This is a genomic window from Pseudomonas syringae pv. tomato str. DC3000, assembly GCF_000007805.1.
GTDB classification, from domain to species: Bacteria; Pseudomonadota; Gammaproteobacteria; order Pseudomonadales; family Pseudomonadaceae; genus Aquipseudomonas; species Aquipseudomonas avellanae.
In genome coordinates this window covers 1,536,374-1,593,229 of sequence record NC_004578.1, presented here as the reverse complement: position 1 = coordinate 1,593,229, position 56,856 = coordinate 1,536,374, and the positions used below count along the sequence as shown (strand labels likewise).

Annotated in this window: 52 protein-coding genes, 1 tRNA gene and 1 pseudogene (2 of these 54 only partly in view); 17 read left to right on the top strand and 37 right to left on the bottom strand. The window is 57.9% G+C overall.

Annotated elements, in window-relative coordinates:
• A protein-coding gene (locus tag PSPTO_RS07610; RefSeq protein ID WP_011103555.1) for a glycoside hydrolase family 10 protein crosses the window boundary here: on the top strand, positions 1-1,002 show its 3' portion. 180 nt of this gene lie to the left of the window's left edge; only the last 1,002 of its 1,182 coding nucleotides appear in the window; its start codon lies beyond the left edge, outside the window; its stop codon occupies positions 1,000-1,002.
• A gap of 950 nt (positions 1,003-1,952) precedes the next feature.
• Here PSPTO_RS07610 and guaA read toward each other — a convergent pair.
• From guaA to PSPTO_RS07590, 4 genes are all read right to left on the bottom strand, one after another.
• On the bottom strand, positions 1,953-3,530 hold the full coding sequence (gene guaA, locus PSPTO_RS07605; RefSeq protein WP_005771001.1) for a glutamine-hydrolyzing GMP synthase: 1,578 nt from the start codon (positions 3,528-3,530) through the stop codon (positions 1,953-1,955).
• Between the two features lie 123 nt (positions 3,531-3,653).
• The gene (gene guaB / locus PSPTO_RS07600; RefSeq protein ID WP_003380633.1) at positions 3,654-5,123 is read right to left on the bottom strand and encodes an IMP dehydrogenase; all 1,470 of its coding nucleotides are present in this window, start codon (positions 5,121-5,123) and stop codon (positions 3,654-3,656) included.
• A gap of 94 nt (positions 5,124-5,217) precedes the next feature.
• Positions 5,218-5,766: a hypothetical protein gene (locus PSPTO_RS07595; protein ID WP_005771002.1), complete on the bottom strand. Its 549-nt coding sequence runs from the start codon at positions 5,764-5,766 to the stop codon at positions 5,218-5,220.
• Positions 5,767-5,841: 75 nt separating this feature from the next.
• Complete coding sequence (locus PSPTO_RS07590; protein WP_162491766.1) at positions 5,842-6,018, bottom strand: hypothetical protein; 177 nt, start codon at positions 6,016-6,018, stop codon at positions 5,842-5,844.
• A 38-nt stretch (positions 6,019-6,056) separates the two neighbouring features.
• Between PSPTO_RS07590 and xseA the strand changes: the two genes are divergently transcribed.
• The 4 genes from xseA to PSPTO_RS07570 all read left to right on the top strand — a co-directional run bounded on the left by xseA (position 6,057) and on the right by PSPTO_RS07570 (position 11,559).
• Entirely contained in the window at positions 6,057-7,436 is a 1,380-nt protein-coding gene (gene xseA, locus PSPTO_RS07585) for an exodeoxyribonuclease VII large subunit (RefSeq protein WP_161797807.1), read from the top strand.
• Positions 7,437-7,442: 6 nt separating this feature from the next.
• Complete coding sequence (locus PSPTO_RS07580; protein WP_005771007.1) at positions 7,443-8,267, top strand: peptidoglycan DD-metalloendopeptidase family protein; 825 nt, start codon at positions 7,443-7,445, stop codon at positions 8,265-8,267.
• Between the two features lie 380 nt (positions 8,268-8,647).
• Positions 8,648-10,318 (top strand): 2-isopropylmalate synthase, encoded by a 1,671-nt coding sequence (leuA, locus tag PSPTO_RS07575; RefSeq protein ID WP_003380623.1) that lies wholly within the window; start codon positions 8,648-8,650, stop codon positions 10,316-10,318.
• 371 nt (positions 10,319-10,689) lie between these two features.
• The gene (locus tag PSPTO_RS07570; RefSeq protein WP_011103551.1) at positions 10,690-11,559 is read left to right on the top strand and encodes an isocitrate lyase/PEP mutase family protein; all 870 of its coding nucleotides are present in this window, start codon (positions 10,690-10,692) and stop codon (positions 11,557-11,559) included.
• 115 nt (positions 11,560-11,674) lie between these two features.
• Here the strand turns inward: PSPTO_RS07570 and PSPTO_RS07565 are convergent, their stop codons facing one another.
• The 3 genes from PSPTO_RS07565 to PSPTO_RS07555 are packed head-to-tail and all read right to left on the bottom strand — an operon-like array spanning position 11,675 to position 14,105.
• Positions 11,675-12,118 (bottom strand): hypothetical protein, encoded by a 444-nt coding sequence (locus PSPTO_RS07565; protein WP_005771009.1) that lies wholly within the window; start codon positions 12,116-12,118, stop codon positions 11,675-11,677.
• A 59-nt stretch (positions 12,119-12,177) separates the two neighbouring features.
• Complete coding sequence (locus PSPTO_RS07560) at positions 12,178-12,969, bottom strand: amidohydrolase (protein WP_011103550.1); 792 nt, start codon at positions 12,967-12,969, stop codon at positions 12,178-12,180.
• On the bottom strand, positions 12,957-14,105 hold the full coding sequence (locus tag PSPTO_RS07555; RefSeq protein ID WP_005771011.1) for a pyridoxal phosphate-dependent aminotransferase: 1,149 nt from the start codon (positions 14,103-14,105) through the stop codon (positions 12,957-12,959). The genes PSPTO_RS07560 and PSPTO_RS07555 overlap by 13 nt, the downstream gene beginning before the upstream one ends.
• Positions 14,106-14,275: 170 nt before the next feature.
• Between PSPTO_RS07555 and PSPTO_RS07550 the strand changes: the two genes are divergently transcribed.
• Positions 14,276-15,700, top strand: a complete 1,425-nt coding sequence (locus PSPTO_RS07550; protein WP_003408269.1) for an IS1182-like element ISPsy6 family transposase — start codon at positions 14,276-14,278, stop codon at positions 15,698-15,700.
• 124 nt (positions 15,701-15,824) lie between these two features.
• On the opposite strand, the gene der is transcribed toward PSPTO_RS07550, so the two are convergent.
• From der to trmJ, 19 genes are all read right to left on the bottom strand, one after another.
• On the bottom strand, positions 15,825-17,294 hold the full coding sequence (gene der, locus PSPTO_RS07545; RefSeq protein ID WP_003380618.1) for a ribosome biogenesis GTPase Der: 1,470 nt from the start codon (positions 17,292-17,294) through the stop codon (positions 15,825-15,827).
• A gap of 137 nt (positions 17,295-17,431) precedes the next feature.
• Positions 17,432-18,586 carry an outer membrane protein assembly factor BamB gene (bamB, locus tag PSPTO_RS07540; protein ID WP_005771013.1) on the bottom strand — a complete coding sequence of 385 codons (1,155 nt, stop codon included), beginning with the start codon at positions 18,584-18,586 and terminating at the stop codon, positions 17,432-17,434.
• On the bottom strand, positions 18,579-19,220 hold the full coding sequence (locus PSPTO_RS07535) for a YfgM family protein (protein WP_011103549.1): 642 nt from the start codon (positions 19,218-19,220) through the stop codon (positions 18,579-18,581). Before PSPTO_RS07535 ends, bamB begins: the two co-directional genes overlap by 8 nt.
• Positions 19,221-19,258: 38 nt before the next feature.
• Positions 19,259-20,548, bottom strand: a complete 1,290-nt coding sequence (hisS, locus tag PSPTO_RS07530; protein ID WP_011103548.1) for a histidine--tRNA ligase — start codon at positions 20,546-20,548, stop codon at positions 19,259-19,261.
• Between the two features lie 22 nt (positions 20,549-20,570).
• On the bottom strand, positions 20,571-21,680 hold the full coding sequence (ispG, locus tag PSPTO_RS07525; protein WP_003380613.1) for a flavodoxin-dependent (E)-4-hydroxy-3-methylbut-2-enyl-diphosphate synthase: 1,110 nt from the start codon (positions 21,678-21,680) through the stop codon (positions 20,571-20,573).
• A gap of 3 nt (positions 21,681-21,683) precedes the next feature.
• The gene (locus PSPTO_RS07520; protein ID WP_005771017.1) at positions 21,684-22,679 is read right to left on the bottom strand and encodes a RodZ domain-containing protein; all 996 of its coding nucleotides are present in this window, start codon (positions 22,677-22,679) and stop codon (positions 21,684-21,686) included.
• On the bottom strand, positions 22,679-23,437 hold the full coding sequence (gene pilW / locus PSPTO_RS07515) for a type IV pilus biogenesis/stability protein PilW (RefSeq protein ID WP_005771019.1): 759 nt from the start codon (positions 23,435-23,437) through the stop codon (positions 22,679-22,681). Before pilW ends, PSPTO_RS07520 begins: the two co-directional genes overlap by 1 nt.
• A 26-nt stretch (positions 23,438-23,463) precedes the next feature.
• Complete coding sequence (gene rlmN / locus PSPTO_RS07510; protein WP_005771021.1) at positions 23,464-24,612, bottom strand: 23S rRNA (adenine(2503)-C(2))-methyltransferase RlmN; 1,149 nt, start codon at positions 24,610-24,612, stop codon at positions 23,464-23,466.
• A 33-nt stretch (positions 24,613-24,645) separates the two neighbouring features.
• Positions 24,646-25,071 (bottom strand): nucleoside-diphosphate kinase, encoded by a 426-nt coding sequence (gene ndk / locus PSPTO_RS07505; protein ID WP_002552482.1) that lies wholly within the window; start codon positions 25,069-25,071, stop codon positions 24,646-24,648.
• A 96-nt stretch (positions 25,072-25,167) separates the two neighbouring features.
• Complete coding sequence (iscX, locus tag PSPTO_RS07500) at positions 25,168-25,368, bottom strand: Fe-S cluster assembly protein IscX (protein ID WP_005771023.1); 201 nt, start codon at positions 25,366-25,368, stop codon at positions 25,168-25,170.
• Positions 25,369-25,382: 14 nt separating this feature from the next.
• On the bottom strand, positions 25,383-25,724 hold the full coding sequence (gene fdx / locus PSPTO_RS07495) for an ISC system 2Fe-2S type ferredoxin (protein WP_005615771.1): 342 nt from the start codon (positions 25,722-25,724) through the stop codon (positions 25,383-25,385).
• Positions 25,725-25,727: 3 nt separating this feature from the next.
• On the bottom strand, positions 25,728-27,590 hold the full coding sequence (gene hscA / locus PSPTO_RS07490) for a Fe-S protein assembly chaperone HscA (protein WP_011103546.1): 1,863 nt from the start codon (positions 27,588-27,590) through the stop codon (positions 25,728-25,730).
• 44 nt (positions 27,591-27,634) lie between these two features.
• A complete protein-coding gene (hscB, locus tag PSPTO_RS07485) occupies positions 27,635-28,156 on the bottom strand; it encodes a co-chaperone HscB (RefSeq protein ID WP_005771027.1) in 522 nt (173 codons plus the stop codon).
• A gap of 11 nt (positions 28,157-28,167) precedes the next feature.
• Positions 28,168-28,491 carry an iron-sulfur cluster assembly protein IscA gene (iscA, locus tag PSPTO_RS07480; protein WP_003380604.1) on the bottom strand — a complete coding sequence of 108 codons (324 nt, stop codon included), beginning with the start codon at positions 28,489-28,491 and terminating at the stop codon, positions 28,168-28,170.
• Between the two features lie 42 nt (positions 28,492-28,533).
• Entirely contained in the window at positions 28,534-28,920 is a 387-nt protein-coding gene (gene iscU / locus PSPTO_RS07475; RefSeq protein ID WP_003380603.1) for a Fe-S cluster assembly scaffold IscU, read from the bottom strand.
• A gap of 82 nt (positions 28,921-29,002) precedes the next feature.
• The gene (locus PSPTO_RS07470) at positions 29,003-30,217 is read right to left on the bottom strand and encodes an IscS subfamily cysteine desulfurase (RefSeq protein WP_005771029.1); all 1,215 of its coding nucleotides are present in this window, start codon (positions 30,215-30,217) and stop codon (positions 29,003-29,005) included.
• 44 nt (positions 30,218-30,261) lie between these two features.
• Positions 30,262-30,753, bottom strand: a complete 492-nt coding sequence (iscR, locus tag PSPTO_RS07465) for a Fe-S cluster assembly transcriptional regulator IscR (protein WP_003380601.1) — start codon at positions 30,751-30,753, stop codon at positions 30,262-30,264.
• Between the two features lie 159 nt (positions 30,754-30,912).
• Positions 30,913-31,689 (bottom strand): serine O-acetyltransferase, encoded by a 777-nt coding sequence (gene cysE, locus PSPTO_RS07460; protein ID WP_005771032.1) that lies wholly within the window; start codon positions 31,687-31,689, stop codon positions 30,913-30,915.
• Complete coding sequence (trmJ, locus tag PSPTO_RS07455; protein WP_005771034.1) at positions 31,689-32,462, bottom strand: tRNA (cytosine(32)/uridine(32)-2'-O)-methyltransferase TrmJ; 774 nt, start codon at positions 32,460-32,462, stop codon at positions 31,689-31,691. The genes cysE and trmJ overlap by 1 nt, the downstream gene beginning before the upstream one ends.
• A gap of 215 nt (positions 32,463-32,677) precedes the next feature.
• Between trmJ and suhB the strand changes: the two genes are divergently transcribed.
• Positions 32,678-33,493, top strand: a complete 816-nt coding sequence (gene suhB, locus PSPTO_RS07450; protein WP_003380594.1) for a type III secretion system regulator SuhB — start codon at positions 32,678-32,680, stop codon at positions 33,491-33,493.
• Positions 33,494-33,600: 107 nt separating this feature from the next.
• Positions 33,601-35,025 (top strand): IS1182-like element ISPsy6 family transposase, encoded by a 1,425-nt coding sequence (locus tag PSPTO_RS07445; protein ID WP_003408269.1) that lies wholly within the window; start codon positions 33,601-33,603, stop codon positions 35,023-35,025.
• Between the two features lie 142 nt (positions 35,026-35,167).
• Here the strand turns inward: PSPTO_RS07445 and PSPTO_RS07440 are convergent, their stop codons facing one another.
• The 6 genes from PSPTO_RS07440 to queA all read right to left on the bottom strand — a co-directional run bounded on the left by PSPTO_RS07440 (position 35,168) and on the right by queA (position 41,251).
• On the bottom strand, positions 35,168-35,707 hold the full coding sequence (locus tag PSPTO_RS07440) for a glycine zipper 2TM domain-containing protein (protein ID WP_007247086.1): 540 nt from the start codon (positions 35,705-35,707) through the stop codon (positions 35,168-35,170).
• A gap of 108 nt (positions 35,708-35,815) precedes the next feature.
• Positions 35,816-36,727 carry a protein translocase subunit SecF gene (gene secF / locus PSPTO_RS07435; protein WP_003380592.1) on the bottom strand — a complete coding sequence of 304 codons (912 nt, stop codon included), beginning with the start codon at positions 36,725-36,727 and terminating at the stop codon, positions 35,816-35,818.
• Positions 36,728-36,736: 9 nt separating this feature from the next.
• A complete protein-coding gene (gene secD, locus PSPTO_RS07430; RefSeq protein ID WP_005771039.1) occupies positions 36,737-38,605 on the bottom strand; it encodes a protein translocase subunit SecD in 1,869 nt (622 codons plus the stop codon).
• A 62-nt stretch (positions 38,606-38,667) separates the two neighbouring features.
• Entirely contained in the window at positions 38,668-39,003 is a 336-nt protein-coding gene (yajC, locus tag PSPTO_RS07425) for a preprotein translocase subunit YajC (RefSeq protein ID WP_002552468.1), read from the bottom strand.
• Between the two features lie 53 nt (positions 39,004-39,056).
• Positions 39,057-40,172 carry a tRNA guanosine(34) transglycosylase Tgt gene (tgt, locus tag PSPTO_RS07420; protein ID WP_005736309.1) on the bottom strand — a complete coding sequence of 372 codons (1,116 nt, stop codon included), beginning with the start codon at positions 40,170-40,172 and terminating at the stop codon, positions 39,057-39,059.
• A gap of 14 nt (positions 40,173-40,186) precedes the next feature.
• Entirely contained in the window at positions 40,187-41,251 is a 1,065-nt protein-coding gene (gene queA, locus PSPTO_RS07415; RefSeq protein ID WP_005771042.1) for a tRNA preQ1(34) S-adenosylmethionine ribosyltransferase-isomerase QueA, read from the bottom strand.
• A 117-nt stretch (positions 41,252-41,368) separates the two neighbouring features.
• Here queA and PSPTO_RS07410 point away from each other — a divergent pair.
• Positions 41,369-41,453 (top strand) — tRNA-Leu (locus tag PSPTO_RS07410).
• Between the two features lie 168 nt (positions 41,454-41,621).
• On the top strand, positions 41,622-42,032 hold the full coding sequence (locus PSPTO_RS07405) for a hypothetical protein (RefSeq protein ID WP_046463820.1): 411 nt from the start codon (positions 41,622-41,624) through the stop codon (positions 42,030-42,032).
• A 154-nt stretch (positions 42,033-42,186) separates the two neighbouring features.
• Here PSPTO_RS07405 and PSPTO_RS07400 read toward each other — a convergent pair whose 3' ends face one another.
• Both PSPTO_RS07400 and PSPTO_RS07395 read right to left on the bottom strand, forming a co-directional pair.
• Complete coding sequence (locus tag PSPTO_RS07400; RefSeq protein WP_011103544.1) at positions 42,187-42,603, bottom strand: ethanolamine utilization protein; 417 nt, start codon at positions 42,601-42,603, stop codon at positions 42,187-42,189.
• A 493-nt stretch (positions 42,604-43,096) separates the two neighbouring features.
• Positions 43,097-43,942 carry a DUF1460 domain-containing protein gene (locus PSPTO_RS07395; protein WP_005763843.1) on the bottom strand — a complete coding sequence of 282 codons (846 nt, stop codon included), beginning with the start codon at positions 43,940-43,942 and terminating at the stop codon, positions 43,097-43,099.
• A gap of 918 nt (positions 43,943-44,860) precedes the next feature.
• On the opposite strand from PSPTO_RS07395, the pseudogene PSPTO_RS07390 reads away from it, so the two are divergent.
• Positions 44,861-45,688: pseudogene (locus PSPTO_RS07390) on the top strand (IS5 family transposase); the annotation flags it as partial.
• A 245-nt stretch (positions 45,689-45,933) separates the two neighbouring features.
• Here PSPTO_RS07390 and hopB1 read toward each other — a convergent pair.
• The 3 genes from hopB1 to hrpL form a co-directional block, all read right to left on the bottom strand.
• Complete coding sequence (gene hopB1 / locus PSPTO_RS07385; RefSeq protein WP_011103540.1) at positions 45,934-47,334, bottom strand: type III secretion system effector HopB1; 1,401 nt, start codon at positions 47,332-47,334, stop codon at positions 45,934-45,936.
• A gap of 74 nt (positions 47,335-47,408) precedes the next feature.
• Entirely contained in the window at positions 47,409-49,751 is a 2,343-nt protein-coding gene (gene hrpK1 / locus PSPTO_RS07380) for a type III secretion system helper protein HrpK1 (protein WP_011103539.1), read from the bottom strand.
• Between the two features lie 86 nt (positions 49,752-49,837).
• On the bottom strand, positions 49,838-50,392 hold the full coding sequence (hrpL, locus tag PSPTO_RS07375) for an RNA polymerase sigma factor HrpL (RefSeq protein ID WP_011103538.1): 555 nt from the start codon (positions 50,390-50,392) through the stop codon (positions 49,838-49,840).
• Between the two features lie 243 nt (positions 50,393-50,635).
• On the opposite strand from hrpL, the gene sctW reads away from it, so the two are divergent.
• The 6 genes in view from sctW to PSPTO_RS07345 are tightly spaced (at most 33 nt apart) and all read left to right on the top strand, a layout consistent with a single transcriptional unit that may run on beyond the window.
• Positions 50,636-51,742, top strand: coding sequence for a type III secretion system gatekeeper subunit SctW (gene sctW, locus PSPTO_RS07370; protein WP_005615731.1), 1,107 nt, complete (start codon positions 50,636-50,638; stop codon positions 51,740-51,742).
• The gene (sctV, locus tag PSPTO_RS07365) at positions 51,742-53,829 is read left to right on the top strand and encodes a type III secretion system export apparatus subunit SctV (protein ID WP_007244820.1); all 2,088 of its coding nucleotides are present in this window, start codon (positions 51,742-51,744) and stop codon (positions 53,827-53,829) included. The genes sctW and sctV overlap by 1 nt, the downstream gene beginning before the upstream one ends.
• Positions 53,830-53,862: 33 nt before the next feature.
• Positions 53,863-54,855, top strand: coding sequence for a type III secretion system inner membrane ring subunit SctD (gene sctD / locus PSPTO_RS07360; RefSeq protein ID WP_005763855.1), 993 nt, complete (start codon positions 53,863-53,865; stop codon positions 54,853-54,855).
• A complete protein-coding gene (hrcN, locus tag PSPTO_RS07355) occupies positions 54,852-56,201 on the top strand; it encodes a type III secretion system ATPase HrcN (protein WP_005763862.1) in 1,350 nt (449 codons plus the stop codon). Before sctD ends, hrcN begins: the two co-directional genes overlap by 4 nt.
• 2 nt (positions 56,202-56,203) lie before the next feature.
• A complete protein-coding gene (locus tag PSPTO_RS07350) occupies positions 56,204-56,650 on the top strand; it encodes a type III secretion protein (protein ID WP_011103537.1) in 447 nt (148 codons plus the stop codon).
• Between the two features lie 6 nt (positions 56,651-56,656).
• Positions 56,657-56,856, top strand: partial view of a flagellar hook-length control protein FliK gene (locus tag PSPTO_RS07345; RefSeq protein ID WP_011103536.1) — the 5' end (the start) only. Its footprint extends 370 nt past the window's final position; only the first 200 of its 570 coding nucleotides appear in the window; the start codon lies at positions 56,657-56,659; its stop codon lies beyond the right edge, outside the window.

The window sequence follows — 56,856 nt, the reverse complement described above, 5'->3', positions numbered from 1 at the left end:
CAGGTTGTTCCCTGCGCAGATGCACTCTACGCATCAGATCTGCTTCCATGGTCGAAGTACCTGACAGGTACGCTCGGAAAAAATCCCGGCTTCGACCCACTGGCTTATGCTGTTGAGCAGGCGCATGCTCGTCATATTGAGCTGCACGCATGGGTGAACCCGTACCGCATATCAATGAACGCCAGCGACGGCACAATGGAAGAGCTGAATAACTCATCATCTGACTCGCCAGCCAGTGTGTTTAATACGCATCCTGAGTGGACTGGGACCGCAGCGAACCGCTTTGTTCTCAATCCCGGCATACCTGAAGTTCAAGCGTGGGTTGGTAGTATTGTTGAAGAAATTGTCACCAAATACGATGTTGATGCCATTCAGTTCGATGATTATTTTTATTATGAAACTGCGGATTCCCTGCTGCAGGATGATGCTACCTACCAGACATACAATACAACCTTTACCACAAAGGCCGACTGGCGACGAAATAACACGTATTCGCTGGTTGATGCATGCCATAAAAAAATAGCCGCAGTTAACACGGATGTCTTGTTTGGTATCAGCCCGGCAGGCGTCTGGCGGAATAAATCTGACGACCCGCTGGGGTCTGATACGCAGGCAGGTGCACCTAATTACGATTTTGCGTATGCAGACACCCGGAAATGGGTAATTGACGGCATCATTGATTATATCGCCCCACAGGTCTACTGGCCGTTTGCCCGGGAGGTTGCCCGCTACGACGTCATCACACAGTGGTGGGCGGATACCGTCAGGGGTACCGGCACAGCGTTATATGTAGGTATGGCTCTGTATAAGGTGGGAGCCGCCTCAGCAGCCGAGCCCGACTGGACTGTTGAGGCGGGCGTGCCTGAAATGACCCGTCAGCTTGACCTGAATGATTCTCTAGCTGAGGTGTCCGGGTGCATGTTATTTCGACATATGTTTCTGCGGGCCTCACAAACTCAGCAGGTAGTTGACTATCTAAAGCTTCGCTGGGCCGACGTCTAATATTTTTCTTGTTGGGGTTTGGGGAGCAACGTAACAGAAAGTGCACTCAAGCCGAGTGCCTGTCCGCAAACCCTCGTGCAGCCTGGCCAATACGATAAAACACGTTTTCAGGAAATCGGGTTAGCGAGCACCACGGAGGGAAATATGCCCCCAAAAAGCGGTGTTATAAACTCGAACAGCAAATCAAAGTTCGCTATTCCCCACCACCTGACGGGAGAAGCAAACGCTACCCATGCCTTACGTTGGTTTTTAGCTCCATTGCTCCCCCACCACAGATTATCTGCGGTCAAATGCCGGGAAGCTCCGTCCTCAGTAATACGCACGAGCTTGTCTAAACCCCATCTACTACCTACGCCGGGGAGACTTCCAACTTAGGCCGGGAATGTTGCCACTTATGCCGGGACATAACCTAAGCAGTAATGCTCACTGCCTATTGCCACCTGAACGCTGTTCGATCAGTGGCACTCGCTTCGGGCGACTGACTAGCACCAAACCACTGCTCATCTGGTCTACAGACCAGCCATAGCCTCCATGCAGGCTTCGGGTTTGTTCAGAAATCTCTTGCAACGCCGCCCGCAGTTGGCCACGTTTTTTTTGCTGCGGTCTATGCGGCGAAGCCAGCCCAAGCCGCCCCGCCCCAAACATGCAGTGCGATAGTATCGAGATACGCACCGTTTCCATTACCTAACGCTAGACCTAAACGGATATTCGAACAGAGCCAGGCGTGAAGAGTTTTGGCCACTTCTGTCTCAAGCCCTTTCCGTTCAAACAGCGAGCACCGAACATGGCATTTGGCTCAGCCAATGCCCCGTACCATGCCATACAAACACGGTGCTTGGCGATGCACAAAGCTGCCAGAATTTGCCAGACCCAAAAAGCCAAAAGCCCGCAATTACGCGGGCTCCAGAGCATTTCTTGCTAGTTGGTGCCGGACAATGCCGACCACCCAATCACTCCCACTCAATCGTAGCCGGCGGCTTGCTCGACACATCATAAGTCACCCGCGAAATCCCCTCGATCTCGTTGATGATCCGGCCACTCACCGTCTCCAGCAGCTCATAAGGCAGGTGCGCCCAACGAGCGGTCATGAAGTCGATGGTTTCCACCGCGCGCAGCGCTACAACCCAGGCGTAACGACGACCGTCGCCGACTACACCAACCGATTTGACTGGCTGGAACACGACGAAGGCCTGGCTGACTTTGTGATACCAGTCGGCCTTGCGCAGTTCTTCGATGAAGATGTGGTCGGCGCGACGCAGGATGTCTGCGTATTCCTTCTTCACTTCACCGAGGATGCGCACGCCCAGGCCTGGGCCTGGGAATGGGTGGCGGTAGACCATGTCGTACGGCAGGCCGAGTTCGAGGCCCAGACGGCGGACTTCGTCCTTGAACAGCTCGCGCAGGGGCTCGACCAGCTTGAGGTTCATTTCTTCCGGCAGGCCGCCCACGTTGTGGTGCGACTTGATGACGTGAGCCTTGCCGCTTTTCGCGCCAGCCGACTCGATCACGTCCGGGTAGATGGTGCCTTGCGCCAGGTACTTGATGTTGTCCAGCTTGCAGGATTCGGCATCGAACACGTCGATGAAGGTGCGGCCGATGATCTTGCGCTTTTTCTCTGGATCGCTCTCGCCTTCCAGGTTGTTCAGGAACTGTTCTTCGGCGTTGGCACGAATGACTTTGACGCCCATGTTCTCGGCGAACATGGCCATCACTTGCTCGCCTTCGTGCAGGCGCAGCAGGCCGTTGTCGACGAATACACAGGTCAGTTGATCGCCGATGGCTTTGTGCAGCAGCGCCGCGACTACGGAGGAGTCAACGCCGCCGGACAGGCCCAGCAACACGCTATCAGTACCCACCTGAGCGCGAACCTGAGCGATAGCGTCTTCAGCAATCTTCGAAGGGGTCCACAGTGCTTCGCAGCCGCAGATATCGAGGATGAAGCGCGACAGGATGCGACCGCCCTGCTTGGTGTGGGTCACTTCCGGGTGGAACTGCACGCCGTAGTAACCGCGAGCGTCGTCAGCCATACCGGCAATCGGGCAGCTAGGGGTACTGGCCAGAATGTGGAAGTCTTCCGGCAGTTTGGTGACCTTGTCACCGTGACTCATCCATACGTCGAGGCCAAACAGGCCGTCGGCGTCGATATGGTCTTCGATACCATCGAGCAGACGGCTTTTGCCGACTACGTCAACGCGAGCGTAGCCGAACTCGCGCAGCTCGGAACCCGCAACCTTGCCGCCCAGTTGCTCGGCCATGGTCTGCATGCCGTAGCAGATACCGAAAACCGGCACACCGAGGTCAAATACCGCTTGCGGGCAGCGCGGGCTGTTGGCTTCGTGCACGGACTCGGGGCCGCCGGCGAGGATCACGCCTTTTGGAGCGAATTCGCGAATCGCTTCGTCGTCCATGTCAAACGGATGCAGCTCGCAATACACGCCGATTTCACGCACGCGGCGGGCGATCAGCTGGGTGTACTGGGAGCCGAAGTCGAGGATCAAGATACGGTGGGCGTGAATGTCGAGGGCCATGGAAACTCTCTGAGCAGCTGCAAGCTATAAGCTGCAAGCGGCAAGTTGTCGGAATCAATGCGGTAGTTACATTTGCGTAACTACCGCTTGTAGCTGATTGCTTGGGGCTTGAAGCTGAAGGCTTTAGCCGACGCGATAGTTCGGCGCTTCCTTGGTGATCTGCACGTCATGGACGTGGGATTCAGCCATGCCTGCGCCGGTAATGCGGACGAACTCTGGCTTGGTGCGCATCTGCTCGATGTCGGCACTGCCGGTGTAGCCCATGGAGGAGCGCAGACCGCCCATCAACTGATGGATGATGGCGGACAGCGGGCCTTTGTAGGCAACACGGCCTTCGATGCCTTCCGGCACGAGCTTCTCGGCGCCTGCGGACGAGTCCTGGAAGTAGCGATCCGAGGAGCCTTGCGCCTGGGACATTGCACCCAGCGAACCCATGCCGCGATAAGCCTTGTAGGAACGGCCCTGGAACAGCTCGATCTCGCCTGGCGCTTCTTCAGTACCGGCGAACATCGAGCCCATCATCACGCAGGAGGCACCGGCCACGATGGCCTTGGACAGGTCACCGGAGAAACGGATACCGCCGTCGGCGATCATCGGCACGCCGGTGCCTTCAAGGGCAGCGGCGACGTTGGCAATGGCGCTGATTTGCGGCACGCCGACACCGGCGACGATGCGCGTGGTGCAGATGGAGCCTGGGCCGATACCGACCTTGACCGCATCGGCACCCGCAGCGACCAGCGCCAGGGCAGCTTCGCCGGTGGCGATGTTGCCACCGATGACCTGCACTTGCGGGAAGTTGTCCTTGACCCAGCGAACGCGGTCGATCACGCCTTTGGAGTGACCGTGAGCGGTGTCAACCACAACAACGTCAACGCCCGCGGCGACCAGCGCAGTCACGCGCTCGCCGGTGTCCTTGCCAGTGCCGACAGCAGCGCCGACACGCAGACGGGCTTGATCGTCCTTGCTGGCCAGCGGATAAGCCTTGGCTTTTTCGATGTCCTTGACGGTCATCATGCCCTTAAGGGCAAAGTTGGCGTCGACGATCAGGACTTTTTCCAGACGGTGTTTGTGCAGCAGCTCGCGTACTTCGTTCTTGTCGGCGCCTTCACGCACAGTGACCAGACGCTCTTTGGGCGTCATCACTTCGCGGACAGGGACATCAAGACGGTTTTCGAAGCGTACGTCGCGGGACGTCACGATGCCGACCAGGTCGCCATTGTGCAGCACGGGTACGCCGGAAATGTTGTGCATGCGGGTCAGTTCGAACAGATCACGAACAGTGGCATCGGCTTCAATCGTGATCGGGTCCTTGACGACACCGGCCTCGAACTTCTTGACCTTGCGCACTTCGGCAGCTTGCTGCTCGATGGTCATGTTCTTGTGGATGATACCGATACCGCCTTCCTGGGCCATGGCAATTGCCAGACGGGCCTCGGTGACTGTATCCATTGCAGCAGAGACCAAAGGAATATTCAGCTCGATGCCACGGGTCAAACGGGTTTTCAGACTGACTTCGTTGGGAAGTACCTCGGAATAACCGGGCACAAGGAGAATGTCGTCGAATGTAAGGGCTTCTTGCTTGATACGCAGCATCGCGGGGGCTCCCGGGCGGGAAATTGGAAGCGCGCCATTATACCCACAGACCCCGCCCGGCTCAATGTAAACCTCAGCCTATTATCAAAGCTGTTTATAGACGCACATGAACGAAAGACACCGGGCGATCCAGACGTTCGGCGAAGTCGTCGAGAAAGGTCTGGGTGAAGGAGGCGTCCAGCCAGTTGTTGAAGATGAAACCGAGGTTGGAAAACCCGCAGGCGTCCAGGAACAGAAAGCCGTTGATGTCGTCTTCGTGGCGGCATTCAGGGCAGGTGAAATTGTCGGTGTGGCCGGGCATCCAGTCTTCAAGGCTGTCGAACAGCGCCTCGCCGACTTCGCGACGACACTCCGGGCAGCCGGCCTCTTCGGCGAAGTTGTTCAGAGGCGTGAAGATGCAGCGCTTGGTGACGATCTCCAGCCCGTTGATGACCTGCCCGAACGGCAAGGCCTCGGACTTCTTCACCACCCTTCTGGCGCCAGGCGCCACGGCATAGGCCATTTTGTTGTAGGTACGGCCGCAGGTGGTCAGTTCCGGCTCGACCACATCGAGCTTGACCAGCCAGCGCAGGATCAGGCGCGCTCGGGCCTCGTGGCCGGGAAAGGTGGAGATTTGCGGAACGATGATGCTTTGGGTGTTCATGGCAGAGCGTCGCTGAAAAGCTGTTCGAGGCCGCAGCTTAATAGGCCACGACGTCAGGTCAAGGCCCAATCCCGTTCAGGCGGTGAGGTAGCGGACGATCAGCGCAAGGCCGCTGACCAGCACCAGCCAGGTCACCAGCCTTACAAAGGCTTCGCGGGAGAGCTTTTTGATCAGCGCCCTGCCCGCCAGCGACCCCAGCAGCAGGGGCGGGCGAAGCGCTGCCAGAGACGTTGTGCTTCCCGTCAATAGCAAGCTCGCTCCCACACGGCATTACCATTATGATGCTGGCCATGATCAAAGACCCCTTCGCAAGACTCGGCCTCGACCGGGAAGTCCTTACTGTCAGCCAGCTCAACGGCCGTGCCCGGGTGTTGCTGGAGGATGTGTTCAGCAGCATCTGGGTCGAGGGCGAGATTTCCAATCTGTCGCGTCCGGCGTCGGGGCATGTCTACTTCACGCTGAAGGATTCCGGCGCGCAGGTGCGTTGCGCGCTGTTCCGACAAAGCGCTGCTCGCGTGCGTCAGGCGCTCAAGGACGGTTTGCAGGTCAAGGTGCGCGGCAAGGTTTCGCTGTTTGAAGGCCGTGGCGACTATCAACTGATTCTCGACACTGTCGAACCTGCCGGTGACGGTGCTTTGCGCCTGGCATTCGATGCGTTGAAGGCCAAGCTCAGCGATGAAGGACTGTTCAGCGCCGATCGCAAGGTTGCCTTACCGCTGCACCCACAACGTATCGGGATTATCAGTTCGCCGACGGGCGCGGTGATCCGCGACATCATCAGTGTGTTTCGTCGTCGCGCGCCGCGGGTCGAGCTGACGCTTATCCCTACCGCCGTTCAGGGCCGTGAGGCGATCAATCAGATTGTTCGCGCGCTGAAACTGGCGGATGCCAGAGGCTTTGATGCCTTGATCCTCGCCCGGGGCGGCGGTTCACTGGAAGACCTGTGGTGTTTCAACGAGGAAGCCGTGGCCCGCGCCATTGACGCCTGCGTAACGCCGATTGTCAGTGCCGTCGGGCATGAAACCGATGTGTCCATCAGTGACTTCGTGGCCGATGTGCGAGCCCCGACGCCCTCCGCCGCGGCCGAGTTGTTGGCCCCGGATTCCAGTGACCTGCACCGCCGCGTCGATAACCTGCACCGCCGGCTGGTCAGCCGCATGCAGGATCGCCTGATGCGCGAGCGGTTGCGTCTGGAGGGTATTTCCAGACGTCTGCGTCACCCCGGCGAGCGGTTGCGCCAGCAGTCGCAGCGCCTGGATGATCTGGACATGCGCCTGCGCCGTGCTTTCGAGCAGAGCATGCATAAGAAGCAGGTGCGTCTCGCGCACATGGAAAGTCGTCTGACTGCGCAGCACCCAGGCCGGACCCTGGCCTTTTTGCGCCAGCGGCTTGATGCGCTGGCCGAGCGTTTACCGAGAGCCATTCGCGAGCAGATCAAGGTCCGTAAGCTGCAACTGCAAAGCCAGATGCAGACCCTCAATGTCGTCAGCCCGCTCGCCACACTGGGCCGTGGCTACAGCATCCTGCTCGATGAGCGGGGTCATGCGATCCGTAATGCCGCTCAAACGCAACCCGGCCAGCGACTGACCGCAAGGCTGGGCGAAGGCGAACTGCAAGTACGCGTCGAAGACAATCACCTCACGCCTGTGACCCTCTCCCTTCTGGACTGACTGCCGATGCTACGTTTTATCGCCCCGCTGTTCGCCCTGCTGCTCTGCCTGCCCGCCCATGCCGACAGCTTTATCACTCGCGCACTCGATAAACCGGTGCCCGGTGGCGTTGCGGTGATTGATCTGGGCACCGGCGCGCAGGCACCGACTGCCACCTATCAGGGCAAACCGGTGCTGGTGGTCAAGGAACAAGGCACTCGCTGGCTGGCCATCGTCGGCATCCCGCTGACCGTCAAACCCGGCACTCAGCAAGTGACCTCGGGCGGGCGCACGATGAGCTTCACGGTCGGCAGCAAGAAGTACCCGGAACAGCACATCACCCTAAAGAACAAGCGTCAGGTCAACCCCAACCCTGAGGACAACAAACGGATCGAGGGCGAACTGGCCGAGCAGATCCGCGCCTACCGCAGCTTCAGCCCAGGCACGCCGAGCAATCTGATTCTGGACAAGCCGGTCAACGGCCCGCTGTCGAGCAAGTTCGGTGTGCGTCGCTTCTTCAACGGCGAAGAGCGCAACCCGCACTCGGGACTGGATTTCGCCGTGCCGGCCGGTACACCGATCAAATCCCCGGCAGCAGGCAAAGTCATCCTGACCGGCAATTACTTCTTCAATGGCAACACCGTATTCGTCGACCACGGGCAAGGCTTCATCAGCATGTTCTGCCACCTGTCGAAAATCGACGTGAAAGTCGGCGATCAGGTGCCTCGTGGCGGCGTGGTCGGCAAAGTCGGCGCTACCGGTCGGGCAACCGGTCCGCACATGCACTGGAACGTCAGCCTGAACGATGCACGGGTTGACCCGGCAATTTTCATTGGTGCGTTTCAGCCCTGACCTGAATTGCGAACAAGCGATACAACGCTTGTCCGCAATGGCTAAAGCCCGCGAACTATCGTTGCGCACATCGTCTTTAGCCAACAAAAAATGGTAATAAAAGCCAGTAAATCCGCTATAAAAAATCGTAAAAACGGCAATTACGAGAATATATCCCGATTTTTTTCAAGTGCTTGCCATTGCTCCTGTCAATGGTTACGGTTGGCCTCATGAAAAACCCTCAAACCCTTATTCTGTTGCGCCAACACCGGTGCCTCAGCCTGGTCAGTGCCCGACTGCCAGGCTAGATTGCTGTGCCTCGCCCCTGTGTTCGCTACCCCCATGTTTTTAGAACGGCAGGCCGCCTTTATCCGGCCCCTTCACTACAAAAGGATTTCCAGATGACCATGCTCAACGATCCATCGAAGAAGTACCGCGCGTTCCCGACCATTGACTTGCCTGACCGCACCTGGCCATCGAAAACCATTGATGCGGCGCCGATCTGGTGCAGTTCCGACCTGCGCGACGGCAATCAGTCGCTGATCGAGCCGATGGACTCAGTCAAAAAGCTGCGTTTCTGGAAAACCCTGGTCAGCGTCGGCGTCAAGGAAATCGAGGCGTCGTTCCCGGCGGCTTCGCAAACTGACTTCGATTTCGTTCGTACTCTGATCGAAGACGGCCACATCCCGGACGACACCACCATTCAGGTGCTGACCCAGGCGCGTGAAGACCTGATCGCTCGTACTTTTGAATCGCTGCGTGGCGCCAAGAAGGCCATCGTTCACCTGTATAACGCTACCTGCCCATCGTTTCGCCGTATTGTCTTCAATCAGGACAAAGCTGGCGTGAAGGAAATCGCGGTCAACGCTGCCAAGCTGTTCGTGAAATACGCGGCGCAACAGCCAGAAACCCAGTGGACGTTCGAGTACTCGCCGGAAACCTTCAGTGCCACCGAGCTGGAGTTCGCCAAGGAAGTCTGCGACGCGGTCATCGAAGTGTGGAACCCGACGCCCGAGAACAAGGTGATCCTGAACCTGCCGGCCACCGTTGAAGTCGCTACACCCAATATCTATGCGGACCAGATTGAATGGTTCGGCCGCCACATCACTCGCCGCGACAGCGTGCTGATCAGCCTGCACACCCATAACGACCGTGGCACTGGCGTGGCCGCTACCGAACTTGGCCTGATGGCGGGCGCGGACCGGGTCGAAGGCTGCCTGTTCGGCAACGGCGAGCGTACCGGCAACGTAGATCTGGTCACTGTCGCACTGAACCTTTACACCCAAGGCATCAACCCTGAACTGGACTTTTCGGACATCGACGGCGTGCGCAAGGTCGTCGAGGAGTGCAACCAGATTCCGGTTCACCCTCGTCACCCGTACGTTGGCGACCTGGTCCACACCGCGTTCTCCGGCTCGCACCAGGACGCCATCCGCAAGGGCTTCACGCAGCAGAAGGAAGGCGAATTGTGGGAAGTGCCTTATCTGCCTATCGACCCGGCTGATATCGGTCGCAGCTACGAAGCCGTGATTCGCGTCAACAGCCAGTCCGGCAAAGGCGGCATCGCCTACCTGCTGGAGCAGGAATACGGCATTTCCCTGCCACGTCGCATGCAAATCGAGTTCAGCCAGGTGGTTCAGGGTGAAACCGACCGACTGGGCCTGGAAATGACCGCCGAACAGATCCACGCGCTGCTGCGCCGTGAATACCTGCAGGCCAACACGCCTTATGCGTTGATCAGCCATAGGTTGCAGGAAGAGAACGGTAACAGCGCGGTAGATGCCGAAGTGCACGTGGATGGCGAAACGCAGCATTGGCGCGGCAAGGGCAAAGGAGCTCTGGAAGCACTGGTGGCCGGTCTGCCGGTTGCCGTCGAAATCATGGACTATAACGAGCATGCCATCGGCTCGGGCACCACGGCCAAGGCCGCTGCTTATATTGAGCTGCGTGTGAATGGCGACCGTGCCGTGCACGGCGTGGGTATTGATGAAAACATCACCACGGCCAGCTTCCGCGCCCTGTTTAGCGCATTGAACCGTTCGCTGAGCCAGGCCCAGGCCAAAGCGGCCTGAGTCGACAGTGACGATGGCGGACGCAAGTCCGCCATCCATTGACCTGTTCTGAAACGCCCTCCTCCTCTCGCAAGCCTGTAAGCTCAGCCTCTTGCAGTCTGTGCATGACCCTGCCTGTTTCGGCATAATCTTTTTCATTTATGCTGTGGTAGCATGCTGCCCTTATCCGAAGATGGCCATAATCCAACAGCAATTCATATGCTGACGGTGCCGCTCCGGACTTTCCTGCCAGCGACACCTTTCTTATAAAAACCAAGACGACCACTGCATTGATTTCCTGACGAAAAGAATGCTCGGGCAGACTCACCGTGCATTGAAATTACTATCGGCCTCGGTAATGCTGAGCTGATCCAATCACATTTGGAGCGATTATGCCCAAGGCTTCCCATCAAGATTTGCGCCGCAGTTTCCGTGCGCTTACCTCGTCGAACTCGTGCTTTCACACGGCCTCGGTATTTGACCCCATGTCAGCGCAAATCGCGGCAGATCTGGGCTTTGAAGTAGGCATCCTCGGCGGCTCTGTCGCTTCGCTGCAAGTACTGGCAGCCCCTGACTTCGCACTGATCACGCTCAGCGAATTCGTCGAACAGGCCACGCGCATCGGTCGCGTCGCGCAACTTCCGGTGATCGCGGACGCAGACCATGGTTATGGCAATGCCCTTAACGTCATGCGTACCGTTGTGGAACTGGAGCGTGCCGGCATTTCGGCACTGACCATCGAAGACACCCTGCTGCCTGCGCAATTCGGGCGCAAATCCACAGACTTGATTTCCACGGCCGAAGGCGTTGGCAAGATCCGCGCAGCACTGGAAGCGCGCGTCGATCCAGAAATGTCGATCTTTGCCCGCACCAATGCGGCAATCATTCCGGTGCAGGAAGCCATAAGCCGTGTGCAGCAGTACCAGGCCGCTGGGGCTGATGGCATCACCATCGTCGGCATTCGTGACTTTGATCACCTGGCACAGGTTTCAGAAGGCATAACCGTGCCACTGATGCTGGTGACCTACGGCAATCCGGAGCTGCACGACAACGCGCGCCTTGCCGAAATGGGAGTGAGGGTCTGCGTGCATGGCCATGCGGCGTACTTTGCCGCGATCAAGGCCACTTACGACTGCCTGCGCGAGCAACGCCAGATACTGGGCAGCGAGTCGAACATGAGCGCGACAGAACTGACCCACACCTATACCCAGCCTGAAGACTACGTCGAATGGGCCAAGAAGTTCATGAACGTGAACGAGTAAGGGCGAGAGTTATCAGTACTGCATAGACGCTTTGCAGCGCACAATGAAGCGCGGCCGCAGAGCGTCACCTGCTGCAGGCCAGCACTTCAAGGTATTGGCATGTGAGCCGTGTGTATCACGCCGTGGTATTTACACCACGCTGAGTCTCCAGTTGCAGAAGCGAGCCTTGCAGGGTCTGCAAGGTGGCGCTGGTCGCAGAGATCTGAGCCTGGATCGCAAGGGCTTTCATGGCCTTTTCCTCAGGTGTCCCTTTGCCGCTTTGCGCTGCTGCCAGTTGCGCCTGCTGCTGGGCGAGCTGCTTCTGAGCATCTTTAATCTGCTGCTTTATTTTCTCGATCGTATCATCGAGGGCCGACTGGCTCGAACCGCCAACGCTGCCACCACCACCTGCTGCACCAGCCTTGCCGCCTTCGGTGGAAGCCTGATCCGAGCTTTTCTCTGTCTCAGTGGTGGTCGTCGCAGTAGCAGCCGCCTTGGTTGCTTCGGCGTCGGTAGGCTTGACCGCGATCGTCAACGAGCTGGCGTAGCTGTTCAGTGTAGAAGTATTGATGGTAGTCATGACGGTCTCCTAGGGTTCTGAACAGCCTATCGGCCGACTCGTAACATTCTGAAGTAATTTTATTGAATATTAAAAGAGTCAGCGTCCAGCCCTGCTGGAAAGCGCGTGCGATAGGCCTGCAGGTCCGAGGCACTCAGTGTTGCGCGAAAGACGCCGTCAGCTTCTCCCACGCCCAACAGGCTCTCACCCTGAAAATCCAGAACCTGACTGTCACCGGTGTACGCGAAGCCCTTGCCGTCAGACCCGACCCGATTGACCGCCGCAACGTAACACAGGTTTTCAATCGCCCTGGCAGGTAGCAACCGGTTCCAGTGCAAACGTCGAGCGCCGGGCCAGTTGGCGGTGTACAGCAACAGGTCCGTACCCTCTGCATCACGGCTCCATACCGGGAAACGCAGGTCGTAGCAGATCAGCGGCCGGATACGCCAACCATTGAGCTCAAACGTCACCTGGCGCTCGCCCGGCGTGTAGTGCTCGTGCTCGCTGGCCATGCGAAACAGGTGGCGCTTGTCGTAGTGCAACAACTCGCCATCCGGCCGCGCCCACAGCAGGCGGTTACGATGACTGCCATCGGCGTCGCGAATAATCACACTGCCGGTCACAACCGCATTGATGCGCTTGGCTTGTGCCAGTAACCACGTCGATGTCGGCCCAGCCTCCGGTTCCGCCAGCATCTCGGACTCCATCGAAAACCCGGTGGTGAACATTTCAGGCAGGATCACCAGATCGACACCTTGCGCCTGATCCAGCAACGGCTCGAAATGTTCGAAATTGGCTTCGCGGTCATGCCACGCCAGAGTCGTCTGAATCAGCGCGATGTTCAGGTTTGGCAGCTCGCTTATATCGCGCATAGTTTCTCCGCAGCCAGACGCAGCGTGTCTTCCTGTTTGGCAAAGCACAGGCGGATCAAGCGCTGCCCAGGCGGCGGGCTCTGATAGAACACAGAAATGGGAATGCTCGCCACGCCGTGCTCACGGGTCATCCACAGGGCCATGTCGACATCATTCAGGTCAGGTCTGATCTGCGAATAATCCACCAACTGGAAATACGTACCGCCAACCGGTTTGAAGCTGAAACGCGAGCCCGCCAGCTGATTGCAGAAATAGTCCCGCTTGGCCTGATAAAAGCCTGGCAGTTCGTCGATATGCTCGGGATGCTCGGCCATGAAGTCGGCCAGTGCGTATTGCAGCGGTGTCACGCCACAAAAACTGACGTACTGGTGCACCTTGCGCAACTCCGCGGTCAACGCTGGCGGCGCGACCACATAGCCGGTTTTCCAGCCGGTGACGTGATAGGTCTTGCCGAACGAACTGACCACAAACGCACGCTGATACAACTCATCGTGATCAAGCACGCTGACATGCCGCGCGCCGTCGAAGACCAGATGTTCGTATACCTCGTCGCTGAGCAGGTAGATATCACGGTCGGCAATCAGCGACGCCAGCCGATCCAGCTCGGCACGGCTGATCAGTGCGCCGCTCGGGTTATGCGGGCTATTGATGACGATCATGCGCGTGCGCGGGCTTAATGCGTCGCTGAGTTTTTGCCAGTCGATGGAGAAGTCGTCCAGCCCCAGTTGCACATGCACGCAGCGCCCACCGGCCAGCTCCACCGCAGGCTCGTAGCTGTCGTAGCACGGGTCAAAAATGATGACTTCGTCGCCGGGACGAATGACCGAATGGATGGCGCAGAAAATCGCCTGGGTCGCGCCGGGCGTGATGGTGATTTCGCTGTCCGGGTTGATCTCACGCCCATAGCTGCGAGCGATCTTGGCCGCGACCTGCTGACGAAGTGCAGGCAGACCGGTCATGGGTGAATATTGGTTATGGCCTTGAGTGATATGTCGGCAGACCGCATCGCGCAGCGCCTGCGGCCCGTCAAAATCGGGAAACCCCTGGGACAGGTTGATCGCGCCGGTTTCGGCGGCCAGTTGTGACATGACGGTGAAGATAGTGGTGCCCACATTGGGCAACTTGCTGTCGATCATGGAACCCTTTCCCTGCAATCTCTCCGCAACCAGAACGGCCCGGGCCGACCAGAATAGCTCAAAAAACACGTACAAAAAAAGGCGCCGAAGCAGACTGTGTGAAAACCTAGCAATCTGCGCAGCGCTCAAAGAAAATGCTCCGTATCGAAAGATACAGAGCATTTTTCGTTATGGCCTACATCCAAGGTGAGTCCCGCAGCCAGACCAGCCTATTCCCGGTCTCGCTGGAAGAGTTGATCCCCGAGGATCACCTCGTTCGTGTCATTGACCTGTACGTTGCCAAGCTCGATCTGGTGCAACTGGGCTTCGATAAAGCGATTCCAAAAAGCACGGGGCGCCCTGCTTATGATCCCGCCGATCAGCTAAAACTCTACCTCTACGGCTATTTTCAGCGGATTCGCTCATCGCGACGTCTTGAAGCCGAGTGTCAGCGCAACATCGAAGTGATGTGGCTGATCAACCGGCTCAAGCCCGACTTCAAGACCATCGCCGACTTTCGCAAGAACAATAAACCCGCCTTCATCGCGACCTGCCGTGCTTTCGTTCGATTTTGTCGCACAGCAGGCTTGATCGCCGGTGAATTGGTGGCCATCGACGGCAGCAAGTTTCAGGCGGTCGCCTCCTCACGGCGTCATGTGAATTTGAAGCAGCTCAAGCGCCAGGAAGAAAAACTGGATAAGCGCATCGCTCAGTATCTGGCCGAGCTGGATGAGGCCGACAAGGCTGAAACCACAGATTCAATTGATCGCAGCGCAATCAAAGCAGCACTGGCACAGCTTGAGGCTCGACAACAGGATAATCAGAGTTGCCAGGCACTGATGCGTTCGATGGGCATCGAGCAGTTCAACACTCATGAAAGCGATGCCCGAATGATGCGCACGGCCAAAGGGCCACGTGTGGCCTACAACGTGCAAACCGTCGTGGACGCCGAGCATTGCCTGATTTTGCATCATGAGGTCACCCAGGATGGCGATGACCGAAAGCAACTGGAGCCGATGGCCAAGGCCGCCAAAGCAGAGTTACAGCAAGATGAGCTGACGGTCACTGCCGATGCCGGCTACTCCAATGGCAAGCAGTTTCAGGCCTGCGAGGATGCTTCGATTACGGCCTATGTACCGCCCAATCGTTCGAAAAACCCTGGCAGTCAGGAAGAGCAGCTCTTTGAGCGAAAAGACTTTATCTATGAGGCCGGACACGATCGTTTCCAGTGTCCGGCAGGCAAATGGTTAACGCTAAAACAGCACAACAAAGGTGATCGGATCTATCAGGCTGAGGTCGATGACTGCGCCAACTGCGCGCTGAAAACGCAATGCACTCGAGCCCAGCGCCGTTATGTCTCACGACATGCCCATGAAGAGGCTTTCGAGCGGATGGAGCAAAGAATGCAGGCGCATCCTGAGATGATGGCCAACCGAAGATCCATCGTTGAGCACCCCTTCGGCAACCTCAAGCAATGGCTATTTGGTAATGGCCGTTTCTTGCTGCGACAACTGGAGGGGACAAAAGCTGAAATGGCCTTGGCGGTGAATGCTTATAACCTGAAACGAGCGATTAAAGTGCTCGGTGTGCGCCATCTGATGGCTTTGATGGGCTGAGCGGTCATTTTTTCGTCTGCTGCCAATACAAAACAAAACGCCCCGAACAAGTCGGGGCGTTTGCTTGGGCCTTCATCAGTGTGTTTTCACACAGTCTGGAAGCGCCCTTTTTGAAGTGGCTGACTCAGCGCTTGTCGCGGCGCTTCTTGTCGGCTTTCTTGTGGTGCGACATCATTCGACGCTTCTTGTTGACCTGACGGTCAGTCAGCGTGTTCTTGTTGCCTTCATACGGGTTCTCGCCACCCTTGAACTCGATGCGGATCGGCGTACCGACCAGCTTGAGCACACGGCGATAGGTGTTTTCCAGGTAACGGACGTAGGACTTGGGTACTTTTTCGACCTGGTTACCGTGAATCACGATCAACGGCGGGTTGGCGCCGCCCAAGTGAGCGTAGCGCAACTTGATGCGGCGGCTGCCGACCATCGGTGGTGCGTGCTCGCTGACCGCATCTTCCAGAATCTGGGTCAGGCGGCTGGTAGGCCAACGCGTTACCGCAGACTTGAACGAGTTCTGTACCGACTGATACAGGTTACCCACACCCGTGCCATGCAAGGCCGAGATGAAGTGGATATCCGCGAAATCAACGAAGAACAATCGGCGTTCCAGCTCGATTTTCACGAAGTCACGCTCACCCGGCGTCATGCCATCCCACTTGTTCAGCGCGATGACCAGTGCACGCCCCGCTTCAAGTGCGAAGCCCAGCAGGTTGAGGTCGTGGTCGACCACACCTTCACGGGCGTCCATCACGAAGATCACCACGTTGGCGTCCTTGATGGCCTGCAGCGTCTTGACCACGGAGAACTTTTCTACTTCTTCGTGGATCTTGCCGCGCTTGCGCACACCGGCGGTGTCGATCAGCGTGTACTTCTCTTCGTTACGCTCGAAGGGAATGTAGATACTGTCGCGGGTGGTGCCGGGCTCGTCATAGACGATAACCCGGTCTTCACCGAGCATACGGTTGACCAGCGTCGACTTGCCGACGTTAGGACGGCCGATGATGGCGATCTTGATGCCGTCTTTTTCGCTCGGGCCGGGAATGCGCTTGGCTTCCTGACCTTCGGCAACTTCCTCGACTTCACCTTCTTCGAGCTCGTCCTCGTCCTTGGGGAATTCGCGCAGGGCGATTTCGAGCATCTGCGAAATGCCGCGACCGTGGGCACCGGCCACCGGAATGGCATCGCCCAGACCCATCGGGCTGAACTCGGCACGCGCCAGGTTCTCATCGATGTTGTCGATCTTGTTGGCAACCACGTAAGAACGTTTGTTGCGCTTGCGCAGGTGCTCACCAATCATCTGATCAGCGGCGGTATAGCCCGCACGGGCGTCCACCAGAAACAGCACCACATCGGCTTCTTCAATGGCGAGCAGCGATTGCTCGGCCATTTTTTCGTCCATGCCATGCTCGTCACCGGAAATACCGCCGGTGTCGATCAGAATATAGGAGCGCCCTTGCCACTTCGCCTCTCCGTATTGGCGATCACGGGTAAGACCGGACAGATCGCCGACAATAGCGTCGCGGGTCCTGGTCAGGCGGTTGAACATGGTGGACTTGCCGACGTTCGGTCGACCCACCAGGGCGATTACGGGAACCATTAGGCTCTCCACTTCGTTATTTCAGAAAATACAAAAGCCGCTGCAGGGCAGCGGCCGGAGTTCGGAGCGGTGCACAAAGACACCGCAGCCTTGCCTGAGCAAGGGCACCCGGGGCCAGCAGCCCCGGGCATGGACACTTATTGCTTGATGGACAGCGCTTCCAGTTTGCCGCTGTTGCCATACACGTAAATCATGTCCCCAACCACCAGCGGACGAGCACGCAGGCCGTCGCTGTCAATGCGCTCGCGACCGACAAAACGACCGTCGACCTGGCTCAACAGGTGAAGGTAGCCTTCCATGTCACCCACTGCTACATAGCTTGAATACACTTCCGGTGCGCCCAGTTGGCGGCGAGCCAGCGATTCGTTGCTCCACAGTGCAGAGGACGAGCGCTCGTCGATGCCTTCGACAGTACCGGAGGCCAGGGTTGCGTAAACACTGCCAAAGCCCTGGGCAACGCCCGAGTAGCTTGAAGCATCACGCTGCCACAGCACACGACCGCTTTCCAGTTCCAGGCCGGCAACTCGACCCTGATAGGTAGCGACGTACAGTGTACCGCCGGACAGCAGCAGGCCACCGTCGATATCGACCACGCGGTCCAGTTCCGAGCGACCTTTAGGGATCGCTACGCGCTGTTCCCAGATCGGCACGCCATTGGAAATATCCAGCGCGACGACCTTGCCGGTCGACAGACCCGCTACAGCGAGGCGGTTGGTGGCCAGTGGAGCACCGGTGCCGCGCAGTGTCAGCACCGCTGGCGTGCTTTCGTAGATCCAGAGCTGGGAGCCGGTGGAGGCATCAAAGCCGACAACACGGTCATCCTGAGTCTGAACCACAACCACGGAACCGTTGGTGGCAGGCGGAGCCAGCACCTCACTGGTCACGCGGGCGCGCCATTTTTCTTCGCCGGTCGAGGCGTCCATGGCGACCACTTCACCCTTGAGGGTGCCGATCATCACCAGGCCGTAGCCCACACCCACAGCGCCGGAAACCGGAAGATCGAGATCTTTCTTCCAGATCACGTCACCGGTCAGACGATCCAGCGAAAAAACTTCGCCAGTGACGTCAGCCGCATAAATACGGTCGCCATCAATGGCCGGGACCATCATGTTGTAGGTCTTGCCCTGGCCGTCACCAATCGAACGGCTCCACTGCTTGTGCAGAACCACTTCTTCTTTGAAGTCGGTCAGCTCGGCCGGAGGCAATTCCTTTTTACTGTTGCTGCTGCAACCCGCGGCCAGAATGGCCAGAGCCAGCAATGCTGCATGTTTCCAACGAATCACGTCACGCATCCCCTTTCGCCAGATCGTCGAGCTTCATTTGCAGGCCGCCTACCGCTGCGTCTTCGGACAGCGCAGATTTGGCCTTTTGGTATGCAGCATATGCCTCGTCGGTACGACCCAGCTGTTCGAGCAGGTCACCCTTGAGTTCTTCACGACTGGCGAGGAATGCCTTGTCGGCATCGCCGGCGAGCAGTTTCAGCGCGTCATCGGTCTTGTTCTGCGCAGCCAGCACGCGAGCCAGACGCTGACGGGCGATTTCACCCAGCGTGTCGTTGGCAGGCTTGTCGGCCACGGCTTTCAGCTCGGCAGCAGCGTCGTCCAGCTTGCCGGCATCGACCGCCACCTTGGCGACGAACAGGCTACCGAACTGTGCGTAGGTAGTGCCACCGAATTCGCTCTTCAGTTTGCCGGATATCTCGGCAACACGCGCGGTGTCGGCCTGACCACTTGGCGTCAATGCGGTTTCCAGCAGTTGCTGATAAAGCATCGAGGCGCCCTGCGACTGGCTGGCTTGATACCTGTGCCAGAACTGCCAACCCAAGACCACAACCAGCGCCAGCAAACCACCGGTCAGCAAAGGTTTGCCGTTGCGCTGCCACCAGTCCTTCATTACCGCCAGCTCTTCATCTTCGGTACCCGACACCCCAATACTCCTATTCGCTAAACGGCTGTTAATCAGCTTCAACCCTGCACAACGCAGGAGGCCAGGTGCTCTGACAGAGCGTCCCAGGCAATATTTTGTTGTTCACCCTGACCACGCAGGGGTTTGACGCCTATGATCTTTGCAGCCAGTTCTTCTTCACCGAGGATCAGCGCGTACAGCGCGCCGCTCTTGTCAGCCTTCTTGAACTGGCTCTTGAAGCTGCCCGCACCGGCGTTGACCTGCAGGCGCAGGTTGGGCAACCGGTCACGGACCTGTTCGGTCAGCGCCAGCGCAGCCAGTTCGGCCGCTTCGCCGAAGGCACACAGGTAGACATCGACCTGACGGGCAATTTCTTCGGGAACCTGTTCAAGGGTTTCAAGCAGCAATACCAGCCGCTCGATGCCCATTGCAAAACCGACGCCGGCAGTGGGCTTGCCGCCCATCTGCTCGACCAGACCGTCGTAACGACCGCCCGCGCAGACCGTACCTTGGGCACCCAGTTGATCGGTGACCCATTCGAAAACGGTCTTGCTGTAGTAATCCAGCCCGCGTACCAGCTTGGGGTTGATGACATAAGGAATGCCGGCAGCGTCCAGACGGGCCTTGAGGCCTTCGAAGTGGATGCGCGACTCGTCATCCAGATAATCCGCCAGCTTGGGCGCATCAACCAGCACAGCCTGGGTTTCAGGGTGTTTGGTGTCCAGTACACGCAGCGGATTGGTTTTCAGGCGACGCTGGCTGTCTTCGTCCAGTTGATCAAGATGGGCCGAAAGAAACTCGACCAGCGCATCGCGGTAACGCGCACGCGCCTCACTGGTGCCCAGGCTGTTCAGCTCAAGCTTGACGGCATTACGAATGCCCAGCATGCCCCACAGGCGCCAGGTCATGACGATCAGTTCTGCATCGATGTCCGGGCCGTCAAGATTGAAAACCTCTACACCGATCTGGTGAAACTGGCGATAGCGGCCTTTCTGTGGACGCTCGTGGCGAAACATCGGCCCGATGTACCACAGTTTCTGAACCTGACCGCCACCGGTAATACCGTGTTCAAGAACCGCACGCACGCAGGCGGCAGTGCCTTCCGGGCGCAGGGTCAGAGAGTCGCCGTTACGGTCGGCGAAGGTGTACATCTCTTTTTCGACGATATCGGTTACTTCGCCGATAGAGCGCTTGAACAGGTCGGTGAATTCGACGACAGGCATACGAATCTGCCGGTAACCGTAGTTATCCAGCAAACGCGAAACAGTGCCCTCAAAGTGACGCCACAGGGGCGTCTGCTCGGGCAGAATGTCGTTCATGCCACGAATGGCTTGTAGAGACTTACTCACAGAAAATCCTTAGCAATCCTGGTTAGCCGCGCACGATGACCGAGGCGTCGGCTGCGGTCTTTTCGGCCGCTTTCTCGCGAATCAAGCGTTCAAGCTCATCCACGAGATTGTCATTGGTCAGTTTCTGCGCGGGCTTGCCGTCGATGTAGATCAGGTTCGGCGTACCCCCCGTGAGGCCGATATGCGCCTCCTTGGCTTCGCCAGGACCGTTGACCACACAGCCGATCACCGCGACATCGAGTGGCACCAGCAAATCTTCGAGGCGACCTTCCAGCTCGTTCATGGTCTTGACCACATCAAAGTTCTGCCGCGAGCAGCTCGGGCAGGCGATGAAGTTGATCCCACGGGAACGAAGGCGCAACGATTTGAGAATGTCATACCCGACCTTCACCTCTTCGACCGGGTCAGCGGCCAGCGAGATGCGGATAGTATCGCCAATCCCTTCGGCAAGCAGCATACCGAGACCGACAGCCGATTTCACGGTGCCCGAACGCAAGCCACCGGCTTCGGTGATTCCCAGATGCAGCGGCTGGACAATCTGTTTGGCCAGCAGGCGATAAGCAGCGACCGCCATGAACACATCGGAGGCCTTGACGCTGACCTTGAAGTCCTTGAAGTTCAGGCGCTCAAGGTGCTCCACATGACGCAGCGCCGACTCTACCAACGCCTCTGGCGTGGGCTCGCCATACTTCTTCTGCAGGTCTTTTTCCAGCGAACCGGCGTTGACGCCGATACGGATCGGTATGCCGCGATCACGCGCCGCGTCGACAACCGCGCGCACGCGGTCTTCACGACCGATGTTGCCAGGGTTGATACGCAGACAGTCGACACCCAGCTCTGCCACGCGCAACGCGATGCGGTAATCGAAATGGATATCGGCGACCAGTGGCACCTTGACCAGTTGCTTGATGCGACCGAAAGCCTCGGCAGCATCCATGTCCGGTACGGAGATGCGCACGATATCGACACCGGCCGCTTCCAGACGATTGATCTGCGCAACAGTGGCCGCCACATCATTGGTGTCGCTGTTGGTCATGCTCTGCACAGCAATCGGCGCATCGCCGCCGACCGGTACAGAACCGACCCATATTTTTCGGGATTCGCGACGCTTGATCGGAGATTCGCCGTGCATGACTTATTGCCCTAGCTTCAGGCGAGCAGTCTCGCCGCTGGTGAAAGGTGCCACGTCTACCGCCTGACCGTTATAGCTGACCTGCGCACCGCGCGCGAAGCCCAGACGCAGGGTCAAAGGTGGCTTGCCGCTGACGTCGAGGGTCTCGCCCTTGCGCTTGAGGCCGCTGACCAGCACTTTACCGTTTCCATCAGTGACCTGGGTCCAGCAATCGGCGACAAACTGCACGCTGACCTGACCGGCACCGGCCATGACAGGCGCGGGTTGCTCGGCAGGGGTCGTCGGCATGGACGGTACGTTGGGCGACGCCACTGGCGCTTGTGTGGTGCTGGCAGGCGGTGTCGCCACAGCAGGGGCCTGCGACTGAGCAGTAGCATGACCGGAAGCAGGGGCAGCAGGGGCAGCGCTCGGTGCCTCACTGGCAGGCGCACCAGCGTTCAGCGGCAACGAGGTCTGACCTGCGGGCGGGGCTTCAACCACGGCAGGCTCTTCCGGCTCGTCGAGCGGGTGGATCTGGGTAGTGCCGTCGGCGCTCTCGACCTCGACGTGCTCCATGTTCAGCCCGGACTGATCCTTGCCGCGCAATGAAGCCTGATCCTGCCACCAGACAAACCCGCCACCGACCAGTATCACCAGCAATAAAAGACTGACGATACGCAGAATGTTGTGTGACAGCCTGACAGGCTCTTCGATACGGCCCAGGGCGTGAACAGAGCTGCCCTTGCCGTCGGTGCCGGTAAACTGGTCGAACTGTTCGACCAGCGCGGTCTGATCAAGGCCAAGCAGTTTGGCGTAGGCACGCACATAGCCCCGGGCAAACGTATGCCCAGGCAGCTTTTCAAAATTACCGTTCTCCAGATTGCTCAGGGAGGTCACGGTGAGGTTCAGCCTCAAAGCCACATCTGGCAGCGACCAGCTCCTGCTCTCGCGGGCCTGGCGCAGTGTTTCTCCAGGGTTCACGCGGGTGGTTGCTACAACTTCGGGATGCGCCGCTTTCATCATTGCTCCGACAGGTATTGCTGATATTCCGGCGTACCGGGATAGAGTCTTTTCAATTGCAGGCCATAGCTGGCTGCCTTGTTGCGGTCATCGTAGACCTTCGCCAAACGTGTGCCGAGCAATAGACTACGTGCATTTTGCTCACTGAGTTGGCTAAAACGGTCGTAATAATCACGTGCGGGCACATATTGCCTGTCTTCGTAATACAACTGAGCCATTTCCAGTAACGAACGCGGCTGTTGACGATCCAGACGCAGCGCCTTGGTGAATTGCTCGCGGGCCTGCTCACGATTGCCCAGCTTGAGCGAGGTCATGCCCAGACTTTCAAAGACCCGTGACCGCTCAGGATACAGGTTGTCGGCAGCAGCCTGCTCAAACCGCTCGTAAGCTTCCTGGTAACGCTTTTGCTCGAACAGAAAGCTGCCGTAATTATTGACGATGCGTGTTTCGTTGTTACTGGAAGCCAGCGCCTTGCGAAAGTATTGCTCGGCCAGTTGCGGCTCCATTTCGGTCTGAAACACCAGCGCCAGCGCAGCATTGGCCTGCGCATCTGAACTGTCGAGCTCAAGTGCCTTTTTCAGCGGAACCTTGGCGCGCTCGGTCTGACCCTGCTCGAAGTAGCCGAGCCCCAGCTGCACGTAGGCCCTGCGCGCCTCTTCACGCCCCTGCGTCGTGGTCATCGGGTTGACGTTGCCCGTGGACACGCACCCCGTCAGCAACACGACAGCACATAGCAGCAACGAGGCACGCACAGACATGGAGTCTCTCTCGGTCAGTTTCGCAGTCAGGTTCGAGTGGCTGCAGCCGGCGCCGTATCGACGTCGGCGCTCAACTCACGCACAGCAATGTAGCGTTCACTACGGCGCGTGCGATCCATCACCTGCCCGACCAACTGGCCGCATGCAGCATCGATGTCTTCACCGCGCGTGGTGCGCACAGTGACGTTATAACCGGCCTGATGCAACAGGTCCTGAAAACGACGGATTGCGTTATTGCTTGGGCGCTCGTAACCGGAGTGCGGAAACGGGTTGAACGGGATCAGGTTGATCTTGCAAGGTGTGTCCTTGAGCAGTTCGATCATCTCGACCGCGTGCTCTACCTTGTCGTTGATGTCTTTGAGCATGGTGTACTCGATGGTGAGCACACGTTTTTCGCCCAGACTGGACATGTAGCGACGGCAGGACTCGAGAAGCACTTTCAACGGGTATTTCTTGTTGAGCGGCACCAACTGGTTGCGCAGCGCATCGTTAGGTGCGTGCAGCGACAAGGCCAGGGATACGTCGATGTGCTTGGAAAGCTCATCGATCATCGGTACCACACCGGAAGTGGACAAGGTCACCCGGCGTTTGGAAATGCCATACCCCAGGTCATCCATCATCAAATGCATGGCGGCAATGACATTGTCGAAGTTCAGCAGCGGCTCACCCATGCCCATCATCACCACGTTGGTGATGGCACGGTCGACGGTCGCCGGGACACTGCCAAAGGATTTGTTGGCAATCCACACCTGACCGATGACTTCGGCGGCAGTGAGGTTGCTGTTGAAGCCTTGCTTGCCCGTGGAGCAGAAACTGCAATCCAGAGCACAGCCCGCCTGGGACGAAACACACAAGGTGCCGCGCTTGCCCTGCGGGATATAGACGGTCTCGACACAGCTGCCGGACTCTACGCGCACCACCCATTTACGGGTGCCGTCGCTGGAGATGTCCTCGCTGACCACTTCAGGACCGCGAACTTCAGCGCAGGCCTTGAGCTTCTCGCGCAGGGCCTTGCTGACGTTCGTCATTGCGTCGAAATCATCGACGCCGAAGTGGTGAATCCACTTCATGACCTGACCGGCACGGAAGCGCTTCTCCCCGATAGAGTCGAAGAATTTCTCCATTTCCTGTTGAGTCAGACCCAGCAGGTTGGTTTTACCAGTCGATGCAATCATGAATTCACCCTTCACTCGTGAGTCAAAAATGACTTAGCGAGCGGTTACTTCGGTAGCTGCGAAGAAGTACGAGATTTCGCGAGCAGCGGCGGCTTCCGAATCGGAACCGTGTACAGCGTTGGCGTCGATGGAATCAGCGAAGTCAGCGCGGATGGTGCCGGCAGCAGCTTCTTTAGGGTTGGTAGCGCCCATCAGCTCACGGTTCAGAGCGATAGCGTTTTCGCCTTCCAGAACCTGAACGACAACCGGGCCGGAGATCATGAAAGCAACCAGGTCGCCAAAGAAACCACGAGCGCTGTGCTCAGCGTAGAAACCTTCAGCTTCGGCCTTGGACAGCTGCTTCAGTTTGGAAGCGACAACGCGCAGACCGGCTTTTTCGAAACGAGTGGTGATCTCGCCGATTACGTTCTTTGCAACGGCGTCAGGCTTGATGATGGAGAAAGTACGTTGAACAGCCATGGTGAAACTCCAGAAACAGTGATTGAAGCGAAAAATTAAACCCGCGAATTATACGCGGGTTCTGGTGTATTGCCTAACTGCGTACGTTACTGAACGTCAATCTGCCTCTTCGATCCACAACCCCTGGATCGCTTCGAGGACTTTTTCACCGCCCCGCTCCGGAACATCATCGAAGTCGGGCAAGGCCATGACAAGATTGCGCAGCTTGACGAAATTGACGGAGAGCGGATCGACATCCGGATGGCTTTCGGCCAGCTGAATGGCTATTTCCTGCACATCAACCCATTTGAGACTCATGAGCAATCCTTGAATCAGTGCGGCGCTTCGGCAGCGTGGTTGAGCGAATACTTGGGAATTTCGACGGTCAGGTCTTCTGTGCCGACAATTGCCTGACAGGATAGACGCGATTGCGCTTCCAGGCCCCAGGCTTTGTCGAGCATGTCCTCTTCCAGCTCGTCCGCTTCATTCAGCGAACTGAAACCTTCGCGAATGACACAGTGACAGGTAGTGCAGGCACACACGCCACCACAGGCGCTTTCGATCTCGATGTGGTGCTCGTGGGCGATCTCGAGAATAGACGTACCGGGCTCCACTTCTACAACCAGCCCGTCCGGGCAATGCTCGGCGTGGGGCAGAAAAATCACCTGCGGCATCAGTTACTCCTCAATCTCATTCAAGTTGCGCCCGGCCAGTGCGGCTTTTACCGTCGAATCTAGGCGTCGGGCAGCAAATGCATCGGTCACCTGCGACAGACGCTTGGTCTGCTGCTCGATGGCATAACCATCGGTGCCTTGCATCAGTTCACGGAGTTCGTCCATCTGCAGGTTGATAACCAGGCGCTCTTCTTCGTCGAGAAGACGCTCGCCATCGGCGTCCAGGGCACCCTGAACAGCTTCGAGCAGGCGCTCGGCATCAACCTGATGCTCACGCAGCACACGAGCGACCTTGTCGTCGCCGGCATACTCGAAGGAATCCTTGAGCATACGAGTGACCTCGTCATCGGTCAGCCCGTAGGACGGCTTGACCTGAATGCTCGACTCGATACCCGAGCCCATTTCACGCGCCGAAACGCTGAGCAAACCGTCTGCATCGACCTGGAAGGTGACACGAATCTTTGCCGCACCCGCGACCATCGGCGGGATGCCACGCAATTCAAAACGCGCCAGGGAACGGCAATCGCTGACCAGCTCACGCTCGCCCTGCAGTACATGAATTTTCATGGCCGTCTGGCCATCTTTGTAAGTAGTGAATTCCTGACCACGCGCTACAGGGATCGTGGTGTTGCGCGGAATGACCTTTTCCATGAGCCCGCCCATGGTTTCGAGCCCCAGCGACAGCGGAATCACGTCGAGCAACAGCAGCTCGCCACCATCACGCTTGTTGCCTGCCAGTGTGTCGGCCTGGATCGCAGCCCCAATGGCCACCACTTGATCCGGGTCAATCTGGGTCAGCGGCTGACGGCCGAACAATTCGGCGACGGCCTCACGCACACGCGGAACACGGGTCGAACCACCGACCATGACCACCGCCTCGACTTCTTCAAGCTCGATGCCGGTGTCACGCACCGCACGACGGCAGGCTTTCAGGCTGCGCGCAATCATCGGCTCGATCAGCGCATTGAGCGCGTCGCGAGTCAGGGTGCCGCGCCACTCGCCATGAGTAACCTCGACGAACTCGGCGTCGGTCAGCGCTTCCTTGGCCGAGCAGGCCGCCTGTAACAGGCTGCGCTGTGCGGAAGGGTCCAGATCGGCAGACAGGCCGGCGTCGGCGACAATCCAGCTGGCAATTGCATGATCGAAATCGTCACCGCCCAGCGCGGTATCACCGCCGGTGGCCAGTACTTCAAAGACGCCGCCCGTCAGGCGCAGGATCGAAATATCGAAGGTCCCGCCGCCCAGGTCGTAGATGGCGATCACGCCCTCGGCTTTCTGGTCCAGGCCATAGGCAACGGCCGCAGCGGTCGGCTCATTGAGCAGGCGCAGTACATTGAGGCCGGCCAGCTTGGCGGCATCTTTGGTCGCCTGACGCTGAGAGTCGTCGAAATAGGCCGGAACAGTGATGACCGCACCGACCAGTTCGCCGCCCAGCGCCGCCTCAGCACGCTGACGCAACACCTTGAGAATGTCGGCAGACACTTCAACCGGGCTTTTAGCCCCCTGAACAGTGTCGATGAACGGCATGTGCGATTCACCGCCGACGAAGCGGTAAGGCAACTGCTCACCCAACTGCTTGACGTCGGACAGGCCACGGCCCATCAGGCGCTTGACTGACAGCACGGTGTTGAACGGGTCCTGCGAGGCCGCGGCTTTCGCCGCCTGCCCCACTTCGACGCGATCCGCGTGATAGCGAACGGCAGACGGCAGGATAACCTGCCCTTCTGCATCGGCCAGCGGTTCGGACAGGCCGCTGCGCACTGCAGCAACCAGAGAATTGGTGGTGCCAAGGTCGATACCCACAGCCAGTCGACGCTGGTGCGGTTGAGGACTCAGGCCGGGTTCGGCGATTTGCAGTAAGGCCATGCTGTTCAGAATAATCACTGGCGCGCAGCCGGGGCTGCGCGGGGTTAATCGTCGAGGCGCTCTTCTAACTGGCGCACTTCGTGAGAAAGCTTGTCGAGAAACTGCATACGCCGCATCAGCTTTTCAGCGTGCTCGCGCTGTGCAGCGTCATTCCAACAGGCAGCGAAGCTCTGGTTCAACTCGTCCTGAGCGACCTTGAGCTGACGCTTGAAGGTCGCCACCCCGGCAAGATCGGCCTCGTCCTGCAAGTCCTCAAGATCTTCGCGCAATTGCATCTGCTGCAGAAGAAATTCAGGATCGTGCACGGTGACCTCAAGCGGCACCTCGTTGCCATTCATTGCCAGAAGGTAGCGCGCCCGTTTCGGCGGGCTCTTCAGGGTCTGATAGGCTTCATTGAGACTGGCTGAACGCTCCAGCGCCAGACGCTGCTCACGCTCGGGAGCGTCAGCGAAGCGATCCGGGTGGACGTTGCGCGCCAGTTCACGGTAGCGCGTTGCCAACTGGTCGAGATCAAGCTGAAACTCGGGCTTGAGTTCGAACAGGGCAAAATGACAGGGACTGCCCACAATAAAGAGCCTCAGACGTTGAAGCTTTCGCCACAGCCGCACTCACCGCGCGAATTGGGGTTGTTGAACTTGAAGCCTTCGTTCAACCCTTCACGCACGAAATCGAGCTCGGTGCCATCCAGATAGACCAGGCTTTTCGGGTCGATGATCACCTTGACACCGTGCAGTTCAAATACGGTGTCTTCGCTGGCCGCTTCATCGACGAACTCGAGCACATAGGCGAGACCTGAACAGCCTGTGGTGCGAACACCCAGACGAACGCCATCACCCTTGCCGCGCCCGTCGAGGGAACGGCGTACGTGGTTAGCGGCAGCTTCTGTCATGCTGATAGCCATCGGAGCTCCTTACTTGTCTCTGACTTCTTTTGGAAGACCCGCTTACAGCAGGCCCTTCTTCTGCTTGTAGTCACGAACAGCCGCCTTGATGGCGTCTTCGGCGAGTACCGAGCAGTGGATCTTTACCGGAGGCAGCGCCAGCTCTTCCGCCAGCTGAGTGTTTTTGATGGTCTCTGCTTCATCCAGAGTCTTGCCCTTCATCCACTCGGTGGCCAGCGAGCTGGAGGCAATTGCCGAGCCGCAGCCGTAGGTCTTGAACTTGGCGTCTTCGATAACGCCGTGCTCGTTGACCTTGATCTGCAGGCGCATCACGTCGCCGCACGCAGGAGCGCCGACCATGCCGGTGCCCACATCAGGGTCTTCCGCGTTCATCTTGCCGACGTTGCGCGGGTTTTCGTAGTGGTCGATGACCTTTTCGCTGTAAGCCATGATTCTGTTCCTCTCACATCAGGGAGCCGCTCTGCAGGTCACGCCGGTGTTGCACATGACCTGTCTTGAAGGCAGCTTTAAGTTAGTGCGCCGCCCACTCGATCTTGGAGATATCGACGCCGTCTTTGAACATGTCCCACAGCGGCGAAAGTGCACGCAGCCTGGTAACAGCCTCGCACACCTTCTGCGCGGCGTAATCGATCTCTTCTTCAGTGCTGAAACGACCGAAGGTGAAGCGAATCGAGCTGTGCGCCAGTTCGTCGTTACGACCCAGAGCGCGCAGTACATACGACGGCTCAAGCGAGGCCGACGTACAGGCCGAACCGGACGATACCGCCAGGTCCTTGAGCGCCATGATCAGCGACTCGCCTTCGACATAGTTGAAGCTCAGGTTCAGGTTGTGCGGTACGCGGGCAGTCAGGCTGCCGTTGACGTAGAGCTCTTCCAGGTTTTCGACTTGCTTGTAGAAGCGATCGCTCAGCGCTTTGATACGCACGCTTTCAGCGGCCATTTCTTCCTTGGCGATACGGAACGCTTCACCCATACCGACAATCTGGTGCGTCGCCAGCGTACCGGAACGCATGCCGCGCTCGTGACCACCGCCGTGCATGGCCGCCTCAAGGCGGACACGCGGCTTGCGGCTGACGTACAGCGCGCCGATGCCTTTCGGACCGTAGGTCTTGTGTGCGGAAAACGACATGAGGTCAACCTTGAGGCTGGCCAGATCGATTTCAACCTTGCCGGTCGACTGGGCGCCGTCAACATGGAACAGCACGCCACGCGAACGGGTCAGCTCACCAATGGCAGCGATGTCGTTGATGGTGCCGATTTCGTTGTTCACGTGCATGATCGACACCAGAATGGTGTCGTCGCGCAGTGCGGCTTCAATCATCGATGGCGTGATCAGACCGTCTTCGCCCGGCTCAATGTAGGTCACTTCAAAACCTTCACGCTCCAGTTGGCGCGTGGTGTCCAACACAGCCTTATGCTCAACTTTAGAAGTGATCAGGTGCTTGCCTTTGCTGGCATAGAAATGCGCAACACCCTTGATCGCAAGGTTGTTGGATTCGGTGGCACCCGAAGTCCAGACGATTTCACGAGGGTCGGCGCTGACCAGATCGGCGACCTGACGACGCGCGTTTTCGACCGCCTCTTCAGCTTTCCAGCCAAAGACGTGGGAGCGCGATGCAGGGTTGCCGAAGTTTCCTTCGACCGTCAGGCATTCGATCATTTTCTGCGCGACACGCGGGTCGACCGGGGTCGTCGCGGAGTAATCGAGGTAAATCGGCAATTTCATTGAAGCTCTCCTATCAGGCAGGCGCACCGCTCATTCATCTGCGTTCATTCGACGGCGGACGTTTCGATCTTACCCAGTTGCGACGTGTGGTTATGACCACGGCGCATATCCTGGCGCTGAGCGACTTCTTGTACCTCACGGCGAGTGACAAGATCCGCCAAGCTGATACCGCTTAGAAATTCGTGAATCTGCTGGCTCAGATCGCACCACAAGTGGTGGGTCAGGCAGGTATCGCCAGCGTGGCAATCACCCAGCCCCTGACAACGCGTGGCATCGACCGATTCATTGACCGCGTCGACGACTTGGGCGACCTGGATGCCTTTCATGTCACGAGACAGCTGATAACCGCCGCCCGGACCACGAACACTGGAAACCAGATTGCCGCGACGCAGTTTGGCGAACAACTGTTCGAGATAAGACAGGGAAATGCCCTGCCGCTCGGAGATGTCGGCCAGAGACACTGGCCCGTTCTGCGCATGTAACGCCAGGTCAAGCATGGCTGTCACAGCGTATCGGCCTTTAGTAGTCAGTCGCATGGCGTATACCGCAGAGGTTCGGAATGAGAGCGAGTATGCTATTCCCGAGCAAATTAGTCAACTATTAGACCAAGTAAAACAGTCGGGATTAGCGAAAACTGCGGGCTGCATCATAGCAAAGCTGCTGCGCAATGGCACGCACCACGCAGCCTGGGCACGCTAGTCGACGGTGTCTTCGCGAGCATCCTTGACACAGTCGAAGACCTCGTTGCGTAACTGGGGAAGGTCTTTGGCGCAATAATCGCTGCCCAGCCTGCCGAGGGCGTCGCACATGCCTTCAAGACGGCCATCGACCGCCTGCAGGTGATCCAGCATCTGACCGATGGCACGGGCGATGGGGTCTGGCATGTCGCCACTGACACCATAGGCATCGAAGCCAAGCTTTTCCGCCATGACCTTGCGCCTGGCTTCGGTTTCGTCGTCGGACTTGACGATGATGCGCCCCGGAATACCCACGGCAGTCGCGCCCGCAGGCACGGCCTTGGTCACCACGGCATTGGAACCGATCTTGGCGCCTGCACCCACGGTAAACGGCCCGAGCACCTTGGCACCGGCACCCACGACCACGCCGTCTTCCAGCGTGGGGTGGCGCTTACCGGCGTTCCAACTGGTACCGCCCAGGGTCACCCCCTGATAAAGCGTCACGTCATTGCCGATTTCGGCGGTTTCGCCGATCACGATGCCCATGCCGTGATCAATGAAGAAGCGACGGCCTATGCGTGCGCCCGGATGAATCTCGACACCGGTCATCCAGCGGCCGAAGCTGGACACCACTCGCGCAAGCCATTTCCAGCCATTGCGCCACAGAACATGAGCGAAACGGTGCAGCCAGATGGCGTGCATGCCCGGGTAGCAGGTCAGCACTTCAAAAGCATTGCGCGCCGCAGGGTCGCGATGAAATACGCTTTGAATGTCTTCTCGCAGACGCTCGAACATTACTGGTCCTTCCGCTTGTAGGGTTCACCGCGTGCGGCTTTCTGGGTTTCGGTCAGGACGCCGCGCAGAATACTCAGCTCGGAGCGCTCCACTTCACTGCGACCGAACAGCCTGCGCAGCCGCGCCATCAGGTGCCGCGGCTTTTCCGGGTCAAGGAAGCCGATGTTCACCAGCGTGGTTTCCAGATGACCATAGAAACCTTCCATCTCATCCATCGTCGCCAGCTCGGCGTTATGCGCCGACGCGACCTTGGGCGTTTCGCCCTCGTCTGCCTGCACTGAAGCCGCCAGCCAGGCCATGCGCACCTCATAGCTGAGCACTTGCACGGCAGCGGCGAGGTTGAGCGAGCTGAACGTGGGGTCCGACGGAATGTGCACATGGAAGTGACAGCGCTGCAGTTCTTCGTTGGTCAGGCCGGCATGCTCGCGACCAAAGACCAGCGCCACTTCAGCGCCCTCCCCGGCCTGCTCGATGACTTTCTCACCGGACGCCCGCGGATCAAGCAACGGCCACGGCAGACTGCGATCACGCGCACTGGTGCCGAGCACCAGACGACAGCCGACCAAAGCCTCTTCAAGGGTCGCAACAACCTGCGCGCCTTCGAGAATATCGGTGGCGCCCGACGCCCGTGCATCGGCATCGGGCGAAGGAAAGATACGAGGATCGACCAGTACCAGACGCGTGAGACCCATGTTTTTCATGGCGCGAGCGGCACCGCCGATATTTCCGGGATGGGTAGTGCCGACCAGGACAACACGGATGTTCTGCAACAAGGCGAATGCTCACTGATGCGAATTAGGGGGGCAAATCTTACAGAAACGACTCGCCTAGCGCTATGAAGCCGTGCACCCCTGAAGATCGTGACGGCCCGCCCGCGAGGTAAAAAAACACACGCGAACCCGACAACCGTAACAACGCAAGGCTGGAAATAATTCGAATCAGCCCATAGAATGCCCGGCTCTCTTTAACAACCTTAGGTGAATTGTCCATGCAGCCCATGCTGAATATCGCGCTGCGCGCCGCCCGCAGCGCCAGCGAATTGATTTTCCGCTCCATCGAGCGCTTGGATACCATCAAGGTTGACGAAAAAGAAGCCAAAGACTACGTCACAGAGATCGACCGTGCCGCCGAGCTGAGCATCATCACAGCCCTGCGCAAGGCCTACCCGACTCACGGAATCCTTGGCGAAGAAAGCGGCATGCACGAAGGCAGCGGCGAAGGCACCGACTACCTGTGGATCATCGACCCACTGGACGGCACCACCAACTTCGTTCGCGGCATTCCTCACTTCGCAGTCAGCATTGCCTGCAAATACCGCGGCCGTCTTGAGCACGCCGTCATTCTGGACCCGGTTCGCCAGGAAGAATTCACCGCCAGCCGTGGTCGCGGCGCTGCCCTGAACGGTCGCCGTCTGCGCGTCAGCCAGCGCAAGAGCCTGGAAGGCGCCCTGCTGGGCACGGGCTTCCCGTTCCGTGACAACCAGATGGACAACCTCGAAAACTACTTGGGTATGTTCCGCAGCCTGGTCGGCCAGACCGCCGGCATTCGTCGTGCAGGCGCTGCCAGCCTCGACCTGGCCTATGTCGCTGCCGGCCGTTTCGATGCGTTCTGGGAGTCGGGCCTGTCCGAGTGGGACATGGCCGCAGGCGCACTGCTGATTCAGGAAGCAGGCGGCCTGGTCAGCGATTTCACCGGCGGTCACGACTTCCTTGAAAAAGGCCACATCGTCGCCGGCAACACCAAGTGCTTCAAGGCCGTTCTGACAGCCATCGCACCGCACCTGCCCGCTTCGCTCAAGCGCTAAGCTGCAGATGTAAAAAAACCGGCTTTCCAGACTGTGTGAAAACCTAGCAATCTGCGCAGCGCTCAAAGAAAATGCTCCGTATCGAAAGATACAGAGCATTTTTCGTTATGGCCTACATCCAAGGTGAGTCCCGCAGCCAGACCAGCCTATTCCCGGTCTCGCTGGAAGAGTTGATCCCCGAGGATCACCTCGTTCGTGTCATTGACCTGTACGTTGCCAAGCTCGATCTGGTGCAACTGGGCTTCGATAAAGCGATTCCAAAAAGCACGGGGCGCCCTGCTTATGATCCCGCCGATCAGCTAAAACTCTACCTCTACGGCTATTTTCAGCGGATTCGCTCATCGCGACGTCTTGAAGCCGAGTGTCAGCGCAACATCGAAGTGATGTGGCTGATCAACCGGCTCAAGCCCGACTTCAAGACCATCGCCGACTTTCGCAAGAACAATAAACCCGCCTTCATCGCGACCTGCCGTGCTTTCGTTCGATTTTGTCGCACAGCAGGCTTGATCGCCGGTGAATTGGTGGCCATCGACGGCAGCAAGTTTCAGGCGGTCGCCTCCTCACGGCGTCATGTGAATTTGAAGCAGCTCAAGCGCCAGGAAGAAAAACTGGATAAGCGCATCGCTCAGTATCTGGCCGAGCTGGATGAGGCCGACAAGGCTGAAACCACAGATTCAATTGATCGCAGCGCAATCAAAGCAGCACTGGCACAGCTTGAGGCTCGACAACAGGATAATCAGAGTTGCCAGGCACTGATGCGTTCGATGGGCATCGAGCAGTTCAACACTCATGAAAGCGATGCCCGAATGATGCGCACGGCCAAAGGGCCACGTGTGGCCTACAACGTGCAAACCGTCGTGGACGCCGAGCATTGCCTGATTTTGCATCATGAGGTCACCCAGGATGGCGATGACCGAAAGCAACTGGAGCCGATGGCCAAGGCCGCCAAAGCAGAGTTACAGCAAGATGAGCTGACGGTCACTGCCGATGCCGGCTACTCCAATGGCAAGCAGTTTCAGGCCTGCGAGGATGCTTCGATTACGGCCTATGTACCGCCCAATCGTTCGAAAAACCCTGGCAGTCAGGAAGAGCAGCTCTTTGAGCGAAAAGACTTTATCTATGAGGCCGGACACGATCGTTTCCAGTGTCCGGCAGGCAAATGGTTAACGCTAAAACAGCACAACAAAGGTGATCGGATCTATCAGGCTGAGGTCGATGACTGCGCCAACTGCGCGCTGAAAACGCAATGCACTCGAGCCCAGCGCCGTTATGTCTCACGACATGCCCATGAAGAGGCTTTCGAGCGGATGGAGCAAAGAATGCAGGCGCATCCTGAGATGATGGCCAACCGAAGATCCATCGTTGAGCACCCCTTCGGCAACCTCAAGCAATGGCTATTTGGTAATGGCCGTTTCTTGCTGCGACAACTGGAGGGGACAAAAGCTGAAATGGCCTTGGCGGTGAATGCTTATAACCTGAAACGAGCGATTAAAGTGCTCGGTGTGCGCCATCTGATGGCTTTGATGGGCTGAGCGGTCATTTTTTCGTCTGCTGCCAATACAAAACAAAACGCCCCGAACAAGTCGGGGCGTTTGCTTGGGCCTTCATCAGTGTGTTTTCACACAGTCTGTTTCGCCGGTTTTTTTATGCCTTGAAGAAGCTCAGCGGCAGGCGTTATTGCGCCTGACCCAATATCAGCTGACCTTCCTTGTCGACCGGAATCCGGCTGCCCGGATCGCTCGCCATACGAACCTGACCAACCTTCTCGTTCAGCTTGTACTTGACGTTGTAGCCCACTACCTTGTCGCTCACATCGTTGACGGTGGTGCAACGGTTCTGCGTCGTGGTGTAGGTATCACGCTCCTGCATGCCTTCCTGCACCTTGTTACCTGCGTAACCGCCACCGACCGCACCCGCTACGGTTGCGAGCTTCTTGCCGTTGCCGCCGCCGACCTGGTTGCCGAGCAAACCGCCAGCAACTGCGCCGATAACGCTGCCCACGATCTGGTGCTGGTCCTTGACCGGCGCCTGACGGGTAACGGTTACGTCCTTGCAAACTTCACGGGGGGTTTTGATCTGCTGATTGATTGGCTCGACCGCCAATACGTCCGCGTATTCAGGACCACCCTTGACCAGGCTATAGGTGGCAACGGCGCCGCCAGCAGTTACCACAGCAGCACCTAACACAGCACCAACAAGCATAGACTTGTTCACTTGAACCTCCTGACCAATCGAAACGCAGCATGACTGCGCAATGCCTAGCCTTGGAGCATAAAAAAAGGCGCGAGTTCAGCACTCGCGCCTTTTTTATGATGGCCGGACCTACGGGAGGTCGTCGGCCTTCTCGACAACCACCGGAGGGATCAGATCCTCGGTGGTCAGGTTCAGCCAGATCAGCACCACGTTGGCGATGTAGATCGACGAGTAGGTACCCGCCAGCACACCGATGAACAACGCAATGGAGAAGCCTTCCAGGCTGTCGCCACCGAACGCCCACAGTGCAGAGATCGCCAACAGGGTCGAAACCGAGGTGGCAATGGTGCGCAGCAGTGTCTGCGTGGTGGAGATGTTGATGTTCTCGATCAGCGAAGCCTTGCGCAGCAGGCGGAAGTTTTCGCGAACCCGGTCGAAGACCACAATGGTGTCGTTCAGCGAGTAACCGATGATCGCCAGCACCGCCGCCAATACCGTCAGGTCGAAGGTAATCTGGAAGAACGACAGGATACCCATCGTCACGACCACGTCGTGGATCAGCGAAATGATCGCGCCGACAGCAAACTTCCACTGGAAGCGGAACGCCAGGTAGATCAGAACACCGCCCAGCGCCATCAGCATGCCGAGGCCACCCTGATCACGCAGCTCTTCGCCGACCTGCGGGCCGACGAACTCGACACGCTTGACCACTGCCGGGTTATCGGCACCGGCCTTGCGCAGCGCTTCAGCGACCTGAGTGCCCAATTGCGGGTCTTCACCCGGCATGCGCACCAGCAAGTCAGTCGTGGCGCCAAAGCTCTGCACAACAGCTTCGTGGTAGCCGGCCGAAACCAGCTCCTGACGAACCTTGCCCAGATCGGCAGGACGCTCGTAGGTCAGCTCGATGAGCGTACCGCCGGTGAAGTCCAGACCAAAGTTGAGCCCTTTATGGAACCAGCTGAACAACGCCAGTGCGGTAAGGAGCATCGTGATGGCGAACGCAACATTGCGAACGCCCATGAAGTTGATGGTACGTAACATGGCAGCCCCTTAAATCCACAACTTCTTGAAGTCACGACCGCCGTAGATCAGGTTGACCATAGCGCGGGTCACCATGATGGCCGTGAACATCGAGGTAAAGATCCCGAGCGACATGGTCACCGCAAACCCTTTGACCGGGCCGGTGCCCATCGCAAAGAGAATGCCGCCGACCAGCAGCGTCGTCAGGTTGGCGTCGAGGATCGCCGTGTAGGCACGATCGAAACCTTCGTTGATAGCGCGTTGCACCGTCATGCCATTGGCGATCTCTTCACGGATCCGCGAGAAGATCAACACGTTGGCATCCACCGCCATACCCATGGTCAACACGATACCGGCGATACCCGGCAGGGTCAGTGTGGCACCCAGCAAGGACATCAGCGCCAGCAGCATGACCATGTTCAGGGCCAGGGCAACGGTAGCGATCAGACCGAAGAAGCGGTAGATCGCCATGATGAAGATGGATACGAACAGCATGCCCCACAGGGAAGCGTCGATACCCTTGGTGATGTTGTCGGCACCCAGGCTCGGACCGATGGTGCGCTCTTCAGCGAAGTACATCGGCGCGGCCAGACCACCCGCGCGCAACAGCAGCGCCAGCTCGGAAGACTCACCCTGACCATTCAGACCGGTAATCCGGAACTGACTGCCCAGCGGCGACTGGATGGTCGCCAGGCTGATGATTTTCTTTTCTTCCTTGAAGGTCTGCACCGGCACGTCTTTTTCGACGCCGTTGACCATCTGCCTGGTGTAGGTGGTGGTCGGACGTTGCTCGATGAAGATCACCGCCATGCTGCGACCCACATTGCTGCGGGTTGCGCGACTCATCAGTTCGCCACCGTGACCATCAAGGTTGATGTTCACCTGTGGACGGCCGTGCTCGTCGAAACTGGCCTTGGCGTCAGTCACCTGGTCGCCGGTGATGATCAGACCACGCTCCACTGCCGCTGCCGGACGTCCGCCTTCGCGGAATTCGAACATTTCGGTGGTGCCCTTCGAATCATCCGGGCCTGCGCCCAGACGGAACTCGAGGTTGGCGGTCTTGCCCAGAATACGCTTGGCTTCGGCCGTGTCCTGCACACCCGGCAGCTCGACCACGATGCGGTTGGCACCCTGACGCTGAACCAGCGGCTCGGCAACACCCAGCTCATTGACCCGGTTACGGACGGTGGTCAGGTTCTGCTTGATCGAGTATTCACGAATCTCGGCCAGTTTGGCCGGGGTCAGCGCCATGCGCAGTACGGGAATACCGTTCAGCTCGGCAGGCGTGATTTCGAAATCGGTGAAGGTCTTGCGCACCAGTGCACGAGCCTGCTCGCGCTCTGCATCATCGGTAAAGCCCAGCTGAATCACGTTGCCCAGCTGCGGCAGGCTGCGATAACGCGCCTTTTCCTTGCGCAACAGGGATTTGACTTCGCCTTCGTAGACTTTCAGACGCGCATCGATCGCCTTGTCCATGTCGACTTCCAGCAGGAAGTGCACACCACCGGACAGGTCGAGACCGAGCTTCATCGGGCTTGCGCCCAGGTTGCGCAACCAGGTCGGCGTGGTGCGCGCCAGGTTCAGTGCGACGACATAGTCATCACCCAACGCCTTGCGCACGACATCCTTGGCTGGTAACTGATCTTCCTGCTTGCTCAGACGCAACAAACCGCCCTTGCCATTCTCGGCCAGAGAAGAAGCCTTGACCGAGATGCCGGCATCGGTAAGCGCCTTGGCTGCACGATCCACGTCTGCCTGATTGACTTGCAGCGCAGTGCTCGCGCCGCTGATCTGGATGGCAGAATCATCAGGGTAGAGATTGGGTGCGGAATAAATGAAACCGACCACCAGCACCGCCAGGATCAGTACGTATTTCCACAGAGGGTATTTGTTCAGCATCACGCCGCCCGCTTAAAACGCGGGGCGCCTTGCGCGCCCCGTCGATGGGTAAAAGTTGCTACTCAGATCGCTTTCAGGGTGCCTTTAGGCAGAGTGGCCGCGATGGCGCCTTTCTGGATTTTCAGCTCAACAGTGTCGGACACTTCGATTACCACGAAGTCATCGGTCACTTTGTTGATCTTGCCGGCGATGCCGCCGCTGGTCACGACTTCGTCGCCTTTCTGCAGGTTGCCCAGCAGGTTTTTCTGCTCTTTGGCGCGCTTGGCCTGTGGACGCCAGATCATCAGATAGAAGATGACCAGAAAACCGACCAGAAAGATCCACTCGAAACCACTGCCCGCAGGACCGGCAGCCGGTGCAGCAGCATCCGCAAAAGCGGGAGAGATGAAAAAGCTCATTTGTCGCTCCAGTTACATAATTAGTATAAAAAGCAGGAAAAACTCGTTCTGTTTCAACCCAGAGGCGGCGTTGGAAGGCCGCGTTTGGCATAGAAGGCATCGACGAAGGCGGCCAATGTACCCTGTTGAATAGCCTCACGCAAACCAGCCATGAGCAGCTGGTAGTGCCGCAAATTGTGGATCGTATTGAGCATGCTCCCCAGCATTTCGCCGCACTTGTCCAGGTGATGCAGATAAGCACGCGAGAAGTTCTTGCAGGTGTAGCAATCGCAGGTCGGATCCAGCGGCGTATTGTCGTGGCGATGGAACGCGTTACGGATTTTCAGCACACCGGTATCGATGAACAGGTGGCCGTTGCGGGCGTTGCGGGTCGGCATGACACAATCGAACATATCAACGCCACGGCGCACACCTTCGACCAGATCTTCGGGCTTGCCTACACCCATCAAGTAACGAGGTTTGTCTGCTGGCATAAGGCCCGGCAGGTAATCCAGCACCTTGATCATCTCGTGCTTGGGCTCGCCCACCGACAGACCGCCAATCGCCAGGCCGTCAAAGCCGATCTCATCCAGGCCTTCGAGCGAACGCTTGCGCAGGTTCTCGTGCATGCCACCCTGAACAATGCCGAACAGCGCGGCAGTGTTTTCGCCGTGCGCGACCTTGGAGCGCTTGGCCCAGCGCAACGACAGCTCCATGGAGACACGTGCTACGTCTTCGTCGGCCGGGTACGGCGTGCACTCATCGAAAATCATCACGACGTCCGAACCCAGGTCACGCTGGACCTGCATCGACTCTTCCGGGCCCATGAACACCTTGGCACCATCGACCGGAGAGGCGAAGGTCACGCCCTCCTCCTTGATCTTGCGCATGGCGCCCAGGCTGAACACCTGAAAACCGCCAGAGTCGGTCAGAATCGGCCCTTTCCACTGCATGAAATCGTGCAGGTCGCCGTGGCCCTTGATGACCTCGGTGCCCGGACGCAGCCACAAGTGGAAGGTGTTGCCCAGAATCATCTGCGCACCGGTGGCCTCGATATCACGCGGCAACATGCCCTTGACCGTGCCGTAGGTGCCCACCGGCATGAACGCCGGGGTCTCGACCACGCCACGCGGAAAGGTCAGGCGACCGCGACGGGCCTTGCCGTCGGTGGCCAACAACTCGAAAGACATACGACAGGTGCGACTCATGCGTGATCCTCTGGTGCCGATTCCTGTGGGGCCGTCGGCGCGGGATTGCGGGTGATGAACATGGCATCACCGTAACTGAAGAAGCGGTACCCGTGTTCGATGGCCGCCGCGTAGGCCGCCATGGTTTCGGGATAACCGGCGAACGCCGAAACCAGCATCAACAGCGTGGATTCAGGCAAATGAAAATTAGTCACCAGGGCATCGACCACATGAAACGGCCGCCCCGGATAGATGAAGATGTCGGTGTCGCCGCTAAACGGCTTCAACTGGCCATCACGCGCGGCACTCTCCAGCGAACGCACGCTGGTGGTCCCGACCGCAATCACCCGCCCGCCCCGCGCACGGCACGCCGCCACGGCATCGACCACGTCCTGGCTGACTTCCAGCCATTCGCTGTGCATGTGGTGATCTTCGATCTGCTCGACACGCACCGGCTGGAACGTACCCGCGCCGACGTGCAGAGTGACAAAAGCAGTCTCGACGCCCTTGGCGGCAATTGCTTCCATCAACGGCTGGTCGAAATGCAGGCCGGCAGTCGGCGCCGCCACAGCACCGGCGCGCTGGGCGTAAACGGTCTGATAACGCTCGCGGTCGGCACCTTCGTCCGGGCGGTCTATATAAGGAGGCAACGGCATATGGCCGACACGATCCAGCAACGGCAGCACTTCTTCGGCAAAGCGCAACTCGAACAGCGCGTCATGCCGCGCCACCATCTCGGCCTCGCCGCCGCCATCGATCAGGATCGACGAGCCCGGCTTTGGCGACTTGCTGGCACGCACGTGCGCCAGCACACGATGGCTGTCCAGCACGCGCTCGACCAGAATCTCCAGCTTGCCGCCGGACGCCTTCTGCCCGAACAAACGTGCGGGAATGACACGGGTATTGTTGAACACCATCAAGTCGCCCGAGCGCAAATGCTCGAGCAAATCGGTGAATTGACGATGTGCCAGCGCGCCCGTCGGCCCATCAAGGGTCAACAGACGACTGCTGCGACGCTCGGCCAACGGGTGACGAGCAATCAGGGAATCGGGGAGTTCGAAGGTAAAGTCAGCGACGCGCATGATCGGGTTCGTTTAGCAGGGCCGGGAAGTTTATCCGGTTTGACGGCATTAGTAAAAAACCTGCGTAAATCCCTGTTGACCAACGGAAAACTCATCCTTATACTTCGCCGCCATTGAGCCCTGATGGCGGAATTGGTAGACGCGGCGGATTCAAAATCCGTTTTCGAAAGAAGTGGGAGTTCGATTCTCCCTCGGGGCACCACCATTGAGAAAAGACCTTGAAATTCAAGGTCTTTTTTTTCGTCTGGTGGAAAGTGGTCTGACTGAGGCTGCGATCTACCCCACCTGCCCGGAATTGGCCGCGGAGCGCCCAGGACTGCCTTCCAGCGCAGAGCGTCGGTACCCGGATCACACGACCAAGGATAACGCTATGAACAAGATCGTCTACGTAAAAGCTTACTTCAAACCCATTGGGGAGGAAGTCTCGGTTAAAGTACCTACAGGCGAAATTAAAAAGGGCTTTTTCGGCGACAAGGAAATCATGAAAAAAGAGACCCAGTGGCAGCAAACCGGGTGGTCTGATTGTCAGATAGACGGTGAACGGCTATCGAAAGACGTCGAAGACGCAGTGGCGCAACTCAATGCTGACGGTTATGAGATTCAAACGGTATTGCCTATATTGTCCGGGGCTTATGATTATGCGCTCAAATACCGATACGAAATACGTCACAATAGAACTGAACTAAGCCCAGGAGACCAGTCCTATGTCTTCGGCTATGGCTACAGCTTCACCGAAGGCGTGACGCTGGTGGCGAAAAAATTTCAGTCGTCTGCAAGCTGAATAATAGTGACCTCGTGCCACGGACGCCGCTCTGCCCCCTGATACGAAAACGCCTTCCTCAACAAGAGGCAGGCGTACTAACGTGCACAAGACCTGCCCGTATCAGCAAGCGCAAGACGCTCGCCTCCACGAAATAACACGGTAGGTCGCGTTGCTACTTTTTAGCGGCAGACGGCGTGCCGTTGTAGTTGTCGGTGTTGTTGTCGTTATCAAGATCGCGGTCATTTCCACCGAAAGCCGCATCGGTTTTGTTGTCGTTGTCGAGATCTTTGTCGTTACCGCCAAACGCTGCATCCGTATGGTGATCGTTGTCCAGGTCCTTGTCGTTACCCCCAAATGCCGCGTCGGTGTGGTGGTCATTGTCCATATCCTTGTCGTTGCCGCCAAATGCCGCGTCAGTCACGTTGTCGTTATCCAGATCCTTGTCGTTGCCGCCACACGTGGCACCGGTGCTGTTGTCGTTGTCCAGATCACAATCGTTTACGGCAAATGCAGGTAGCGAAGTGCCAATGATCGTCAGCGCAAGCAGAAAGCCGCCGATCTTTGCCGTCAGGTTTTTATACGCGCGCATCAGGTTTTCCCGGATAAGTGAAAATGATGAAGCAAGGGTTACTGAACACGTTCGATCAGTGACTAAAACAGTATGTAACTGCAGCCTTCTGCAAGACCGACAGAGGTCGACCAAACTGCAGCCTGTTTCATACCCATCAATTTCTATAGCGACCGTTCACACGACTCTCCTACCGATGCTGGGAGTACCAAAAAACTTCCGCACTGCATTTTTTTGCAGTGTCGGATGGTTTGACCGGTTTTGGGGAGAATTGCTCAAACGGAGAACGATGAGTTTTTTGTTGCGTGGCATGCTAATCGATACATTTATCAGTGTGTGATGCGGTATGGCAGCTTCATGCCTCCGTCAAATAGTGGACGCCAGTCACGTTGCATAAAACCTGACGTCACTCCAAAAAAGGCTACGCACGAGGACATTGCTGAGATTCGGCTGGGCATTTTCGCTGTTTACACAGGGATCGAGCAGAACGCCCCCATGCCAGCCACCCGTTAACTCAATTGTCTTTTGCCCTGAAAACAACAATCCCTGGCTTTTCCGATACATAGTCCAGAAAAGGCAAATCCATCACCTTTCTGTTTTCTTTTCGTGAAGATGCATTTCGCAAGACAGGGCCTTTATCCGTCACGATAAAGAAACCGACGTGTGTCACATCCAGCCCGGGAAGCGGGGTGTAAATGCCAATGTAATCACCGGTGCGCAGGTGGCTCACCACCTGACTGTCGACAAGGCGGCTCGGGATATACGTCATGCTACGCTCAACCACAGGCAACCCTGGCAGATAGACTTTGCCTTTGGCCCTTTCATTAAGGCGTTTTCTGACACTTACCGCACCGGGGCTTATCTGCGCGGTAATGTCATCCGCCACAGGGTATGCCGTTCCGTAAGCCCAATCCGTGAAAAAGTGCTTGCGATTCAAAAAGTCAACATCGCCACCCTTGTAACGAACCTGAACGAGATTCCTCACAAAATCCTGCTGCGATGTTGATCTTCGAAACGCTTCGACGTAATCCAGATAAGCAAAACAATCCAGACCTCTGAAGTCGATGACTAATTGTTCAGGTACATTCGCTGAGCCCACCAACATGTTTGAGCGGTACGGTGTTCCTAAAAACGCTCCTGATACAAGGTCGATCAGCTGACCTTTATTCATATAACTTTTGTTGGTGCGGGCTTCCAGCACAGCATCCAGTTTTTTTGAGGTGTAGGCATCCAGATTTAGTTTAACGGGTGTTTTCATCTCTGCCTGGGCACCCTGAATATCACTTCCCGGCGCCGGCCCCGAAACCCCACACCCTGCCAACATTGCAAAGGCTAAAGCCCATAGGGTCGTCTTTTGCATCTGATTCACCGTAATTCCAAAGCGTCGTCGGACCTGATTGTGGCTCGCGATACGCGAGCAGGCTGCTCCATTCCTTCGAGATGCCGCATTGGTTAGCTCAATCACGGCGCACTATTTACCACGTGTCATCGGTTGCGTCATCGGCTGGGAGCATCAGTTGGCAATGCATTCGCGGTCTCGGCCTCAGCAGACGCTGGTAGTGCCCAGAGTGCAGCTGACCAGCGTGCCGCCATCGAGGCCGCCGCAGAGGCCGCCCAGCGATACGGATTCGTTTGCGGCAGGGGCCATGCCCGCTATTGAATCGGCTGACTGGCCCGTGATAAAGGCCTGATGCCTCAGTACGCCACCTGGCTTACAGGCGGGTTGCATTGCAATAGGTCTATACCTTTTGCAAGGTTAACGAACTGTCATCAAAAAACATGGAAGCACAATCAGAAAAAAGACCTTGAGTTTCAAGGTCTTTTTTCGTTTGGTGAAAAGTGATCTGACTCAACCCGCGATCTTACCCTCCTCTACTCGGGTTGGCCGTTAGCACCCAAAGCTACCTTCCTGCGCGAATGCTTGTTTCGTTATGGGCATGGCGTGATACAAGCGGTAGGCGTACAGCAGGTCGATGAGTCTCGGGAACCTGATTGAGAGCCGCTCTGCGCTGTACCCCCCTGGCCTGAGCCACTGTTCAAGGCAGCGCTTCCCTGACCTTGAGCACCACTTAGCTGGGCGCCACCATCGGCATGCACCAAAGGCATTTGCAGAGAGAGGACAGCAAAGCTGGCCAATGCAATGAATTTTGTTTTAGAGCAGATATCTTTAAGTTTCATAACAACCACCTTTGTTGATCAGAATTGTTGAAGAAATCATGAGTCACGCTTATGTGTGGCGACTCATCGAAATCGGTTCCAATGCAAGATGGGATTTTTACGTCCGGCCTATCCGCTGATGGCGATGCTGCGGATTCACCTGATGCAGAACTGGTTTGATTACAGCGATCCGGCGATGGAGGAAGCACTTTACGAGACAACGATCCTGCGCCAGTTCGCAGGGTTGAGTCTGGATCGAATCGCCGATGAAACCACGATTCTCAATTTCCGGCGCCTGCTGGAAAAGCATGAGTTGGCAGGCGGGATTTTGCAGGTCATCAATGGCTATCTGGGTGATCGAGGTTTGATGCTGCGCCAAGGTATGGTGGTCGATGCGACGATCATTCATGCGCCGAGCTCGACCAAGAACAAGGACGGCAAACGCGATCCCGAAATGCATCAGACGAAGAAAGGAAACCAGTATTTCTTCGGCATGAAAGCGCATATCGGCGTCGATGCCGAGTCGGGTTTAGTCCATAGCCTGGTGGGTACTGCGGCGAATGTGGCGGACGTGACTCAGGTCGATCAACTGCTGCACAGTGAGGAAACCTATGTCAGCGGTGATGCGGGCTACACCGGCGTGGACAAGCGTGCGGAGCATCAGGATCGCCAGATGATCTGGTCAATTGCGGCACGCCCAAGCCGTTATAAAAAGCATGGCGAGAAAAGTTTGATCGCACGGGTCTATCGCAAAATCGAGTTCACGAAAGCCCAGTTGCGGGCGAAGGTTGAACATCCGCTTCGCGTGATCAAGCGCCAGTTTGGTTATACGAAAGTCCGGTTTCGCGGGCTGGCTAAAAACACCGCGCAACAGGCTACTCTGTTTGCCTTGTCGAACCTTTGGATGGTGCGAAAACGGCTGCTGGCGATGGGAGAGGTGCGCCTGTAATGCGGAAAAACGCCTTGGAAAGGTGCTGTTTGAAGGAAAATCGATGAGTTAACAGCGCAAAAACGTCTGACTATCTGATCGGGCGAGTTTTTTTGAACCTCAGGCCATGAAGGCATCAAAAATCGATGCTTACTTCAGACCTTCCTTAACCTCAGTAGCGAGGCCGGATAAACGAGTCCCTTTCTATGATGCTGTTTCCAGTAAACTGACAAATTTCATGCACTGCCGCCCGCGTGTTCAAGCGCTCAGACCTTATAGGAAAGCCTCACGTCTGGATTCAGCTTGCCGCCGTAGTTTTTCACATTGATATCGACGGTCGCTCGGGACTTGAGGCCCAGATCATCGATCACCAGACTGCGTACCCCATGCAACTCTGCCAACCCTGGGACTCCGTCACAGGAAGTGGCGTGCGTTGCCCCGACAAAAGCGACCCACTTACCTTCCGGTTTGCTCAGCCTTATTTTTTCTGCTGCGTAGTAATTCATGGCTTGGGCACGCTTTATCTCAGCTTTCTCCGGGGCCATATAGGTGGACGTTGTATCCAGCGAGACAACGCGCAACCCGGCGTGCTTGGCCGCTTCCACCAAGGTGGTGAAGTTATATTTCGTGTGGAGCTCTTCCGGGGCCTGATGACCCTGACTCTGCAAATCGAGGTAGTTTTTCAGCCTGGCAGGCATCGGACTGCCTTTGGGCGCGCTCAGGTAATTATTGAGCGCCTTGTCATGTGACTCGGCGCAGAGGTGCTCCATAAAAAGCGTGGTCACGCCACTGGCCTTCAAGCTCTTCATGTTATTGATCAGTTCACGCTTGCTGGACGTTGAATTGTGACCCTCACCAATAACAAGCCCCGGCGCATCACGTAACAGCTCGCGCATGACACCGAGACTGTCCTTGCTTTTCATCTTCGTCAACGGCGCCAGCTCAGGTAACTTTTGCGCGTTGAAATCATCAAAATAACGCGCTGCCTTGGCAATCAGTTTCTTGTCATTACTGTCAGGTGCCCATAAACCCTTGGACGTCCCCAGACAACTGTCCATTTCAAGGTAATTGAGATTTATATGAAGGTGGTCCCGACCTTCCGAGACAACAACGTCGGCCAGCTTGAGACCTTGAGCCTCAAGGCGCTGTTCAAGGGCGTGCTTGCCTTCTTGCAACAGGATGCTCACAACATTTGCAGACAGTTGGCTGCTTTTCCCCGCTGCTTTTGAGGGTGCCAGCGCATAGGGGTGCGGGCTCTCACACCAGCGCGCGAGCTCGGCAAGATCGCTCGCCTTGAAGTTCGTATCCTGCAATGCTTTGCTTTGAGCTGAAGCCGAGGTCGAGGCCACGCTCTGGCCGCCGTGCACATGACTGCTGCCTGCTGCGTCCGGCTTACGCCTTCTGGTGTGCTTTACGCCATCCTTTCCGCCAGGCTCCTGCCCCTCGATTTTCAGCCGGATATTTTCTACCTTCATATCCGGATAGCGCCCGGCTGGAAAGCGCTTCAGGTCCCCCAGCATTGGAGTCTCTGGCGCAACGCTGGCTGCTGGAGAGGAACTGGCCTGTGAAGATCGGGCGCGATCGTTTCCTGCAGCTTGCGCAGTGGGACGCTCAGCTTCATAGGTTGGCGGATAATAGCCTGGAGCCGGTCCACCGACGGGTCTCATGATTGAATCTCCGCGTACGAAAAATAGTGCCGAGCCCGGGCGTGACGCTGCCCGGGCCCCGACATTTCAGTCAATCAATGCGCCTTCGCAATCCCGAACTGATCAAGCACCGGATCAACGTTATGGTCGAACGCCTTCTGCGCCTTATGCTTTTTCACAGCATCAATGATCATGGAAATACCGAAACCTACCGCCAGGGCGCCATCGATTGCCCAGCCGACCACTGGAATCGCGGCGCCTAGGGCGGCACCTGCGGCAAGGCCGGTGGCTTCACCGGCAACCATGCCGACGGCGCGACCGATCATCTGTCCGCCCAGACGCCCTAGGCCGGCTGAGGCTTCGCGGCCCATCATCTTCGCCCCGGCGTCGATGCCACCTTTAATGGCCTCGGCGCCCATCCTCGTGCTGTCGTAAATGGCCTGGGTTGCGCCAAGCTTGTCGCCATGAGCGATCAGGCTGGACACTGAAGCAAAGCCCACGATCGAGTTGAGCGCCTTGCCGCCGACGCCCGCCTCGGCGAGCTGAGTCAACATGGACGGTCCGCCCTCATCGCTTTTGCCTTCCAGAAGCTTGCGGCCTTTTTTGGAGTCTTGCAGCGTACCCAACGTGCTGTTCATGTAGTTTTCATGCTGATTTTCGGTGAAATCAGGGGGCAGCACGCTGTCGTAAATGGCTTTCTGGTTATCGGCGGTTTGCAGAGACTGGCTGGCATCAGACTTTTTCTGGCCAAGCAGCTGCTTCAGTGCACCGCCTTCGCTGAAGTTGGTCACGTAGGACGTGGCAATCTTGTCTTGCAGATCGGGTTTGTTTTCAAGCACCTGATTGGTAGTGGGTACTTTGGAATCGGGGAACAGGTCTTTTTGCAGTTGCAACTGGGCGGACAAACCGCTGATGGCGCCGCTGTAATCGGCATTCGGATTATGTTTGTTGACGGCCTTGTCCGCCTTGTCCATATCAGTCTGCAGCGCTTGACCGCTATTGACGTTTTTCGTCTGCTCGACGACTGCCTTTTGCAGCGAGGCATCACTGCGGACCAGATTGCGCTCCTGCTCGGGAATGCTTTTATTGAGGTACGCTTGTACGTCAGGATCAGCCTGTAGCTGGGAAATCCGGTCGTTCAAACCCTGCTCGGTCTTGTCGGTGTTGCGCAGGCTGCGCCCGGCGATAACGCTTTGCTGGGTCTGCTGCAACTTGACCATGACGGCCGCTTTCTGTGCACCGCTGTAAGACTTGGGTTTGTCGAATACGTCCTTGTCCAGCTTGCTGATATCAATCCCGGCCACCGCATTGAGCGTCGCAGAATCGCTGAGCATGCTGGCGAACTGGCCGCCGTTGGTGGGTGCGCTTTTCTTGATCCACTCACTCAGATTTTTCGCGTCGAACATCTTATCAGGGCTGTGCGCAGCCTTCTTGCGCCCCGACATGCCCGCTTCGTCTACCTGACCCAAAAAGCCTGGTTGCGACCAGGTGCTGCAGGACTGTTTGAGCGCTCCGGACAACCCTGGGTTACTTTGTGCCAACCCCTTCAGGTCTTCTGCGTCGACATTACCGTCAACTTTGGTCTTGTCCGCTGCATCCACTGCATGATGTGGGTCGGCAGCAATCGCCAGTGGCATATTGGCTCGCATCACTGCCGCGCTGCGCACCATTTCCAGTGACTGCGGGTCAGCGTCGGGGTTGTCCTTGGTGTAGTTGGCCAAGTCCTTGTCGGCACTGTCTGCGGCCTTTTCCATATTTTTTGCGAAGGTCTTGAGATCTTTGTTCGTGATCTTGCCATCTGCGTTGCCACCACCCTGAGCAACGTCCACGGCGGTCTTCAGCGCCGGGTTGGCGTTGATGAAATCCATGGCCTTGCCGGCATCGGGGCCATCATCACGCGCCATCCATGCCGCTGCAATCGGGCGATTGAGCTCTTTCGCCGCCTGCTCGCGCTCTTCGGGCGGCAGATGGGCAACCATCGGTTCCCAACGTTTCAGAGCTTCTGGCGAGGAGTATTCAGAATTGTCGAGAAAGGCTGCGTCTGCGGCTTTGGGGGCGTTGGAAGCGTCGGTTGCATCTGTGTTCGTGGGAGCTGCGACCTGTTCAACCGGAGCGGCCGGGGCAGTCGCTTCAGTCGGTGCAGCCTCGGCAGGAGAATCTGCGCAGGGTTGCGGCTGGACCTGATTATTCACATTGGCATTGGCAGCTGCCCCGCCACTGCCCTGGAGCAAAAGAGCCAGGATAGACGACGCGGTCTGCTCGGCTCCTGTCGGCGCGCCTTGCGTGTTGCCGGCCGGCTGACCGAACTGCACGCCGGCTTGCCCACCGCCACCCACAGGTGTCGGCAAGGCTTTGGCAAGAGGCGACTCAACAGCCAGAGCCAGTTCGCCAGGAGTGGGTTGGTTCACGATAACGAAGGGAGAACTGGATATACGCATGGTGAGTTGCCATCCGAGAGTGAGCGATGGCAACTGTGTGGTTGAAGGTGCAAGTTGGTTCCAGAAAAAATGATCGAGATCGCCATTCAGGCGAACGGGTCGATTTGCTGCTTGAGCTGAACCCGCGCGCGGGACAGGCGTGAGCGAACGGTGCCAATCGGCACGCCGAGGCTGTTCGCTGTTTCCTGATAATTGCCGTCCATCTCCAGCGACACTTCCAGCACTTTTTGCATGTTCGACGGCAGGCAATCAATGGCCTGAATGACTCGCGCCAGTTGCCGATGCCCCTCTACCTGATGACTGACATCACCGTGCCCTTCCAGCTCGGAATGCACTTCGTCTTCCCAGCTTTCCTGATACGGCTGACGATACATTTTGCGGAAGTGATTGCGGATCAGGTTCAGCGCGATGCCACACAGCCAGGTCTGCGGTTTGCTGGCATGTTGAAACTTGTGCTCGTTACGCAGGGCTTCAAGAAACACGCACTGGAGAATGTCATCCACATCATCAGGGTTCATCACCCGCTTTTGGATAAACGCCCTGAGCATCTGAATCTGATCGGCCGTCATTTGGCGAATACCGGCGGACGAAGATGGCTGACGGGGCTGGGTTGAGTCGAGGATCACAATCTTCTGAAACATGGGCTTACCCTGATTTAGTGGTGTACAAGCCCTATAGCGATAACCATGCCAGCTTAAAAATAGAAATAACTGATTGATTTATAAAGATATTTTAAAATGTGAAATTCTTTGTAATACAAAACTTTGCGCAAACCGTTTTTTGCCACAACAGCTTTTGGCACAAAAACATCGGTCAGCTTCGCAAGGGAACTGATCCGGGACCGTGACCCACTCAGCGGACATAATCCGGCTTAGAACTGCCCTATGAAAATCGTCGCTCCGCCTATCATGCGAATACTTCCGGTCGCGCCGACCCGCGTCGTGACGCCTGCTGCGCAGCCACTTCCCAATGCTGATCTGCACAATTCAGGGACTTCGCCACAACAGGTTTCGCGCTTCGCGGCCGCGCTCATCCAGCACAGACGCATCCTCATTCAGCGCGACCTGATCGCCAGCAACAATGCCTTGCAGTCGCGAGCGGTGAAGCTCGGTGAGCTTTATCAACTGCTGATGACCGATCAGGACACCGGGCTGGATAACGCGGCCAGGGTATTGCGCAAAAAGCTCATGCAGGATGACTCTTCCTCAGATCTGAAACAGGTTCTGGATTACACCGACGGTGATGCCGCCAAGGCTCATGTGGTGTTGCAAGCCGCCAGGAAGCAGGCCGAAGCCGACGGTGAGATGGGCGAGCATGTGGTCCTGACACAGCAGCTCAAACAGCTGCGTCGCAAGTACGGTCCACGTGCTCGCGCCGGGATCAACAGCGCCAAGGCATTCGCGCGGCCAAATATCGATAACAAGCGTCGAGTCGCCCTGCGCAACCTCTATAGCGTGGCGGTTTCCGGCCAGCCAAACATTACCGGCCTGATCGAAGCATTGCTCGGCGAGCAGCAAGAAGCCGGGCAATTCAACATTGACCTGCGCGATATGCGCACCGCGATCGCCGACGACCTGTCCGCGATGACGCCGTCAGCTTCTCACGAGCAACTGCGCACACTGATGCACGGCCTCAACACGGCACGCCACGTGACCACGCTGCTGAAAGGTTGCGAGCACCTGCTGGGCCGTATGCGCAACAAGAACCCCGACCTGACGGTCGACCCGCCAGCCTTTCTCAAGCACTTGCTGACCCTGACGGCCAATGGAATGAATGTGAACCAGACCCTGCAACTGACTCAACACATTGGTGGCAAGCAGCTCAAGCACCAATTGGCGTTCCTCAACGGGTTGCGCCCCATGCTGCTGCAACTGCCGATCCTGCTCTGGCGCGACATGAAAAGCCGCCAGACCGCACTGAGCAACCTGCTCATCCTGATGGCTGAACTCACCACTCAGGAACAAAAGCAGCTCTACGGGGGGCTCGTCTGATGAATCAGATCATCAACTTTCTGAACATGGTCGCCTTGTCGGCCATGCGTCGCTCAGAGGTGGTCGGCGCGTTCTTCGTGATTGCCATCGTATTCATGATGATCACGCCACTGCCCACCGGGCTGGTCGACGTTCTGATCGCGGTGAACATCTGTATTTCCTGCCTGCTGATCATGCTGGCTATGCACCTGCCAAGGCCGCTGGCGTTTTCAACCTTCCCTGCGGTGCTGCTGCTGACCACCATGTTCCGTCTGGCGTTGTCGATCTCGACCACGCGGCTGATTCTGCTCAACCAGGACGCCGGACACATCGTCGAGGCCTTCGGCCAGTTCGTCGTGGGCGGCAACCTGGCAGTAGGCCTGGTGATCTTCCTGATCCTGACGGTGGTCAACTTTCTGGTGATCACCAAGGGCTCGGAACGGGTTGCAGAAGTGGGCGCCCGATTCACGCTGGACGCCATGCCCGGCAAACAGATGTCCATCGACAGTGACTTGCGGGCCAACCTGATTTCGGTCTACGAAGCACGCAACCGCCGCTCGGAACTGAACAAGGAAAGCCAACTGTTCGGTGCGATGGACGGGGCAATGAAGTTCGTCAACGGCGACGCCATTGCCAGCCTGATCATCGTTGCCATCAACATGATCGGTGGTATTTCCATCGGCGTGGTGCAGCACGGCATGACCGCCGGCGACGCCTTGCAGCTCTATACCGTACTGACCATCGGTGACGGCCTGATCGCGCAGATTCCGGCGCTGCTGATCTCTGTTACCTGCGGCATGATCATCACCCGCGTACCCAACACCGAAGCAGGCGTTGAAGCCAACATCGGTCGCGAAATCGCCGAGCAGATCACCAGCCAGCCCAAGGCCTGGATCATTGCCGCAGTGGCGATGCTCGGCTTCGCGGCACTGCCGGGTATGCCAACCGGCGTGTTCATCACCATTGCGATCATTTGCGGTGCCGGCGGCATGCTGCAACTGCAAAGGGCCAAACCCAAGGCAGAAGAACAAGGCGCCGTTGCGGTAGCGCCGGAGATGAATGGCAAGGAAGACTTGCGCACGTTCTCCCCCAGCCGTCAGTTTGTCCTGCAGTTTCACCCTGGCCAGAACAGCGCGCTGGTCGATGCGCTGGTCAGTGAGATCCGTCAACGACGCAACCGGCTGGTGGTGCAGTTCGGCCTGACGCTGCCCTCCTTCATCATCGAGTACGTGGACCATCTGCAGCCAGACGAATTTCGTTTCACGGTCTACGACGTCCCGATGCTCAAGGCGACCTTCACCCAGACACACGTGGCAGTGGATGTCCGCCAGTTCAACGGTGAGGACGTGCCCGCCGCCATCTCCGGCACCACGGATCGCCAGGAAGATCAGTGGGTCTGGCTACCGGCCGAGCAAGGCGGCGAGCTGGCCACCGTCAGTTCCATGACCCTCATCACCGAACGCATGGAGCGCGCGCTGCAATCCTGTGGCCCGCAGTTCATCGGCTTGCAGGAAACCAAAGCCATTCTCGGCTGGCTGGAATCGGAGCAGCCTGAGCTTGCTCAGGAAATGCAGCGAGTGCTGACCCTCACGCGGTTCTCGGCGGTTTTGCAGCGACTGGCCTCCGAGTGCGTGCCATTGCGGGCGATCCGGGTGATTGCCGAAACACTGATCGAGCATTGCCAGCACGAGCGCGACACCAACGTGCTGACCGACTATGTGCGAATCGCCCTCAAGTCCCAGATTTACCACCAGTACTGCGGTGCCGATGGCTTGCAGGTGTGGTTGCTGACACCGGAAAGCGAAGGCTTGCTGCGTGACGGTCTGCGCCAGACACAGACAGAAACGTTTTTTGCGCTGAGCAACGACATCAGCCAGATGCTCGTGCAACAGCTGCATATCGCCTTTCCGTTGCGCGCGCCTGAACAGGCGGTGCTGCTGGTTGCACAGGATCTGCGCAGCCCGCTGCGCACCTTGTTGCGAGAAGAGTTCTATCACGTTCCCGTACTGTCTTTTGCGGAAATCAGCAACGCAGCCAAGGTCAGGGTCATGGGTCGCTTCGACCTTGAAGATGACCTCGAACCGATGGACAACGAGCATGCCGCTTGAGCCTGTCAGGTTTGAGCATACGGAGATGGTCAGATGTTTGAATTACGCGTACTGAACGGCCAGCACCAGGGCGCAGCACTGCCCCTGATCGGCGAGCAGTGGTCGATCGGCTCTGCTCAACAGCAGGACCTGGCGCTGGACGATTCTGGCGTGGAAAGCCTGCATTGCCGCCTGCAACGCCTGGACGACAGCTGGACCCTCAACGCTGAAGAGGGCGCGGTGTGCGATGAAGAGGGCCATTCACAGGCCAGCGTGGACCTGACGCTCAACACCGCGTTCATGCTCGGTTCAGTGTGGTTGTGCGTCTCGCCAGCCGGCGATGAGTGGCCGTCGGTTCCGGCCGTTATCCCCAAGCAGCCGCAGGCTGAGGCCGAACCTGCACGTCACGAAGCGCCGCTGGAAAAGGTCAAGTCGCGCTCGCAATTTCTCAACCGCACCACCGGGATAATCGCCGGCTTGCTGGTAGGCGTGATCGGCAGCGCCTGGAGCCTGACACGCCCGGCAGCCATCGTGCTCGACCAAGGCCCGGCGCACATCGCCTCAGCCATGACAACCGCGCCCGGCATGCCGAACGCTGCGCCCAAAACATCGCAACCTGCAGCGAAACCCGCCGGCCCGGCGACTGACAAGCGCGTTCGCCTGGCCAGCATGGAAGCTGTGCGGCATCAGCTCACTACCATGCTCAGCGACCGCATGCTGACTGACGTCAGCGTGGCCGAAACGCCAGAGGGATTGATGCTCAATGGGCATCTCAAGGAAGAGTCGCTGGTGGTCTATCAGCGCATGCTGCAGCGTTTCAAGGACCGTTATGACTCACCCGTGACGGTGCTTGATAACGTCGCCAGCGCGCGCAATACCCTGCCGTTTGTTGTCGTGCAGATCATGACCGGGCCGCATGCGCATCTGGTGACCGCCGACGGTCGCCGCATGTATGTGGGCGATGAAAAAGACGGCCTGCGCCTGACCAAAATCGACGATCAGCGTTTGCAGTTCGATGGCGACCGACACATTGAGGTGACCTGGTGAACGCCGCACTGAACCAGTGGAAAGACACCCACGCAGCGCGCTTGAGCCAGTACTCCGCCGTGCGCGTCAGTGGCCGGGTGAGCGCGGTGCGCGGGATTTTGCTGGAGTGCAAGATACCGGCAGCCAAGGTCGGCGATCTGTGCGAAGTGAGCAAAGCCGACGGCAGTTTTCTGCTGGCTGAAATCGTTGGCTTCACCCAGGAATGCACGCTGCTCAGCGCCCTCGGTGCGCCGGACGGCATTCAGGTCGGTGCGCCGATCCGCCCGCTCGGCATCGCCCATCGAATAGGCGTGGACGACACGTTGCTGGGCTGCGTGCTGGACGGTTTCGGACGGCCGCTGCTCGGTGATTGCCTGGGGGCCTTTGCCGGGCCGGATGATCGCCGCGACACGCTGCCGGTGATTGCCGACGCCTTGCCGCCAACCCAGCGGCCGCGCATCACCCGGTCTTTGCCTACCGGCATACGGGCCATCGACAGCGCCATTCTGCTCGGTGAAGGCCAGCGGGTCGGGCTGTTCGCCGGTGCCGGTTGCGGCAAGACCACGCTGATGGCCGAACTGGCCCGCAACATGGACTGCGACGTCATCGTCTTCGGGCTGATCGGTGAGCGGGGCCGCGAACTGCGCGAGTTTCTCGACCATGAACTGGACGAAACCCTGCGCGCTCGCTCGGTACTGGTTTGTGCCACGTCCGATCGATCCAGTATGGAACGCGCCCGCGCCGCTTTCACGGCAACCGCCATCGCCGAAGCCTTTCGCGCGCGGGGCCAGAAGGTCTTGCTGCTGCTCGACTCCCTGACCCGATTTGCCCGTGCGCAACGGGAAATCGGCATTGCATCGGGCGAACCGCTGGGCCGCGGCGGTCTGCCACCCTCGGTGTACACCCTGCTGCCACGGCTGGTGGAACGTGCCGGGATGAGCGAAAACGGTTCGATCACCGCGCTCTACACCGTACTGATCGAGCAGGACTCGATGAACGACCCCGTGGCCGATGAAGTACGCTCGTTGCTCGACGGCCATATCGTGCTGTCGCGCAAGCTGGCCGAGCGCGGCCACTACCCCGCTATCGACGTGTCCGCCAGCATCAGCCGGATCCTCAGCAACGTCACCGGTCGCGATCACCAGCGCGCCAACAATCGTCTGCGCCAGTTGCTGGCGGCCTACAAGCAAGTGGAAATGCTCTTGCGCCTGGGTGAATACCAGGCCGGCGCCGACCCGGTGACCGATTGCGCGGTGCAACTGAACGACGCGATCAATGCGTTTCTGCGCCAGGACCTGCGTGAGCCTGTGCCCCTGCAGGAAACCCTCGACGGGTTGCTGCGCATCACCTCGCAACTGCCGGAGTAATGATGGACGAAACACTCGAGGAAGACCCGCAACGGGAGGCTCTGGAACAGGTGATCAGCCTGCTGACGCCGCTGCGCCAGCATCGTCAGGCAAGTGCCGAGCGAGCACATCGCCAGGCGCAGGTGGAACTGAAATCGATGCTCGACCACTTATCAGAGACCCGGGCGTCACTGGACCAGGAACGTGACAACCACAAGCGACGTCGCGAGAGCCTGTCGCAGGACCATCTGCAAAAAACCATCAGCCTGAACGATGTCGACCGATGGCATGAGAAAGAAAAAAACATGCTCGACCGCCTGGCCTTTATCCGCCAGGACGTGCAGCAACAGCAATTGCGGGTAGCCGAACAGCAGACGTTGCTTGAACACAAACGCCTGCAAGCCAAAGCGTCTCAGCGCGCGGTCGAGAAACTCGCCTGCATGGAGGAGACGCTCAACGAAGAAGGTTAAGTGACGATGACCGCACCGATCAAAACCCCGGCCAAAGCGCCACCAGCACCCCAGCGCCCTGCGCCTGTCGAGCGGCCAGCCACAGCTCTTAGCGAAAAACCATTCGGTGAAAAACGCCCTGCATCCGGTGGCCTGGGCCGTGGCGATGTACAGACCAGCCGTTCGGTACTGAGCAAGTCGCTGCAAGACACCCCGATGAGTGCCGA

What these genes read in the sequence shown, in the direction of transcription:
- guaA (WP_005771001.1), bottom strand. Translation starts at nt 3,530, where the DNA reads ATGGCCCTCGACATTCACGCCCACCGTATCTTGATCCTCGACTTCGGC.
- hopB1 (WP_011103540.1), bottom strand. Translation starts at nt 47,334, where the DNA reads ATGAGACCCGTCGGTGGACCGGCTCCAGGCTATTATCCGCCAACCTAT.
- PSPTO_RS07520 (WP_005771017.1), bottom strand. Translation starts at nt 22,679, where the DNA reads ATGAAAGCGGCGCATCCCGAAGTTGTAGCAACCACCCGCGTGAACCCT.
- iscR (WP_003380601.1), bottom strand. Translation starts at nt 30,753, where the DNA reads ATGCGACTGACTACTAAAGGCCGATACGCTGTGACAGCCATGCTTGAC.
- secD (WP_005771039.1), bottom strand. Translation starts at nt 38,605, where the DNA reads ATGCTGAACAAATACCCTCTGTGGAAATACGTACTGATCCTGGCGGTG.
- leuA (WP_003380623.1), top strand. Translation starts at nt 8,648, where the DNA reads ATGACCATGCTCAACGATCCATCGAAGAAGTACCGCGCGTTCCCGACC.
- hrpL (WP_011103538.1), bottom strand. Translation starts at nt 50,392, where the DNA reads ATGTTTCAGAAGATTGTGATCCTCGACTCAACCCAGCCCCGTCAGCCA.
- sctV (WP_007244820.1), top strand. Translation starts at nt 51,742, where the DNA reads ATGAATCAGATCATCAACTTTCTGAACATGGTCGCCTTGTCGGCCATG.
- der (WP_003380618.1), bottom strand. Translation starts at nt 17,294, where the DNA reads ATGGTTCCCGTAATCGCCCTGGTGGGTCGACCGAACGTCGGCAAGTCC.
- iscA (WP_003380604.1), bottom strand. Translation starts at nt 28,491, where the DNA reads ATGGCTATCAGCATGACAGAAGCTGCCGCTAACCACGTACGCCGTTCC.
- sctD (WP_005763855.1), top strand. Translation starts at nt 53,863, where the DNA reads ATGTTTGAATTACGCGTACTGAACGGCCAGCACCAGGGCGCAGCACTG.
- PSPTO_RS07350 (WP_011103537.1), top strand. Translation starts at nt 56,204, where the DNA reads ATGGACGAAACACTCGAGGAAGACCCGCAACGGGAGGCTCTGGAACAG.
- PSPTO_RS07560 (WP_011103550.1), bottom strand. Translation starts at nt 12,969, where the DNA reads ATGCGCGATATAAGCGAGCTGCCAAACCTGAACATCGCGCTGATTCAG.
- bamB (WP_005771013.1), bottom strand. Translation starts at nt 18,586, where the DNA reads ATGCGTGACGTGATTCGTTGGAAACATGCAGCATTGCTGGCTCTGGCC.
- iscX (WP_005771023.1), bottom strand. Translation starts at nt 25,368, where the DNA reads ATGAGTCTCAAATGGGTTGATGTGCAGGAAATAGCCATTCAGCTGGCC.
- PSPTO_RS07595 (WP_005771002.1), bottom strand. Translation starts at nt 5,766, where the DNA reads ATGAACACCCAAAGCATCATCGTTCCGCAAATCTCCACCTTTCCCGGC.
- ndk (WP_002552482.1), bottom strand. Translation starts at nt 25,071, where the DNA reads ATGGCTGTTCAACGTACTTTCTCCATCATCAAGCCTGACGCCGTTGCA.
- hscA (WP_011103546.1), bottom strand. Translation starts at nt 27,590, where the DNA reads ATGGCCTTACTGCAAATCGCCGAACCCGGCCTGAGTCCTCAACCGCAC.
- cysE (WP_005771032.1), bottom strand. Translation starts at nt 31,689, where the DNA reads ATGTTCGAGCGTCTGCGAGAAGACATTCAAAGCGTATTTCATCGCGAC.
- queA (WP_005771042.1), bottom strand. Translation starts at nt 41,251, where the DNA reads ATGCGCGTCGCTGACTTTACCTTCGAACTCCCCGATTCCCTGATTGCT.
- PSPTO_RS07570 (WP_011103551.1), top strand. Translation starts at nt 10,690, where the DNA reads ATGCCCAAGGCTTCCCATCAAGATTTGCGCCGCAGTTTCCGTGCGCTT.
- iscU (WP_003380603.1), bottom strand. Translation starts at nt 28,920, where the DNA reads ATGGCTTACAGCGAAAAGGTCATCGACCACTACGAAAACCCGCGCAAC.
- ispG (WP_003380613.1), bottom strand. Translation starts at nt 21,680, where the DNA reads ATGCACGGCGAATCTCCGATCAAGCGTCGCGAATCCCGAAAAATATGG.
- rlmN (WP_005771021.1), bottom strand. Translation starts at nt 24,612, where the DNA reads ATGATTGCATCGACTGGTAAAACCAACCTGCTGGGTCTGACTCAACAG.
- yajC (WP_002552468.1), bottom strand. Translation starts at nt 39,003, where the DNA reads ATGAGCTTTTTCATCTCTCCCGCTTTTGCGGATGCTGCTGCACCGGCT.
- PSPTO_RS07565 (WP_005771009.1), bottom strand. Translation starts at nt 12,118, where the DNA reads ATGACTACCATCAATACTTCTACACTGAACAGCTACGCCAGCTCGTTG.
- tgt (WP_005736309.1), bottom strand. Translation starts at nt 40,172, where the DNA reads ATGTCTTTCGAGTTGTTGGCCACCGACGGCAAGGCCCGTCGCGGTCGC.
- PSPTO_RS07445 (WP_003408269.1), top strand. Translation starts at nt 33,601, where the DNA reads ATGGCCTACATCCAAGGTGAGTCCCGCAGCCAGACCAGCCTATTCCCG.
- sctW (WP_005615731.1), top strand. Translation starts at nt 50,636, where the DNA reads ATGAAAATCGTCGCTCCGCCTATCATGCGAATACTTCCGGTCGCGCCG.
- guaB (WP_003380633.1), bottom strand. Translation starts at nt 5,123, where the DNA reads ATGCTGCGTATCAAGCAAGAAGCCCTTACATTCGACGACATTCTCCTT.
- PSPTO_RS07470 (WP_005771029.1), bottom strand. Translation starts at nt 30,217, where the DNA reads ATGAAATTGCCGATTTACCTCGATTACTCCGCGACGACCCCGGTCGAC.
- PSPTO_RS07555 (WP_005771011.1), bottom strand. Translation starts at nt 14,105, where the DNA reads ATGATCGACAGCAAGTTGCCCAATGTGGGCACCACTATCTTCACCGTC.
- PSPTO_RS07580 (WP_005771007.1), top strand. Translation starts at nt 7,443, where the DNA reads ATGCTACGTTTTATCGCCCCGCTGTTCGCCCTGCTGCTCTGCCTGCCC.
- pilW (WP_005771019.1), bottom strand. Translation starts at nt 23,437, where the DNA reads ATGTCTGTGCGTGCCTCGTTGCTGCTATGTGCTGTCGTGTTGCTGACG.
- PSPTO_RS07395 (WP_005763843.1), bottom strand. Translation starts at nt 43,942, where the DNA reads ATGCAAAAGACGACCCTATGGGCTTTAGCCTTTGCAATGTTGGCAGGG.
- PSPTO_RS07400 (WP_011103544.1), bottom strand. Translation starts at nt 42,603, where the DNA reads ATGCGCGCGTATAAAAACCTGACGGCAAAGATCGGCGGCTTTCTGCTT.
- suhB (WP_003380594.1), top strand. Translation starts at nt 32,678, where the DNA reads ATGCAGCCCATGCTGAATATCGCGCTGCGCGCCGCCCGCAGCGCCAGC.
- PSPTO_RS07405 (WP_046463820.1), top strand. Translation starts at nt 41,622, where the DNA reads ATGAACAAGATCGTCTACGTAAAAGCTTACTTCAAACCCATTGGGGAG.
- fdx (WP_005615771.1), bottom strand. Translation starts at nt 25,724, where the DNA reads ATGCCGCAGGTGATTTTTCTGCCCCACGCCGAGCATTGCCCGGACGGG.
- hrpK1 (WP_011103539.1), bottom strand. Translation starts at nt 49,751, where the DNA reads ATGCGTATATCCAGTTCTCCCTTCGTTATCGTGAACCAACCCACTCCT.
- xseA (WP_161797807.1), top strand. Translation starts at nt 6,057, where the DNA reads ATGATCAAAGACCCCTTCGCAAGACTCGGCCTCGACCGGGAAGTCCTT.
- secF (WP_003380592.1), bottom strand. Translation starts at nt 36,727, where the DNA reads ATGTTACGTACCATCAACTTCATGGGCGTTCGCAATGTTGCGTTCGCC.
- PSPTO_RS07550 (WP_003408269.1), top strand. Translation starts at nt 14,276, where the DNA reads ATGGCCTACATCCAAGGTGAGTCCCGCAGCCAGACCAGCCTATTCCCG.